Genomic DNA, 57671 nt, shown 5'->3' on the forward strand with positions numbered 1-57671 from the left:
TCCATGCTGATTTAACTGAAAAAGCTGAAAATCATGCAATAGATGTTTTTAGTGAAAACTTAAGAAATCTATTACTGCAACCTCCAATGAAAGGTAAACAAATATTAGGCGTAGATCCTGCATTTAGAACAGGTTGTAAATTAGCAGTCATTAACCCATTTGGTACTTTTATAGCAAAAGGTGTGATTTATCCGCATCCACCAGTTGCTAAAAAAGAAGCAGCAGAGAAGGATTTTGTACAAATGATTAAAGCGTATGATGTGCAATTAATTGCAATTGGCAATGGTACAGCAAGTCGTGAAACAGAACAATTTGTTGCAGATTTAATTAAAAAGCATCAGTTGCCAGTACAATTCATCATTGTCAATGAAGCGGGCGCCTCAGTATACTCAGCATCAGAAATTGCTAGAGATGAATTTCCTGATTTTCAAGTGGAAGAAAGAAGTGCCGTATCAATTGGACGACGCGTTCAAGATCCATTAAGTGAATTAGTTAAAATCGATCCTAAATCTATTGGTGTTGGACAATACCAGCATGATGTTAATCAAAAAGCACTAGAAAATGCATTAACTTTCGTTGTTGAAACAGCAGTTAACCAAGTAGGTGTTGATGTCAATACAGCATCATCATCATTATTACAATATGTGTCTGGTCTAAGTTCGCAAATTGCTAAAAATATAATTGCATATAGAGAAGAAAATGGCGCAATAAAGCATAATAAAGAGTTAAGCAAGATTAAGCGTTTGGGTGCTAAAACTTTTGAGCAGAGTATAGGATTTTTAAGAATAGTAGACGGGTCAGAGCCATTGGATAATACATCGATTCATCCCGAAAGCTATAAAGTAACGTATCAGTTATTAGATAAACTCGGATTTGGTGGTAATGATTTAGGTAGTGATGCATTAAAAGCTAAATTAAATTCATTGGATATGGATGAACTGGCGATTGAATTACAAGTCGGTGTACCTACATTAGAGGATATTATTAAATCCTTGAAAGCACCTAATCGAGATCCAAGGGACGAGTTTGAAACACCAATCCTTAAATCCGATGTGCTATCAATTGAAGATTTAAAAGAAGGAATGAAATTGAGTGGCACAGTTAGAAATGTAGTAGATTTTGGAGCATTTGTAGATATAGGTGTTAAACAAGATGGACTTGTCCATGTTTCGAAACTTTCTAAGAAATTTGTTAAAAACCCAATGGATATTGTCAGTGTTGGTGATATCGTAGACGTTTGGATTCATAGTATTGATAAAAATAAAGACAAAGTATCATTAACAATGATTGATCCACATGAATAACGAAATACTTCAGCGAATGGTCGAGAACCTTTCGGAAGAAAAATTTGGACGTACCTTTCAACATCGTGCATATTTTAATAAAAGGTTACGTACAACAGGCGGACGTTATCTTTTAAAGTCTCATGATATTGAAATTAATCCAAAACAATATGAGCATTATGGAGAAGATGCTGTTGTAAAAATTATACTGCATGAACTGTGTCATTATCACTTGCATATTGCTGGTAAAGGTTATCAACATAAAGATCAAGATTTTAAACGATTGAGCCAACAGGTTGGAGCGCCTAGATTTTGTAACAGCATTGAAAGCTATCAACAACGGGCAAATTATGAATATTATTGCACTAAATGTCATGCAAAATATATACGTATCCGTAAAGTTGATACGAATCGTATGCGTTGCGGACATTGCAATGGAAAATTAAGAATGAAAAGACAATTGAAATAAGTACAATACAAATAGAGCTAATTCATGTATATGTAAGATTATTTATGAGTTGTATGGAATTTATATAGAATTTATCAGTGAGTTATTTTGATTGGTAAACATAGTAATTGAATAAGAAGAAATTGTGTTTATAAAATGTTTAAAGCCGAGATTGTCGTAATTTAATACTTCGCAATCGCGGCTTTTCTACTTTTAATATAGGTAATGGCATAAATTGTGACTTGATAGGATGAAATTAAATAGATTAGATTAAAAATCTTGGCGTATTTTAGTAATGAATTATATATAAACTTTACCCAATTAAAGCTTTAAAGTGGCACAAAAGATAATTATACATTTTTAATGACATTTTGATTGAATTTATCTATTGACTGTACAGCTTATAGTTAGTATGATTAAACACGTTCCTTAAAAAAGAACAAATTAAATAAACTTTGATTTGAAAGACAGTCAATTCTAAATTTAATTTATAAAATATGTTGACAATAAGTTCTTAATGTTTTATTATGAATAACGTTGTGTTAACAACTGATAACACAAATTAATTTAATGTAAAAAAACGATTAAAAGTTATTGACAAATATTTTTAATCATAATATAATAAATAACGTTCTGAAAAACGAAGATGTTTTAAATGCCTATATCCGCGGTCGTGGCGGAATGGCAGACGCGCTAGGTTGAGGGCCTAGTGGGAGAAATCCCGTGGAGGTTCAAGTCCTCTCGGCCGCATCAAAATTCTTAATTAAATAAGCGGGTGTAGTTTAATGGCAAAACCTCAGCCTTCCAAGCTGATGTTGTGGGTTCGATTCCCATCACCCGCTCCATAAATAATTTTAATGAACATTGAAAACTGAATGACAATATGTCAACGTTAATTCCAAAAAACGTAACTATAAGTTACAACATTATTTAGTATTTATGAGCTAATCAAACATCATAATTTTTATGGAGAGTTTGATCCTGGCTCAGGATGAACGCTGGCGGCGTGCCTAATACATGCAAGTCGAGCGAACGGACGAGAAGCTTGCTTCTCTGATGTTAGCGGCGGACGGGTGAGTAACACGTGGATAACCTACCTATAAGACTGGGATAACTTCGGGAAACCGGAGCTAATACCGGATAATATTTTGAACCGCATGGTTCAAAAGTGAAAGACGGTCTTGCTGTCACTTATAGATGGATCCGCGCTGCATTAGCTAGTTGGTAAGGTAACGGCTTACCAAGGCAACGATGCATAGCCGACCTGAGAGGGTGATCGGCCACACTGGAACTGAGACACGGTCCAGACTCCTACGGGAGGCAGCAGTAGGGAATCTTCCGCAATGGGCGAAAGCCTGACGGAGCAACGCCGCGTGAGTGATGAAGGTCTTCGGATCGTAAAACTCTGTTATTAGGGAAGAACATATGTGTAAGTAACTGTGCACATCTTGACGGTACCTAATCAGAAAGCCACGGCTAACTACGTGCCAGCAGCCGCGGTAATACGTAGGTGGCAAGCGTTATCCGGAATTATTGGGCGTAAAGCGCGCGTAGGCGGTTTTTTAAGTCTGATGTGAAAGCCCACGGCTCAACCGTGGAGGGTCATTGGAAACTGGAAAACTTGAGTGCAGAAGAGGAAAGTGGAATTCCATGTGTAGCGGTGAAATGCGCAGAGATATGGAGGAACACCAGTGGCGAAGGCGACTTTCTGGTCTGTAACTGACGCTGATGTGCGAAAGCGTGGGGATCAAACAGGATTAGATACCCTGGTAGTCCACGCCGTAAACGATGAGTGCTAAGTGTTAGGGGGTTTCCGCCCCTTAGTGCTGCAGCTAACGCATTAAGCACTCCGCCTGGGGAGTACGACCGCAAGGTTGAAACTCAAAGGAATTGACGGGGACCCGCACAAGCGGTGGAGCATGTGGTTTAATTCGAAGCAACGCGAAGAACCTTACCAAATCTTGACATCCTTTGACAACTCTAGAGATAGAGCCTTCCCCTTCGGGGGACAAAGTGACAGGTGGTGCATGGTTGTCGTCAGCTCGTGTCGTGAGATGTTGGGTTAAGTCCCGCAACGAGCGCAACCCTTAAGCTTAGTTGCCATCATTAAGTTGGGCACTCTAAGTTGACTGCCGGTGACAAACCGGAGGAAGGTGGGGATGACGTCAAATCATCATGCCCCTTATGATTTGGGCTACACACGTGCTACAATGGACAATACAAAGGGCAGCGAAACCGCGAGGTCAAGCAAATCCCATAAAGTTGTTCTCAGTTCGGATTGTAGTCTGCAACTCGACTACATGAAGCTGGAATCGCTAGTAATCGTAGATCAGCATGCTACGGTGAATACGTTCCCGGGTCTTGTACACACCGCCCGTCACACCACGAGAGTTTGTAACACCCGAAGCCGGTGGAGTAACCTTTTAGGAGCTAGCCGTCGAAGGTGGGACAAATGATTGGGGTGAAGTCGTAACAAGGTAGCCGTATCGGAAGGTGCGGCTGGATCACCTCCTTTCTAAGGATATATTCGGAACATCTTCTTCAGAAGATGCGGAATAACGTGACATATTGTATTCAGTTTTGAATGTTTATTTAACATTCAAATATTTTTTGGTTAAAGCGATATTGCTTGTGATAATAAAGCAGTATGCGAGCGCTTGACTAAAAAGAAATTGTACATTGAAAACTAGATAAGTAAGTAAAATATAGATTTTACCAAGCAAAACCGAGTGAATAAAGAGTTTTAAACAAGCTTGAATTCATAAGAAATAATCGCTAGTGTTCGAAAGAACACTCACAAGATTAATAACGCGTTTAAATCTTTTTATAAAAGAACGTAACTTCATGTTAACGTTTGACTTATAAAAATGGTGGAAACATAGATTAAGTTATTAAGGGCGCACGGTGGATGCCTTGGCACTAGAAGCCGATGAAGGACGTTACTAACGACGATATGCTTTGGGGAGCTGTAAGTAAGCTTTGATCCAGAGATTTCCGAATGGGGAAACCCAGCATGAGTTATGTCATGTTATCGATATGTGAATACATAGCATATCAGAAGGCACACCCGGAGAACTGAAACATCTTAGTACCCGGAGGAAGAGAAAGAAAATTCGATTCCCTTAGTAGCGGCGAGCGAAACGGGAAGAGCCCAAACCAACAAGCTTGCTTGTTGGGGTTGTAGGACACTCTATACGGAGTTACAAAGGACGACATTAGACGAATCATCTGGAAAGATGAATCAAAGAAGGTAATAATCCTGTAGTCGAAAATGTTGTCTCTCTTGAGTGGATCCTGAGTACGACGGAGCACGTGAAATTCCGTCGGAATCTGGGAGGACCATCTCCTAAGGCTAAATACTCTCTAGTGACCGATAGTGAACCAGTACCGTGAGGGAAAGGTGAAAAGCACCCCGGAAGGGGAGTGAAATAGAACCTGAAACCGTGTGCTTACAAGTAGTCAGAGCCCGTTAATGGGTGATGGCGTGCCTTTTGTAGAATGAACCGGCGAGTTACGATTTGATGCAAGGTTAAGCAGTAAATGTGGAGCCGTAGCGAAAGCGAGTCTGAATAGGGCGTTTAGTATTTGGTCGTAGACCCGAAACCAGGTGATCTACCCTTGGTCAGGTTGAAGTTCAGGTAACACTGAATGGAGGACCGAACCGACTTACGTTGAAAAGTGAGCGGATGAACTGAGGGTAGCGGAGAAATTCCAATCGAACCTGGAGATAGCTGGTTCTCTCCGAAATAGCTTTAGGGCTAGCCTCAAGTGATGATTATTGGAGGTAGAGCACTGTTTGGACGAGGGGCCCCTCTCGGGTTACCGAATTCAGACAAACTCCGAATGCCAATTAATTTAACTTGGGAGTCAGAACATGGGTGATAAGGTCCGTGTTCGAAAGGGAAACAGCCCAGACCACCAGCTAAGGTCCCAAAATATATGTTAAGTGGAAAAGGATGTGGCGTTGCCCAGACAACTAGGATGTTGGCTTAGAAGCAGCCATCATTTAAAGAGTGCGTAATAGCTCACTAGTCGAGTGACACTGCGCCGAAAATGTACCGGGGCTAAACATATTACCGAAGCTGTGGATTGTCCTTTGGACAATGGTAGGAGAGCGTTCTAAGGGCGTTGAAGCATGATCGTAAGGACATGTGGAGCGCTTAGAAGTGAGAATGCCGGTGTGAGTAGCGAAAGACGGGTGAGAATCCCGTCCACCGATTGACTAAGGTTTCCAGAGGAAGGCTCGTCCGCTCTGGGTTAGTCGGGTCCTAAGCTGAGGCCGACAGGCGTAGGCGATGGATAACAGGTTGATATTCCTGTACCACCTATAATCGTTTTAATCGATGGGGGGACGCAGTAGGATAGGCGAAGCGTGCGATTGGATTGCACGTCTAAGCAGTAAGGCTGAGTATTAGGCAAATCCGGTACTCATTAAGGCTGAGCTGTGATGGGGAGAAGACATTGTGTCTTCGAGTCGTTGATTTCACACTGCCGAGAAAAGCCTCTAGATAGAAAATAGGTGCCCGTACCGCAAACCGACACAGGTAGTCAAGATGAGAATTCTAAGGTGAGCGAGCGAACTCTCGTTAAGGAACTCGGCAAAATGACCCCGTAACTTCGGGAGAAGGGGTGCTCTTTAGGGTTAACGCCCAGAAGAGCCGCAGTGAATAGGCCCAAGCGACTGTTTATCAAAAACACAGGTCTCTGCTAAACCGTAAGGTGATGTATAGGGGCTGACGCCTGCCCGGTGCTGGAAGGTTAAGAGGAGTGGTTAGCTTCTGCGAAGCTACGAATCGAAGCCCCAGTAAACGGCGGCCGTAACTATAACGGTCCTAAGGTAGCGAAATTCCTTGTCGGGTAAGTTCCGACCCGCACGAAAGGCGTAACGATTTGGGCACTGTCTCAACGAGAGACTCGGTGAAATCATAGTACCTGTGAAGATGCAGGTTACCCGCGACAGGACGGAAAGACCCCGTGGAGCTTTACTGTAGCCTGATATTGAAATTCGGCACAGCTTGTACAGGATAGGTAGGAGCCTTTGAAACGTGAGCGCTAGCTTACGTGGAGGCGCTGGTGGGATACTACCCTAGCTGTGTTGGCTTTCTAACCCGCACCACTTATCGTGGTGGGAGACAGTGTCAGGCGGGCAGTTTGACTGGGGCGGTCGCCTCCTAAAAGGTAACGGAGGCGCTCAAAGGTTCCCTCAGAATGGTTGGAAATCATTCATAGAGTGTAAAGGCATAAGGGAGCTTGACTGCGAGACCTACAAGTCGAGCAGGGTCGAAAGACGGACTTAGTGATCCGGTGGTTCCGCATGGAAGGGCCATCGCTCAACGGATAAAAGCTACCCCGGGGATAACAGGCTTATCTCCCCCAAGAGTTCACATCGACGGGGAGGTTTGGCACCTCGATGTCGGCTCATCGCATCCTGGGGCTGTAGTCGGTCCCAAGGGTTGGGCTGTTCGCCCATTAAAGCGGTACGCGAGCTGGGTTCAGAACGTCGTGAGACAGTTCGGTCCCTATCCGTCGTGGGCGTAGGAAATTTGAGAGGAGCTGTCCTTAGTACGAGAGGACCGGGATGGACATACCTCTGGTGTACCAGTTGTCGTGCCAACGGCATAGCTGGGTAGCTATGTGTGGACGGGATAAGTGCTGAAAGCATCTAAGCATGAAGCCCCCCTCAAGATGAGATTTCCCAACTTCGGTTATAAGATCCCTCAAAGATGATGAGGTTAATAGGTTCGAGGTGGAAGCATGGTGACATGTGGAGCTGACGAATACTAATCGATCGAAGACTTAATCAAAATAAATGTTTTGCGAAGCAAAATCACTTTTACTTACTATCTAGTTTTGAATGTATAATCTACATTCATATGTCTGGTGACTATAGCAAGGAGGTCACACCTGTTCCCATGCCGAACACAGAAGTTAAGCTCCTTAGCGTCGATGGTAGTCGAACTTACGTTCCGCTAGAGTAGAACGTTGCCAGGCAAGTTGAGACCGCAAGGTCTCTTTTTTTATGTCTAAAACGTCAAAATAAAAGTTAACACAAAGAAAAATGGCTTGGCGAAGTGAAAACGTTTGAATCTGACGAAACGAGAAAAGAGCGCAACGAGTTTAGTAGAGCTAAATGAGTAAGCGAGAGCCGAAGGAGAGGAAAGAAGCAAGCGATTGTCACAAGTCAAGAAAGGTTTTTAGCGACGATGGTAGCCAACTTACGTTCCGCTAGAGTAGAACGTTGCCAGGCAAGTTGAGACTATAAGGATTTTTTAATACTAAATATACATGTAAGAATGAATGGTTGAAAGGAGAACGGATTTGAAAATATTTATTGGTACGATGTTAACTTTTTTATTTGTATGCTCATTGATTGTGTGTGGATTTTTTGCTTATAAAATATATTTTCCTACAGATGCTGAAAATAAGTCAGAAATCCCGAATCATATGCAAGAAAACAAACATGAAAAAGAAAACACGCATAATATTAATAATAATGGTAGTGAAGCTAATGAGAATTTTAATAATAATAAGAATCGTATAGAAAATATTGAAGATAAACAAAAAGCATATGCTTTGATGAGTATACCACGACATAATTTACCAGAAAGTGAGAAGGCTATTTATGACAAAGTAATTTCAACTGCCATTCAAAATATAAATAATGGGGTGGGGAATGAAGAAGACTTTAGGCTCAAAGAAATATACGATGGTATACAAAGCGTGCAACCTCAATAATGTAAAGCATAATAAAAAGCAGTCATAAGATGATTTCAATTAGAAATCAATTTATGACTGCTTTTCTTAATATGTGTTAAATTAACAATGAATATAACATCTTATTTTCATTAATATAAATATTGGAAGGATCGAAATGATTTACACGTTGTTTGAGTTGTATTAAATCATCATGATCTTTAAGTTGAATACCAATAATGACAGTACCTGTATTTTGAGAAGATTTTTTTAAGTATTCAAATTTAGTAATATCGTCTTGAGGTCCTAATACGTCATTTACAAATTCTCTCAATGCACCTGGACGTTGAGGGAAATTTAAGATAAAGTAATGCTTCATTTCTTCATATAGTAATGAACGTTCTTCAATTTCTTTCATTCGATTAATATCATTATTACCACCACTAATGACACAAACCACTGTTTTACCTTTAATATGATCTTTATAGTTTTCAAGCGCACTTACACTTAAAGCGCCAGCGGGTTCTGCTACTATTGCTTGTTTTGAATACATATCCAAAATTGTTGAACATACAGCACCTTCATCTACTTGTACGTAGTTATCTACATTTTTTTTGGCAATTTCAAAAGTAATATCGCCAACTCTGGCTACAGAAGCTCCATCGACAAATTTATCGATATTAGGTAATGTGATAACTTGATTATTTACGACAACAGATTCGTACATACTACTAGCACCTGAAGGTTCAACTCCGATAATTTTTGTGTTGGGAGAATAGGATTTAAAATAGGTACTAATACCTGAAATTAAACCACCACCACCAATTGCGGCAAATAGATAATCAAAGTTAACATTGTCAGACTTTGCTTGTTCTAGCATTTCTTTAGCAAGCGTACCTTGTCCAGAAATTGTATGAACATTATTGAATGGATCTATAAAGTTCATTTGATGTTCACTTGTATAAGTTAAAGCTTCAGCTAAACAGTGATCAAATGTATCACCAGTTAGTACAACTTCAACGTTACTATTTCCAAAGAATTTTACTTGATTTACCTTTTGTAAAGGTGTAGTGACTGGCATAAAGATAACAGCGTTTAAATTAAGTTTTTTAGCTGTATAGGCAACACCTTGAGCATGATTACCTGCACTCGCACATGTAATACCTTTACTTTTAGCTTCATCTGATAAAACAGAAATAGCATTGTAAGCACCTCTTAATTTAAAAGAACGTACCCATTGTAAATCTTCTCGTTTTAAATAAACTTTACAATCATACTTTTGAGATAAGTAATGGTCTAATTGTAAAGGTGTTTCTTTGACAATATCTTTAAGTCTTAAAAATGCTTCATCGATATCTTTCGTAGAAACTGTTGTTTTGACTGTCATAATATTCAACTCCCTTAAAGTGATTTTTCATATTTTTCTATTAATGATTCATATTGTAGGGTGATTGCAATGTCATCTAAGCCATTTACAAGTTTATTCTTCCAAGTTTCATCAATTTCAAAATGGAAACTCTTGTCTGGTGATGACACAGTTTGATTTGGTAAATCGACCTCAATTTCAACATATTTAGCAAGATGTTCACGTGCATTTTTTTCTAAAACAATTGGTAACATTGCATTTTTTGTACAATTCATATAAAAAATGTCACTGAAACTTCCTGCAATTATAATATGAAAGCCATAGTCCTTAAGTGCCCAAGCTGCATGTTCACGACTTGAACCACATCCAAAATTATCTCCAGTAATTAATATGGATGCACCTTTATATTGAGGCTTATTTGGATTGAAATCAGGATTATCTGAACCATCAGGTAAGTACCGCCATTCATCAAAAGCAAATGGACCAAAGCCACTTTTTGAAATACGCTTTAAGTGTACTTTAGGAATGATTTGGTCTGTATCGATATTGTCGTTGAAAAGAGGGACTATTTTACCTTTATATGTTGTAATAGGTTTGATTGCTGCCATTTAAACAACCACCTTTCTTACGTCCACAAATTTACCATGAATAGCTGCTGCTGCTGCCATAGCAGGGGATACTAAATGTGTTCTTGCACCTTTGCCTTGTCGTCCTTCAAAGTTTCGATTACTTGTAGATGCACAATGTACGCCCTCAGGTACTTGGTCAGGATTCATGCCTAAACACATTGAACATCCTGGCTCACGCCATTCAAATCCTGCATTTTTAAAGATAGTATCTAGACCTAATTTTTCAGCTTCTTTTTTTACTGTACGAGAACCTGGTACGACGATAGCTGTAATATTTGGGTGAACTTTATTTCCTTTAACAATATGACTAGCTTCAATCAAATCTGATAGTCTAGCATTTGTACATGAACCGAGGAAAACATACCCTAAGTCGATATCTTCAGCTTTTTGTCCTGGCTCTAACCCCATATAATCATACGCACGTTGATCGTTGATATCATTGATTTCAGGGAATGGTTCACTGAAATTAACACCCATTTCAGGATTAGTTCCCCATGTCACTTGTGGTTCTAATGTTGAAACATCAAGTTCAATTACACGATCAAATATCGCGTCGTCATTAGAATATAGCTCACGCCACTTATCAACTGATTTAGCGAAGTTATCGGCAAATGGTCGACCTTTAACATATTCAAATGTTATATCATCAGGTTGGATTATGCCGTATTTGGCACCACCTTCGATAGCCATGTTACAAATAGTCATTCGACCGTCCATTGAAAGGTTTTTAATTGTTTCACCAGTAAATTCCAAAGCATAGCCTGTACCAAAATCAACACCATACGTTTTAATTAAATGCAGAATAATGTCCTTAGCATAGACGCCTGTTGGTAAGGTGCCATTAATATCGATTTTTAAGTTTTTGGGTTTTGTTTGCCATAGCGTTTGAGTTGCGAAAACATGTTCAACTTCACTTGTTCCAATTCCAAATGCAATAGCACCAAATGCTCCATGTGTTGCTGTGTGAGAGTCACCACAAACGATTGTTTTGCCAGGCTGTGTAAGTCCTGTCTCAGGTCCCACCATGTGAACAATACCTTGTTCATCAGAACCCATATCAAAAATATGCACCCCAAAATCTATGGCGTTTTTTTGTAATGTTGTGATTTGTTTGTTTGCAATTTCATCTTTAATATTGAAAATATCAATAGTAGGAACATTGTGATCGAGTGTTGCAAATGTTAAATCTGGGCGTCTTAATTTTCTGTTTTGAAGCCTAAGTCCTTCAAATGCTTGAGGAGAAGTAACTTCATGTATAAGGTGTAAATCAATGTATAATAGTTGCGGTTCGCCTAATTTTCCGTATAACACATGTCTGTTCCACACCTTGTCAAATAATGTTTGACCCATTTACATCTCCCCCTTAGTGATTCAATTTTTGAGATAGAATTTCGAAAATATCAGTAGTATTCAGTTTGCCGCCTAAATCTGCTGTCGTTTGCCCATGTTCTATCATGTTATAAATATGTTGTTCTAATTCATCTGCAGCATCTGGTTGATTTAAGCTTTCACGTAAACACATCGCTAAAGATAGAATCATTCCAAATGGATTGGCAACGTTTTTACCTGCAATATCTGGTGCTGATCCATGAATAGGCTCATACAATCTTGGACCATCGTTACTAAAACTAGCAGAAGGTGATAAACCAAGTGAACCAGGAATCACTGAAGCTTCATCACTTAAAATATCGCCAAATAAGTTTTCGCAAACGATGACGTCAAATTGTTTTGGATTTGTGATTAAATGCATACTACAAGCATCAACAAGTAAGTGATTCACTGTTACTTCTGGATATAATTGACTCACTTCATTTACGACTTTGCGCCACAATTTACTAGAAGCTAATACATTTTCTTTATCAACTGATGTTAGTTTTCCTCGTCTTGAAGCGGCCAATTTAAATGCTACGTGAACAATGCGTTCTATTTCTTCTCTTGTATAAGTAAGAGAATCTAAGGCCTCGTGATTATTAAAATATCTAGGTTCTCCAAAATAAATACCACTTGTCAATTCACGGACTATAACTAAATCTGTGCCTTCAACGCGTTCTGCCTTTAAAGGTGATAAAGAACTAGCGCCTTTGACAACGGTAGTGGGACGTATATTTGCAAATAAATTTAATGATTTACGTAATTTTAATAATCCTTGTTCTGGTCGATTGTTAGGATCTGTCCATTTAGGTCCACCGATTGCACCCAGTAAAATAGCATCTGCTCTTTTACACGCATTTAAGGTTTTCTCAGTTAAAGGCTCGCCGAATGTATCAAATAGAGCACCACCAAATTCGTGGTGCTCTATTTGATAATTAAAATTATATTTATTACTTATAATTTCAAGCAATGATAGAGATCCGTTCAAAATTTCTGGACCGATTCCATCACCAGGTAGGGCAACAATGTTATAAGTCATAATTAATTACCTACCTTTTCAACATTTTCAGCTGCAAATTTAGCATGTGCTTCTACGTATGCCTTACATGAGGCTTGTAAAATATCATGATCAATACCAAAGCCATTGACAGTCTTACCTTCAATCAATAAATTTACATGTACTTCTGCTTGGGCATCAGTACCTTCAGTGACAGAATTAATACGATAATCAATTAATTCTGTTTCTTTTTGGAAAATACGATCAACTGCATTGTAAATTGCTACGATTGAACCAGTACCAATACTTGAATCCTGGTAAATATGACCCTCTTTATCTTTAATAACAACAACAGCACTTTGAAGGCCGCTAGAGACATATTGTAGTTGCAGTGTTTCCAATTTATAAAGTGCTTGATGCTCATGCTCAGAACCTTGAATAATCGCATGAATATCTCTATCTGAAACAGATTTCTTTTTGTCCGCAATGGCCTTGAATTGTTTAAATAAATCTATTTGCGCTTCTTTATCAATGTCATAACCTAATGCTTTTAACTTCTCTGAGAAGGCGTGTTTACCAGATAATTTTCCTAATGGAAGTTCAGTCGTGCTTACACCAACAAGTTGAGGTGTCATAATTTCATATGTTTCACGATGTTTTAATACGCCATCTTGGTGAATACCTGATTCATGACTAAATGCATTTTGGCCAACAATTGCTTTATTTCTAGGCACTCGAATACCTGCATATCTTGAAATTAAATCCGATGTTTTTTTAGTTTCTTCGAGATTAAGGGCAGTTTGAGCACCATAATGATCATTTCGAACGTATAGTGCAAGCGCGACTTCTTCAAGTGCTGCATTACCTGCTCGTTCACCAATACCATTTACAGTGCCTTCAATTCGTCTCGCACCGCCTTCAATCGCAGCTAAACTATTTGAAACAGCCATTCCTAAATCGTCATGGCAATGAGCACTATAAATAATTTCATTTGAAGATGTTACAGATTCTGTTAAGGTTTTGAAAATATGTGCATATTCATCATGGTAACTGTAGCCGACTGTATCAGGAATATTAATAACTGTAGCTCCAGCGTCAACTGCAGTTTGTACACATTTCACTAAGAATGGTAATTCAGTACGCGTTGCATCTTCAGGTGAAAATTGAACAACATCAAATAATTGTTTCGCGTATGTGACATGTTCTTTAATAGATGCTAAAACGTCTTCTTGAGACATTTTAAGTTTATGTTCAAGATGAATAGGTGATGTTGCTATAAAAACATGCACGACCGGCTTCGCTGCATCTTTTGTTGCTTCATATACAGCATCGATGTCAGATTTTTTACATCTAGCTAAACCACATACAGCCGTTGTTGTTAATGTTTGTGCAATTGCTTGAACAGATTTAAAGCTACCTGTACTTGAAGCAGGAAATCCAGCTTCAATAACATCTACACCCCATTTTTCTAATTGCAATGCAATACGCAAGCGTTCATCAAAAGTAAAATTCACTCCTGGTGTTTGTTCACCGTCTCTTAGTGTCGTATCAAAAATTTGAATATGACTACTCATATTTAACAACTCCTCATTGTAGGTCTATCTTATTTTTCAATGCTTTTAGATTTTATAAAAGGCATCATTTCGCGTAATTCACGACCAACTTTTTCAATTTGATGACCATGTTGTTCTTCGCGTAATTTATAAAATTCTTTGAATCCATTTTTATTGTCTTCGATAAAGCGATTACTGAAGTTACCATTTTGGATATCAGTTAATACAGCTTTCATATTTTCTTTAACATCTGGTGTGATAACACGTGGTCCTGAAACATAGTCACCAAATTCAGCAGTATTTGAAATTGAGTAACGTACATTTTCCATACCGCCTTCATACATCAAATCAACGATTAATTTCATTTCATGTAATACTTCAAAATAAGCTAATTCTGGTTGATAACCTGCTTCTACTAATGTTTCAAAGCCACTTTGAATTAATTTCGATACACCACCGCAAAGTACTGCTTGTTCACCAAATAAATCTGTCTCAGTTTCTTCTTTAAATGTTGTTTCAATAACACCTGCACGAGTTGCACCAATACCTTTTGCGTAACTTAAAGCAATATTACGTGCTTGACCTGAAGCGTCTTGTTGAATACCAAATAGTGATGGTACAGCAGAACCTTCAACAAATGTACGTCTAACTAAATGACCCGGTCCTTTAGGAGCTACTAAAAATACATCAACATCAGCTGGTGGTTGAATAACACCAAAATGAATGTTAAAGCCATGAGCAAATGCAAGCGCATTATGTTTTTCTAAATTTGGTTCAATTTCGTTTTTGTATACATCACCTTGAATTTCATCAGGTAATAGCACCATAATTACATCAGCTTGCTTAACTGCTTCTGCAACAGGGAACACATCAAATCCATCTTCTTTAGCTTTGTCAAAAGAGCGACCTGGGCGAATACCGATGACTACATCATATCCATTGTCTTTTAAGTTTTGTGCATGCGCGTGGCCTTGTGATCCATAACCTACTACTGCAATTTTTTTGCCTTGTAAAGCGTCCGTTTTTACATCTTGATCATAATAAACTGTTGTCATAATAAATTCCTCCAAATAATTAAATGTTTTGTTTTTCGAAAATTCTGAAATATAGCTTTGTAATAGTGGCAGATGTTAACTAGCAGCCTATGATATATCTATAACTAATTAGCGCATCATTGCCTTTGTCTTAAAATTAAGCTTCGTTATCAACAAGGTCGTAGCATTCAACCGTTAAAACATTAATTTGTTGTTTTAATTTTTTAATTAAAATATGAAGTGATGTATCATCTTGAATATCGACTTGAATTTCCATGTTAGAAATCCCAGGTTGTTCAGAGTGTGTAACATGTAATGTATCGATATTATATTGTAGGCGAACAAAAGCACTTGTAATTCGATTTAGCGTGCTGACTTGATCCGCAACTTGTAATTTAAGAATTCTTGTCATTATAAGCCCTCCATTTCATGATTTGATTTGCCACTTGGAACCATTGGGTTTACAGCTTCAGTAGGGGAAATACGAACCTCAATTAAAGCTGGCCCTTGATAAGCAAACGCTGTATCTAATTGTTCTTCCAGTTGTTCTGGCTTATCGATTAAGAAACCTTTGACGCCATATGCTTCTGCCATTTTCATAAAATCAGGTTGACCATTAAATACTGAGTGTGAGAAGCGTTGATTAAAGAACTTATCTTGCCATTGTTTAACCATACCTAATGTTCCATTATTGATTAGTACGATTTTGACATCTAAACCATATTCGGGTAATAGTGCCATTTCTTGGTTTGTCATTTGGAAACCACCGTCACCGACGAAGCATACGACTGTTTTATCAGGATTAGCTAATTTGGCACCAATTGACGAAGGAATACCGAATCCCATTGTTCCTAAACCACCGCTTGTAACCCATTGTCCGTGATTTTTAAATGGATAAAATTGAGCTGCCCACATTTGATGTTGTCCCACGTCTGTAGTAACAATTGCTTCACCATTTGTAATTTTGCCGATATATTCGATTGTTTGTTGTGGCTTACAAAATACTTGATCTTCTTCACCAAGTTTAAATGGATGTTTCTGCTTATTATTTTGACAATGTTTAACCCAGTCACTGTGTTCTATAGTCTTAACATTTTTATCATTTAAACATTCTAAAAATCTTTTACAGTCTGCAATAATACCTAAATCTACATGAATAACTTTATTGATTTCTGAAGGATCAATATCTACATGTACAATTTTGGCGTTAGGTGCAAAGGCATCAGGTTTGCTTGCTAATCTATCATCGAAGCGGCTACCTAAATTAATGAGTAAATCACACTCAGTTAATGCCATGTTACTAGCATAAGAACCATGCATACCTCCCATACCTAAAAATAGTGTATCCTCATAAGGTACAGCACCTAGACCTAGTAAAGTAGTAACTGTTGGGATTTGATGTTTATTAACAAACTGTGTTAATAATTGATTTGATTTTGATTGATTAATACCTGCGCCGGCTAATACGACAGGCTTTTTCGCTTCTTTTAAAAGTGAGATGAAAGTGTCAATGTCTTTATTTTCTGGTTCTGTAACAACTTCATAACCTGGAATATTGATTTCGTCGCATAAATCCACATTTGTAGCTAAAACACCCATATCTTTTGGAAAATCAATCACTACAGGACCTTTGCGTCCAGAATTAGCTACATGGAAAGCTTCGTGTACGATTTTAGGGATATCTTCAACACGTTTCACTTGATAATTTTGTTTTGTAATTGGTGAAGTCATAGATAGAATATCCGCTTCTTGGAATGCATCTTTACCAATGCCTGGTGTAGCAACTTGTCCAGTGAATACAACTAGTGGTAAAGAGTCGCAATGTGCATCCGTAATACCTGTCATTACATTAGTTGCACCTGGACCGCTTGTAACTACAACGACGCCTGTTTTACCAGATACACGTGCATAACCTTCTGCAGCATGAACAGCACCTTGTTCGTGTCTTGCTAAAATATGTTTGATTTTACCATCATAAAATGTGTCGTATAAAGGTAGTACGGCACCACCAGGATAACCGAATAAATAATCCACATTTTCTTTAAGTAGAGCTTCTACTAGCACTTCTGATCCTGAACGCATGTCATTTAAAGTTTTTTCATTTAGTTGTTCAGGTTCAAGTGATTCAGCCATTTTTAAAGGGTCAATATTTTGGTTTACTTCATGTTGAGTTTTAGACATTTTAACCATCTCCAATATAAAAATAAATTAAATTAAATTCTCAGGGACTTGCATGACGCCACCTGTATTTGCGCTAGTTACTAGGGCAGTATAACGAGCTAGATAACCTGTTTTTACTTTCGCTTTAAATGGTGTTAAAGATTCTCGGCGACGCGCCAGAACATCTTCAGGCTGGTTTACCTTTAATGTACGATTTGTTAAATCAATAGTAATCTCATCTCCATCTTCAATTAAGGCAATTGGTCCACCAGATGCAGCTTCAGGGGAAATATGACCAACTGCAATACCTCTTGTGGCACCGGAAAAACGACCATCAGTAATTAATGCAACATCTTTACCTAAGCCACGACCAACAATAGAGGAAGTAGGTGCTAACATTTCAGGCATACCTGGTCCACCTTTAGGTCCTTCATATCTAATGACAACGACGTGGCCTGCACGAACGGTACGATTGTCTATTGCTTCAACAGCTTCATCATGCGAATTGAAACAAATTGCTTTCCCAGTAAATGTTTTGATAGATGGATCAACGCCGCCAACTTTAATAACTGCGCCTTTAGGGGCGATATTACCAAATAAGATAGATAAACCGCCTTGTGCATCATATGGTGCATCAAGAGAGTGAATGACATCAAAGTTCTTAATTTCTTTGCCTTCGTTATTTTCACGTAACGTTTTGCCAGTAACTGTGATTCTATCTGGGTGTAACGTGCCATCTTTCTTCATCAATTCATTAATAATTGCTGGGACGCCACCAGCTTCATGCACATCATGCATTGAATACGATGAACTAGGTGCTATTTTTGATAAATATGGCGTGCGTTTGGCAATAGCATTAATGCGCTCTAAGTCATAATCAATACCAGCTTCATTGGCAATGGCTAACGTATGCAGTACCGTGTTTGTTGAACCACCCATAGCCATATCAAGTGCAAATGCATCATCAATTGCTTCGCGAGTAACGATATCACGTGGTTTTAAATCATTTTTAATATTTTCAACTAATTTAAAAGCTGCTTGGCGAATCATTTCGCGTCGCTGATCACTGACTGCAAGTGCAGTACCGTTGTATGGTAATGCTAGACCTAAAACTTCCATCAAACAGTTCATTGAATTTGCAGTAAACATCCCAGCACATGAACCACAAGTAGGGCAGGCATTTTGTTCCATATCTAAAAATTCTTCTTTAGAAATCGATCCTTCTTTAAAAGCGCCGACTGCTTCAAACATTGATGAAAGTGTTAATGCTTTACCATGTGCAGATAAGCCAGCTTTCATTGGTCCACCAGAGCAAAAGATAGCTGGTACGTTTGTCCTCATGGCTGCTAAAATCATACCGGGTGTAATCTTGTCACAATTAGGAATGTAAAATACGCCGTCAAACCAATGAGCGTTAATTACAGTTTCAGCTGCATCTGCAATAATTTCACGTGATGGTAGAGAATATCGCATTCCGATATGTCCCATAGCTATTCCATCATCAACACCAATTGTATTGAATTCAAATGGAATGGCACCGGCTTCTCTAATTGCTTCTTTAGCTATATCTGCAAGCTCTCTTAAATGAACATGTCCTGGAACGATATCAATATAAGAGTTACAAATAGCTACAAATGGTTTGTTCATATCAGTTGGACTTTTAAGCGCGCCCGTGGCATGTAAAAGACTTCTTGCTGGTGCTTGGTGATCTCCTTTTTTGATCATGTCGCTTCGCATAGTAAATTCCCCCGTAAATTTTAATGATTAATCATGTTTTATAGTAATAAAAATAAGTAATTGAAAGATAAAACATAAAAAAACGTCCCAATATTATTGGGACGTTTACAAGTCCCATTCAAACAGAAATAGGACTTAAAGCGTTTAGTAAATATTTACTAACGTTCGAGTCCTAAAGAGTATAATAAAATAATAATATTTGAAGTTGTCGGTTGATGTTCAGTATATTGATTAAGCATTTTATTATACTCCTTCCGTGAATGGTATATACCACTTTAATAGTTAGAATTGTCTAAAAATTTGATAAATTTAATTTACTATATCTGCTTTAGTATGTCAACAAATATTTTAAATTTTCTTACAATTAACTTTGAAGAGATAATCTGTTTCAAAGATAAGAAATTTAAGTTGAAATTTGTTACAATATAAAGGTTGAATATAAAGTTAGATACGATTGAACAATGGATAATCATTTTTATGAATGAAAAGCATAATATAGGAGAATCAACATTGATAAAGATAAATAATTTAGATGAAATGAATCAATTTGCTATGTTTTTAGTTGAGCAATTGAAAAGTGGTGATTTGATTTTACTTAACGGAGATTTAGGAGCAGGTAAAACAACGTTAACACAATTTATAGGAAAAGCTCTTGGTGTAAGACGTACGATTAATTCCCCGACATTTAACATCATCAAATCATATAGGGGAAAAAATTTAAAATTGCATCATATGGATTGTTATCGCTTAGAAGATTCTGATGAAGATTTAGGGTTTGATGAATTTTTCGAAGATCAGGCAATTACTGTTATTGAATGGAGTCAATTTATAAAAGATTTACTCCCAGCGACGCATTTATCTATTAACATTTCAACAATATCTGAAAATTCAAGACAAATTGAGTTGTTCGCGCAAGGAGAACATTATGAACAAATTAAGGAGGCAATTATCCATGAATTCGCTGCTCATTGATACATCGAATCAACCATTATCAGTAGCATTGATGCAAAACGATGAAGTTTTAGCTGAAATAACTACGGATTCTAAACAAAATCATTCAGTGCAATTAATGCCTGCGATTAGTCAGCTATTTGAGCAGAGCAAAATAGCTAAACAGCAATTAGATGCGATTATTGTTGCTGAAGGTCCTGGTTCATATACTGGCTTACGTATCGGTGTTACTGTTGCTAAAACATTAGCGTATGCGTTAGATGTTAAATTATATGGTGTTTCATCATTAAAGGCATTGGCAGCAACAATCGATCATACTGATAAATTATTGGTTCCTGTGTTTGATGCAAGACGACAAGCAGTTTATACAGGCATATTCCAATGGCAAAATGGTCAATTAGTGACTATTTTAGAAGATCAATATATGTCGATAGATGCATTGCGAGCTTTTTTAGAAGATTTAAACCAACCATTTATTTATATTGGGAAAGATACAGTAAAATTACAAGATGATTTACAAGGTGATGTGATTGCGCAGCTACCAAATGCATCAGTCATGTATCAATTGATAGATAAACCTTCAGACGTACATACATTTACTCCTAAATACCATAAATTAGCTGAGGCGGAACGAAATTGGATCAACAGTCAAAAGAACAATTAAACATTAGAGAGATGACCAAAGAAGATGTGCCACAAGTCTTTGATATTGAGCGTCGGAGTTTCAATGATAGTTCTTGGACAATTGACGCATTTTATCATGAAATAGAGCAAAATAACTTTGCGAAATATTTTGTCTTAGAATTTGAACAACAAATTATTGGTTATTTAGGTTTATGGATTGTTATCGATCAAGCTCAAATTACGACAGTTGCAATCGATGATAATTATAGAGGATATGGTTTAGGTCAAATGCTTTTAAAATACGGAATAAACTATGCAAGTCACACTTGTGATGTGATGAGTTTAGAAGTAAGAGTTAATAATAAAGTGGCACAACATGTATATGAAAATTTAGGATTTCAATATGGTGGTAAACGTAAAAATTATTATGGTGAAGGTGAGGACGCAATGGTTATGTGGGTGAATTTAAATGACTAAAGATATATTAATACTAGCTGTTGAAACAAGTTGTGATGAAACAAGCGTTAGTGTTATAAAAAATGGCAGAGATATTTTATCAAATACAGTTTTAAGTCAGATTGAAAGTCATAAACGATTTGGCGGTGTCGTTCCCGAAGTGGCAAGTAGACATCACGTTGAAGGTATAACAACAACAATAAACGAGGCTCTAGTGGATGCCGACGTATCAATGGAAGATATTGATGCCATAGCGGTTACAGAAGGCCCTGGACTAATTGGTGCGTTACTAATAGGTGTTAATGCAGCCAAAGCATTGGCATTTGCTTACGATAAGCCGCTTATTCCTGTTCATCATATTGCAGGACATATATATGCTAATCACATAGAAGAGCCATTAACATTCCCGCTAATTGCACTTATTGTTTCAGGTGGACATACTGAATTAGTTTATATGAAAGATCATTTAACATTTGAAGTCATTGGTGAAACACGAGATGACGCAGTAGGTGAGGCTTATGATAAAGTGGCACGAACAATTGGTTTAAATTATCCAGGTGGTCCACAAGTTGACCGGTTGGCTGCTGAAGGTGAAGATACTTATTCATTCCCTCGTGTTTGGTTGGATAAAGATAGTTATGATTTTAGTTTTAGTGGGTTGAAAAGTGCCGTAATCAATCAACTTCACAATCAACGACAAAAAAATATTCCAATCATTGAAGCTAACGTAGCAACGAGCTTTCAAAACAGTGTTGTAGAGGTTCTCACGTTTAAAGCTATTCAAGCTTGTAAAGAATATGGTGTTCAGCGATTAATTGTTGCTGGTGGCGTGGCGAGTAATAAAGGATTACGTCAATCTTTAGCGGATCAATGCAAAGTCAATGACATTCAATTAACTATCCCAAGTCCTAAATTATGCACAGATAATGCTGCAATGATAGGCGTTGCCGGCCACTATTTGTATCAGCAAGGTCGATTTGCTGATTTAGCATTAAATGGGCACAGCAATATAGATTTAGAAGAGTATTCTGCAGAATAAAATAAACGTCAGTTATTAACATGATTACGATGAATATTATTGAAACTGTTCATTGTCTTCTGTCATGTGATAGCTGACGTTTTTATATTGCAATTAGGGGAGTGAGACAGAAAAGATAAAGAACCACTAATGATTTATTATGTTGGGGCCCCGCCAACTTGTACACGATTGAAAGCTGACTTTCCGCCAGCTTCTGTGTTGGGGCCGCGGACTAGTATTGAAAAAACTTGTTACAAGCGCATTTTCATTTGGTCAAAGACTGCCAATATAACAATGTTGCGACTTGAACATTGATTGATGTTCAAGATTCATGCTAACCATTGGAAACATTATCTTTTGCTCGTTCATATATTTTTGCTGGAAATGAAGTGATTTTTAATAATTCGATGGCATTACGTGTATTTGCTTTGCCAGGCTTAATTTTGTAATCAAAATGTATGTTATTATTTTCTATTACCTCATTGAAATGATAATTTTCATAACGTTGTTTTAAGAGTTCAGCTAACTCAATATCATGTGTTGCTGCAATAACTCTAAAGTTAGATTTTTCATGTAAAAATGATAGTACTGATTCTGAAGCGGCAATTCGTTCAGTTGTGTTGGTACCTTTAAAAATTTCATCGATAAAGCAGTATATTTTTTGATTATCAGGAATTTCAACAATACGCTTAATAGATTTTAATTCAGCCATAAAATAACTATCGCCTGATAACACATCATCGGCATTTGCCATTGACGTGAACACAATTCCAGGTTGATATACAAATTTGCTTGCGGTAACTGTTTGTATAGCCGATGCAAGAATGATGTTTATTGCTATGGATTTCATAAATGTTGATTTACCCGAAGCATTAGATCCAGTTAACAGTATATTTTGTGATAGTGAGAAATCATTGGCTACTGCATCTGCTATGAGTGGATGTGTTAACTCGGAGAATACTATGCCATCATTTGAATCATCAATTTGTGGTTCGGTATAGCATTCTAGCGTTCTACGATACATTGCTAATGCATAATGATTATCTAATTCAGCTATGTAATCGAAACAATTTTTTAGCTCATTTATATGTGTTGTATAGCTTTTTTGAATTGAATGGAATAAAACATAATCAAGCATGAAAATAAGTTTAACTAGTTTAATTACCATAGCTCCGATATCTTCATCATTAACTTCAGCTAAAACACTCGTTAAATGACGTGCTGTTCTAAATTGCTTAAAATTGACTTCGGGTTGTGGAGCATGTTTAATTTTTGAGATAGTATAGCCTTGTTTTAAAACATTGGATGCATAAAATATAGACTTTAAGTCATCCTCATATGTACGCTTTAAAGTTGCAGATAAAATGATATTAAATAGGCAACTCATAAGAAATAATAAAATACCAACTTGTGAATTAATAAATATAACTGCAAATGAGATAACTGGTAAAAACGGGCATAGAAACAATATATTATGACGTTTTACCGGTGTAATTTGGTCTGGAAATGTTGGATAAACAGTTTTACCAATCAAAGCTAAATGATATGTTACGTTTTTTCTAAATTCAGCATTATCATTAAATAAACTAAGTAATGATTTGTTCGTAATTGAAAGCATTCCACGTAAACAGGCATATAGTTTCATTTCGCCAATAGCTGTTAAATTATAATTCATCTTATGAAAGATTGCATTCATATTTAAATCGGACCAAGTTTTATCATCAACTAAAGAATGTGATTCAAATTTATCCTTGTAGAGCTTATACTCATAGTCGAAATGTGAGTTCGGTCTGATAAAAGACTCTAATGGAGAAATCGTTTGCCATAATGTTTCCATAGATTTTAATAGACGTTGACGACTCATGTATCGTCCAACAATTCCTATTACCGATGTAAGTATAATAATTGCTATAACAAATATTAAAAATGTTTGATTTGTGCTCATAACTATCTCCTTATTTATTTTTAATAATAATAAAAATATTCTTCAATAATATTATTATTATTATTTCATAAAGAAAATGTCTTAACAATGGATTTTGATAAAAACAATGTCAATAGAGAACATGCGTACTTATCAACAAAGAGTGTATAACTTGTGGATAAAAGGTGTTGATAACGTCATTTATTGTGGATATCAGGTGGGAAAACAGAAAATAAATGATTGATTAGTGTTAATTTACTTGTGGATAACTAGGATAACTCTGTGGATAGCTATAATATCAGCGTTTTTATTGTGAATAAAAAAATTTAAAATTTGTAAAAAAATAACTCTAACTATAGCGATTTTACAGTTAGAGTTATGTATATTTTTATAGTTTTTGTTGTAATTCTTCCCATTTAGACATAGCGTGTTCTAATTTTTGTTCGCTATCTTGTTTTTGGATAGCTAATTCGTTTGCTTTTTGTGGATTGTTATAAACTTCTGGTTGGGTTAATTGCTCGTCTATTTGTAAGATAGTAGTCTCTAAAGTTTCTATTTCATTTTCACACTCGGATATTTGTCGTTCAAGTTTGCGTTGTTCACGTCTTTGTTCTTTTTGGTTATGATACGACGATTGTTCCATGGACTTTTCATGTGCTTGTACGTTAACTGACTGTTCTTCTTGGTGCGCTTTCAACGCTTCCGCTTCCTCAACTTTTTCAATGTAATATTGATAATCTCCTAAATACATCTTTCCGCCATCAATTGTTAAATCAAATACCTTGTTTGCTAATTGGTTAATAAAGTAACGATCATGGGAAACAAATAGTATTGTTCCTTCAAAATGTTGGAGTGCATGCTCTAACATTTCTTTTGAATCTATATCAAGGTGGTTGGTAGGTTCATCTAAAATAAGTACATTGTCACGTTGCAACATAAGTAGTGCTAGTTGTAAACGTGCTTTTTCACCACCAGATAAATCATTAATTATCTTTTTAACATCGTCTTGTACAAATAAGAAACGTCCAAGAACTGCACGAATATCTTTTTCATTCATTAACGGATATTGATCCCACACATAATCTAAAATTGTTTTACTAGATTTAAATTCTGCTTGCTTTTGATCATAATAACCAATTTGTAAATTTGCGCCAAAAGTAATATCGCCATTAAGCGCTTTTTGTTGATTTGCAATAGTTTTAATTAAGGTCGATTTTCCAATACCATTTGGCCCAATGATTGCTATATGATCGCCTTTAGAGACCTCTATACTGATAGGTTTGGTAATTGCAGTTTGATAACCGATTTCTAAATTTTTTACATGCATGACGTCATTACCTGTATTCCGGTCAAAGCCAAATTGAATATTTGCACTTTTGGCATCTAACATTGGTTTATCAATGCGTTCCATTTTTTCTAAAATCTTACGTCTACTTTTTGCCATTCCGCTTGTTGAAGCACGGGTAATATTTTTCTCAACAAAAGTTTCTAATCGTTTTATTTCTGCTTGTTGACTTTCATATTCTTGCATTCGTTTTTGATAATATAAATCCCGTTGCTGTATAAATTCCTCGTAATTACCAACATAGCGTTTGACATCACCTAAAGCCACATCATAAATTTGAGTAACTATTTTATCTAAAAAGTAACGATCATGGCTGATGATGACTATTGCACCTTTAAAATAACGTAGATAATCTTCAAGCCACTTTGTCGTTTCTAAATCTAAGTGGTTAGTAGGTTCATCTAAAAGTAATAAATCAGGTTCATTTAATAGCATTTGAGCTAAAGATAAACGTGTTTTTTGGCCACCGCTAAAATCATTGATAGGTTTATTGAAATCTTCTTCACTAAAATTCAACCCGTGAAGTACTGTTTTAATTTTACTTTCATATTGATATCCTTCTAATTGTTCAAATTGATTCGATAAAGATTCATAACGGGACATATGTGTTTTATATGTATCACTATCGTAATCATTTGCATGTTTTGATAACCAATCTGTTTCTTCTTTGATTAAGCTTTCCATTCGTTTAATATGTTCAAATGGTTTTGACATTTCTTCGAAAACTGTTGCATTAGAATTTAAAGTCATTTGTTGAGTTAAATAACCTAGTTTTAAGTTTTTAATTTTTGACAAATTTCCAGAATCATAGTTTTCTACGCCAGCTATAATTTTCATCAATGTTGATTTACCGGCGCCATTTCTTCCTACGATACCAATTCGTTCACCAGTTTTTACTTCAAAATCAACATCATTAAATATATCTTCACCATCGAACGATTTTGATATATGATTGAGTTGTAAAAGTATCATTCGATCTTCACCTTTCGTCTTTCGCAAATTTTATTAACTTATGATAAAAGTCGTAATTATTACATTAATAACCATTTTACAGTATAAAACGCCGTCTTGAAACTAAGATATTTATTTTTAAAATTCAATAATGTATAATATTTAGGTATTCATTGTAATCAATTATTTGTTTTTTAATAATCTAACAATTACGCTCTAACTCGTTTGAATACATAGATATAATTCATTCAAACACGAAGGAGGAAATAGCGAATGAGTGACCAAGTTAAAATTCCTCGAGCAACTTTAAAACGTTTGCCGTTATATTATAGATTTGTCAGTTCATTAAAATCTAAAGGTATAGATCGTGTAAATTCAAAAGCGATTAGCGATGCGTTACAAATTGACTCGGCAACAATTCGTCGTGACTTTTCATATTTTGGCGAATTAGGTAAAAAAGGGTACGGATATAATATAGATAGTTTATTGGATTTCTTTAAATCTGAACTAAGCGAGAGTGACATGATCAAAATCGCAATTGTCGGAGTTGGGAACCTAGGGAAAGCTTTGCTCACATATAACTTTTCAATACATGACGATATGACGATTACAGAAGCGTTTGACGTAAAAGAAGATGTTATTGGCCAGAAAATAGGGAACGTTATTGTAAAAGATAACGATGAATTAATAACAACATTGAAGAAGGAAGAAATAGATGTTGTGATTCTAACTACACCAGAAAGAGTTGCACAGAAAGTTGCAGATGAACTCGTCCAAGCTGGTGTGAAAGGTATTTTAAACTTCACTCCTGGTAGAATAAATACGCCTTCAGATGTGCAAGTACATCAAATTGACTTAGGTATAGAATTACAGTCATTATTATTCTTTATGAAAAATTACAGTGAATAAATGTGATGTTAGCTTTGAATGATTAACCTTGTTATATCTTTAATTAATTATAGAACAGTCTGGGACTAAGTATGTCTCAGGCTTTTTCTGTTATGTTTGAAAATGAAAGGGAAAACTGTTGTGTTGATAAATATAATATAGGTTAATAAATTAACACGTAGAGATATAATGATGAATCGTAATTAATCGCATTTCTTATATGAACATAATATAAATATCAAAAATATTGTGTATAAGGTTGAAAACAAGAAAATCATCGCCTATAATACATACTAAACTTATCGGAAATTAGGGGGGTTAGGATTATGTGGATGATTTTTAGTGGCTTAATTGTCGGGGGACTCTTAGGTTTTGTGATGCAAAGAACAAGATTTTGTTTAACAGGTGGCTTTCGAGATATGTATGTGCAAAAGAATAATAAGATGTTCTATGCATTATTAATCGCTATTACTGTTCAAAGTATAGGATTATTGATTTTGACGACAACAGGTATTTTACAAATTCCTGCACATAGTTTTCCAATATTGGGAACAGTTATAGGTTCTTTTATTTTTGGAATTGGAATAGTATTGGCTGGAGGATGTGCAACAGGTACTTGGTATCGCGCTGGTGAAGGGCTAATTGGTAGTTGGATTGCATTAGTATTATATGCTGTTACTGCAGCAATCACTAAAACAGGGATTTTAAAGCCAGTAATGGATAAAATTAATCAACCAACGAATGTAAATAGTGATATGTCTCAAACAACGGGCATTCCGTTTTGGGGATTAGTCGTTATATTAACTATAATCACCATTTTTCTCGTTGTAAGAACGCTCAATAATAAGAAAGTTCGAGTTGCTGTTCCAAAACTAAAGCAACGTTATACAGGTATTAGATATTACCTTTTCGAAAAACGATACCATCCATTTATTGCAGCAATTGCAATTGGACTTATCGCACTCTTAGCTTGGCCAATGAGTGCATCAACTGGAAGAAATGACGGTTTAGGTATAACAACGCCATCAGCAAATTTAGTACACTTTTTGATTACAGGTGAAACTAAATTTATTGATTGGGGTGTCTTTTTAGTTCTAGGAATTTTCATTGGTTCATATATTGCAGCTAGAGGAGCAAGAGAATTTAAATGGCGATTGCCAGACAAGATTACAATACGAAACAGTGCTATTGGTGGTATATGTATGGGATTTGGTGCGTCAGTTGCTGGTGGTTGTTCTATCGGTAACGGTTTGGTTGAAACGGCAACGATGACTTGGCAAGGATGGATTGCGCTAGCATCGATGATAGTTGGGGTATGGACAATGAGTCATTTTATCTTTGTTCGTCCAATGAAAAAAGTACAACAACAATCTGCAAAGGTCCAACAGCAAACGCAAATAGTATAGAAGGTTATTATGCCAATGATGTTGATCAAATAAAAGTGATTGGAAAAGGAGAAATAGCTATGATACACGAATTAGGTACAGTAGGAATGGTATGTCCATTTCCGTTAATTGAAGCGCAAAAGAAAATGGCAACATTGCAATCTGGAGATGAATTAAAAATTGATTTTGATTGCACACAAGCGACGGAAGCTATTCCAAATTGGGCTGCAGAAAATGGATATCCTGTAACAAACTATGAACAAATTGATAATGCTTCATGGACAATTACAGTTCAAAAAGTTTAACGTTATCATTTTAATAATAAAATTGATATTAGATTCTATGGCTACTTCCGCTACTTTAAAAGCGAGTAAGTAGTCTTTTTTGTTTTAGTTCATGAAATCATTTTTTATATAGCGTGGCACATTTTGTTCCAAAAGATGTAATAAAACTTTACGCATTTTTGCTTTTTATAAATTATCAGATTATTATGAAAACAAGGGAGTGGTAAGTATGAATCTTAACGATACGATATTTATGTTTTTGTGTACATTATTAGTTTGGCTAATGACACCAGGATTAAGTTTATTTTATGGTGGGTTAGTTCAATCTAAAAATGCGCTAAATACTGTCATGCAAAGTATGGCAGCAATTGTGCTTGTTACATTTGTATGGATAACAGTAGGTTTTACAATTAGTTTTGGGGAAGGGAATTTATGGTTTGGTAACTGGGAATATACATTTCTTAATCATGTAGGTTTCGCGACACAAGAAGATATTAGTCCGCATATTCCATTGGCATTATTTATGTTATTCCAAATGATGTTTTGTACGATTGCAATCTCAATATTATCAGGTTCAATCGCTGAGAAAATGAAGTTTATTCCTTATTTATTATTTGTAGTAATATGGACTGCTCTTGTATACAGTCCAGTAGCACATTGGGTTTGGGGCGGCGGTTGGATTAACAAACTCGGTGTATTAGATTTCGCTGGAGGTACAGTCGTTCATATTACATCAGGTGTTTCTGGTTTAGTATTAGCTATAATGATTGGAAAAGGAAACAAACATTCTGAATCAACACCACATAATCTTATCATTACATTGATTGGCGGTATATTCGTGTGGATTGGTTGGTATGGATTTAATGTAGGCAGTGCTTTTACATTTGATCAAATTGCAATGCTTGCATTTACGAATACAGTTATTTCTGCCAGTGCCGGGGCTATTGGTTGGTTAATTTTAGAATATATTTTTAAAAAGACGACAAGTTTACTTGGACTTTTACTCGGTGCATTAGCAGGATTAGTTGTTATTACACCTGCAGCTGGATATGTAACATATCTTAGTGCAACAATCATGGCTTTAATAGGGGGTATCTGTTGTTATATTGTCATCAATTACATAAAGGTAAAATTAAAGTATCATGATGCATTAGATGCATTTGGTATCCACGGTGTTGGCGGTATTATTGGTGCAGTATTAACAGCCTTTTTCCAAAGTAAAAAAGCAAATCCAGATATTGAGAATGGTTTTATTTACACTGGTGACGTGCATATTATACTTGTGCAAATATTATGTGTAACAGCAGTTGTAATTTTTAGCATCGTCATGACGTTTATTATTGCGAAAGTAATTAAATTAATTACACCATTATCTGTTACAGAACAAGAAACGAATATAGGGTTAGACAAGATTGTTCATGGTGAACATGCTTACTTTGAAGGTGAGTTAAATAGATTCAATAAACATATTCGATATTAGATTTATATATACATAGAATATTCATTGTCCTGACATTTAACTAAAGGTTGATGTTGGGACATTTTGTTATACAGAAATTTTATTTTGAAATCTTTTTATGAAAGAAGCAGAAATATTATTTAAAGCGGTTACACATATGCTAAAATAAGGCTAAGTGTCACAAATAATGATAGGTGAATAAGTATGAAAAATATATCTGATATTGCCAAATTGGCAGGCGTTTCAAAAAGTACAGTATCTAGATTTTTAAATAATGGATCTGTCAGTAAAAAAACAAGTGAAAAATTAACAAAAATTATAGCAGAACATGACTATCAACCGAATCAATTTGCTCAAAGCTTAAGAGCGAGACAAACACACCTTATTGGTGCCATTATACCTAGAATGAATTCATATGCAGTAGATGAAACAATCAAAGGATTGGCAAAACAATGCCAAAAATATGAATCACAATTAATTTTAAATTATACAGGTTTAAATATCGAAGCAGAAATACAAGCGCTTGAAACATTAGCACGCAGTAAAGTAGATGGTATTGTTTTAATGGCTACAGACATAACAGAGAGACATATTGAAGTCATTAATAAAATGAATGTACCAATCGTTATTGTTGGTCAACAACATGAACAACTGCATAGTATTGTGCATGATGATTATAAAGCAGGTCAAATTATAGGTGAATGGATTGGTCAACAGGGATATCAACAAGTTGAAGTGTTTAGTGTGAGTGAAAAAGATATTGCAGTTGGTATACATAGAAAACGTGGTTTACTTGACCAGTTAGCCAAATATCAAATTAAACCTAATATACATGAAACAAATTTTACTTATGTGGAAGCACAAAAAGATGTTGCAAATGTTTTGGAAAATGTAGAGCAAGTAGATGCGGTTGTTGGAGCAACTGATACGATTGCATTAGCTGCCTATAAATATTATTCTGATAAAAAAGATGTTATGAAACCACATCAAATATATGGTTTTGGTGGTGATCCAATGACACAATTAGTGTCTCCATCGATAAAAACAATTCATTATAATTATTTTGAAGCTGGTCAATGCGCGATGGAAGAGATACAACAGATGCTTAAAAAGCAAGATATGCCATATAGCGTCACAGTAGATGTTAATATTTAGACGCTGTATTTTTTAAAATAAATGTGGAACCGATACCATAAAAGTATAAATGGATAGGTTAAAAGTTAAAGAACGTAGGTAAAATTTGCTATAATAGAATATAAATTGTTAACAGCATAAATTATAAAAGGAGGACTGGGTGAATATTATGACCGAATGGACTAGAGAAGAACGTTATCAACGAATCGAGGACGTTGATACTGATTATTTTAAAACATTAAAACAACAAGTTGATCAATCAAAATTTCGTCAACAATTTCATATACAACCAGAAACGGGCTTATTAAACGATCCCAACGGACTTATTTTTTATAAAGGAAAGTATTATGTTTCACATCAATGGTTCCCATTAGGCGCAGTACATGGCTTAAAGTATTGGTATAACTACACGAGTGATGACTTAATAAACTTTAAAGCTGAAGGGCCAATTTTAAACCCAGATACCAAATATGACAGCCATGGTGTATATAGCGGTAGCGCTTTTGAATATAACGGGCATTTATATTATATGTACACAGGAAATCATCGAGATAATCATTGGCAACGCCATGCGAGTCAGATGATCGCACGATTGAAAGAAGACGGTTCAGTTGAAAAGTTTCCAAAGCCAGTAATTAGCCAGCAACCAGAAGGATATACGAGTCATTTTAGAGATCCTAAAGTTTTTAAATATGGTGAGAAATATTATGCGATCATTGGCGCACAAAATAATGATCAGCAAGGTCGATTATTACTTTATAATACTGAAGATATAATTAATTGGCATTATTTAGGTGAAATAAATACAGAGTTAGATGATTTTGGATATATGTGGGAATGCCCTGATTACTTTAATGTAGATAATCAAGATGTCATACTTATTTGTCCACAAGGTATTGAACCAAAATGCGATCAGTTCAACAATATTTATCAAAGTGGTTATATACTTGGAAAGTTTGATATTGAAAAGTTAACATATGAACATGAAAATTTTGTCGAGCTTGATAATGGTTTTGATTTCTATGCACCTCAAACATTTTTAGATGAAAAAGGCCGACGAGTACTAATTGGATGGATGGGGTTACCGGAAATCGAATATCCTACAGATAATGAAGGATGGGCCCATTGCTTAACAATTCCTCGTGTATTAAATGTAGAAAATGGTCAACTTAAGCAACGTCCATATCCAGCGTTGGAAAAATTACGTCACAATAAAGAGACAGCATTAGGCTACGCAAATAAATTTACTCGAAAATTACATCCGTATGAAGGTAAACAGTATGAATTAATCATAGATATTTTGGATAATGATGCTACCGAAGTATACTTTGAATTACGTACGTCTAAGACTTCTTCAACATTAATCGCTTATAACAAGCGTGAAAATAAAATAACATTAGATCGCAGCGACAGTGGTTTATTGCCTACAAATGTTGAAGGTACGACGCGTAGTACGATATTAGAAACGCCATTAAAGCAATTACAAATTTTTGTTGATACATCTAGTATAGAAATTTTCTGTAATGATGGGGAACGTGTTTTGACATCTCGAATTTTCCCGACAGAAGACGCACTAGGTATTAAAACATCAACAGAATCAGGGCAAGTATATTTACAATTTACTAAATATGATTTAAAGGATGAACATAAATGAGACGTTTATTTTCAATAGGAGAAGCGTTAATTGATTTTATTCCAAATATTACAAATGCGAATTTAAAAGATGTTCAAACATTTACGAAGCAAATTGGTGGCGCGCCATGCAATGTAGCTTGTACAGTTCAAAAGTTAGGACAACAAGCGCATATGATTACACAATTAGGTAATGATGCATTTGGAGATAGCATTATTGAAACGATATCAAGTATTGGTGTAGATGTATCAAAAGTGTATCGCACGAATGAAGCAAACACTGCGTTAGCTTTTGTGAGTTTGACTGAAGCGGGAGAGCGAGATTTTTCTTTTTATCGTAAGCCCTCTGCTGATATGTTATTTGAACCAAGTTTTGTGAATGATATTGATGTGAATGAAAACGATGTAGTACATTTTTGTTCTGTTGATTTGGTCGATAGTCCAATGAGAGATGCGCATTATCAATTGATTACCAAAACATTAAATGCAAATGGTACTGTCGTATTTGATCCTAATGTAAGATTGCCATTATGGGATAACGCAGAAGATTTAAGACAAACTATTCATACCTTTTTGCCATTGGCGCATATTGTAAAAGTTTCAGATGAAGAATTAGAATTTATTACAGGTATTCATGATGAAAATGAAGCCATTCAATCATTATTTACAGGTAATGTCACTGTAGTCATTTATACGAAAGGAGCAGATGGTGCTGCCGTATATTTGAAAAATGGTATTAATCATTATCATAGTGGCTATAAGGTAAAATCTGTTGATACAACTGGGGCAGGGGATGCCTTTATTGGTGCAGTTATTAGCAGGATTTTAGCAACCGATGTGTTAAATTTAACTCAGTTATTTGAAAATGAAGGTGAGGAAATTTTAGCGTTTAGCAATCGCGTTGCTGCAATAGTGACAACGAAGTATGGTGCTATTAATAGTTTGCCAACATTACAAGAGGTTGAACAAGCATTTTAAATAATTCATTTATAAAACAGTGTAGGAAACAAGTTGAATCTTGTGCTACACTGTTTTTTTGCGAGCAAAATAAGATTTATTGGGTAGGATATTGTAGCATTTTATTTATGGAAACTGTCGATTTCAAATTTAGTATATTTTGTTAAAAATTGCGCTATAGGATTGTAGAGTGAAATAGAAATTGATAAATTATGTAGTAATAGGAATAGGTATACAATGAAACGTTGTATCGTTTTATTTAAATTTACGCTTTAAATTAAATTTTTGCTATTAAAAAATAAAAAGCCAGCTATACAGTGCATTTGCTAGTTATCTTGTTAAAATCCAACAAGATTTACAATTGAATACGCCGTTAACTGACTTTATTATCTTATTATATTTTTTTAACGTTTCTCACCGATGCATAGCAGTGTTCTTTATTTTTAAAATAAACAATACGCTCTTTCGAATCAATAGATTCGATATTATGACGATTGACGACAAAGCTATTATGACATCTGAAGAAACGATCATCTAATTGACTCAGTTCTTTTAAATTACCATAAAATTCAATTTGACGGTTATCTAAATGGGCAATGAGTCTGTGAGATTTTGTTGATGATTCAAAAAACATAATATCATCATATTGAACATACACTGAATTACTGCCACGTTTTAACTCAATCGTTTCAACGCTATTATCTTTTGATAATAATTATAAGCGTGTATGTGCAGTTTCTAAACAATCTATAATTCGAGTTCTTAATTCTGCTGGATCATCTTTAAAAATAAAATCCATCGCTGCAACTTTGTAGACAAATGTTAAATACGTAAGTTCACTGTGACTCGTAACGAAAATAATGTTACCAACTGGGTCATGCTTACGAATTTCACTGCCTAATTTGATACCATTAATATCAGTTGAAAGTTGAATATCTAAAAAGTAACAGCCTATGTCATTCATATTTTTAGCTTGCTCAAGCACCTCATAAGGATTATCAGTTGCGAGGGCAATTTCCATAGGCTTTTCTTCTATCATTATATAATTTTTGATAATGGTAACCATGTTTTCTCTTTGTTTTGGATCGTCTTCGCAAATGAAAATTTTCATACATTCACATCCTTATGGCTAGTTGTTAATAATTTCAACTTTTTGAATGAAGAAACCATTTTCGATAATTGTATCTAACAAGACATTGTCTGCATTATCAGCAATTTCTTTTAAAGTTGATAGACCTAAACCACGACCTTCACCTTTAGTAGAAAAACTTTCTTGGAACAATTCATGAATACGTGGTATATCATCTGCACATTTATTCATAACAATAAACGTTACTGAATTTTCGCTTTCAATAAATGCAACTCGAATGATAGGATCATCAATTTCACTTGATGCCTCTATTGCGTTATCAAGAATAATACCAATACTGCGACTTAAATCGATCATATTCAAATTAATGCGAGTTACTTCATCTGGTATTTCGATACTAATCGGTATATTCATTTCTTGTGCACGTAAAATTTTAGCTGTTAGAAGACCTTTAATCTCACGTACTTTAAGATTCTCAATACCATTTAACTTAAGAGCATTCATTTGTAAATTATCTTTCATAGGTACAATATTTTTATTGAAATAGTCTCGAAGACCGGTCATGTCATCTTCACGAATGTATTCTGAAAGAGTCGTTAAGATATTGACATAATCATGACGGAACTTGCGCATTTCATTATTAATTGCTTCAATCTTTAATGTGTATTCATAATAGGTTTCAATTTCTTCTTGATTACGTTTATATTTCATTTCTTTAAGAGTAAATTGAGAATAAATAAAAATTAAGATACTCAGTAATATAATAATTCCCAAGAATAAAAGCGAATACTGTTTGATTGTTGATGCATCACTCGCATCAATTTGCGAATATGCAAATAACAAAGAGAATGTTATTACTATAACAATAGTTATAACAGTAAGGAATTTTTTATTAAGAGAAAGGTATGTACCATTTATCCTTTTTAATATTCTATTTAAAATGTAGGCAAGTGCATAAGAAATTGATACATACACTACCAAAAAGATTGGTAGAACTATAAACACGCTGTGTGAAATTGTTATAATGTATGAAAAAATAATGATATAAACGAAATTTGCACAATATAAAATGATTTGAGTAACCATTACTAAAAATACAGAATATAGTCTAATTTTAAAATAGAGAAAAATTATTATAAAAATCGTTATAACAACTAGTGAAATACTTCTGATTTTGTCAAAGAAATATACTGAAGATAACACTATTCCAATAATGTATATATAATCTGATTTTTTGTATCGTATTCCACTAATAAATGCAGATATAAAGAACATTAATGAAACTTGAACAATTACAAATAAAACGTAATTATAATCATTTAATGCTTCCACTTACTATCACACTTTCTCTTATAGTTATTCGTGTAATTGAGTTAATTCTTTTGGTACTTCAGCTTCATCCAATAAAAAATCACAATTTATATAGGCGGCTCTGTAACCGATGCTGTTGAAAAAGTCAACTAAAAGCTCAATAACTTTGTTGAGTAATTTTTTCATAATTTAGTCCTCCTTTGAATAGTATATTGGTAGTAATGTAATAGCTTGTATAATAATACCCAGTTGAATAAATTGGGTATATGGTTCCTTTACAAAAAGTGTGATAATGAAAAGAATTGTACTAATTATAATTGAAAAATATCTTTTTTGCTTTACAAGCCTTGCCGGGATAGGCTTCTTCTTAGTAGCTGCAGGTGCATATTTAATCACTACGCCAACACTTAATAATGCTAAAAACATCATTAGTGTTTCATTAATATGAAAATGTAGTACTAATAGAGGTAGAACAATAAAAAGTGTAATGCTTTCTATATAACACCAAAAAGATGAAGGTGCATGTGCACCATGTGCATACCTTCTAATTAGATAAAACGATATATTAGTAATTAAAGTGAAGATAAAAATGTTTAAAATATAGGCAAGAGTATACATAACAATCAGTTTTCCTATATTTTTAGCTAAGACCTGCATCCCTAATCGTACTTGCAAAAATTGAATATGATCTAAGTTATTTCTCTTTTGAAGATACGTGGCAAACTGGTCAATTTTGTTATCAAAATAATTCAATTTTACACCACTCTCCTCACTGTTATTATACGATTTAGTACAATCTTTTATCATTATATTGCCTAACTGTAGGAAATAAATACTTAACTGTTAAATGTAATTTGTATTTAATATTTTAACATAAAAAAATTTACAGTTAAGAATAAAAAACGACTAGTTAAGAAAAAATGGAAAATAAATGCTTATAGCATGTTTTAATATAACTAGATCACAGAGATGTGATGGAAAATAGTTGATGAGTTGTTTAATTTTAAGAATTTTTATCTTAATTAAGGAAGGAGTGATTTCAATGGCACAAGATATCATTTCAACAATCGGTGACTTAGTAAAATGGATTATCGACACAGTGAACAAATTCACTAAAAAATAAGATGAATAATTAATTACTTTCATTGTAAATTTGTTATCTTCGTATAGTACTAAAAGTATGAGTTATTAAGCCATCCCAACTTAATAACCATGTAAAATTAGCAAGTGAGTAACATTTGCTAGTAGAGTTAGTTTCCTTGGACTCAGTGCTATGTATTTTTCTTAATTATCATTACAGATAATTATTTCTAGCATGTAAGCTATCGTAAACAACATCGATTTATCATTATTTGATAAATAAAATTTTTTTCATAATTAATAACATCCCCAAAAATAGATTGAAAAAATAACTGTAAAACATTCCCTTAATAATAAGTATGGTCGTGAGCCCCTCCCAAGCTCGCGGCCTTTTTTTATTGTAATAAAGTAGGGAAGAGTTAATCCTCATTATGAGATCCACCGTTAAAATATATGAATAAGTCTAATGTTGGAAAAGGTCAAAAAAATAATCAATTTAATTAAGAAAATCATTCATTTGCTAAGGGCGAAACTGGTTCTTACTGAGTTATCTATTATAAAAAAATAAACATAGGCTTATGAAAAATCGTCTCATAAATCTATGTTTAGTCATGACATGTGTTAAATATTATTTCGTGTGCTTTTTATTTATACAAATCTAATTTAATACTTTTAAATACAGGTATATTTTCGCGTTGCTGTTCTACTTCATTTAAGTTTAAATCTACAGTCAAAATATCTGCGGATTCATTTAATTCTCCAACTAAATCTCCGTTTGGATTTATAACTATCGAATGACCAGCATATTCTGTGTTACCATCGAATCCAGTGCTATTAGTTCCAATGACAAACATATTATTTTCAATTGCACGTGCCTTTAGTAAAGAATGCCAATGTTGAAGACGTGACATAGGCCATTGTGCCACATAAAATGCAATTTTAGCACCACTACGAGCAGGATATCTTAATAATTCTGGAAAACGTAAATCATAACAGATAAGTTGGGTCACATAAGTACCGTCAGACAATTGAAAGGGTTCAGCTACGTTTTCGCCAGCGGTTAAAAATTCATGCTCTCTTAACATAGGAACTAAATGAACTTTGTCGTATTCATTAATCAGTTTGCCACTTTTATTCACACTAAAAGCTGTATTAAATATTTGATTGTTTCTAATGTTAGAAACTGACCCAGCTACGATATCGACTTTATATTTTTCAGCTAAATGTTTAATAAATGAAAAACTTTGTCCTAGATTATTATCTGCTTTTTCATTTAAATGCTCTAAATCATAGCCATTATTCCACATTTCAGGTAAAACGACTACATCTACTTCAGCATTCATATTTTTTTCGAACCATTGCGTTATTTGAGTTTCATTTTTAGAACTATCTCCAAAAATAATCGGTAATTGATAAATTTGGACTTTCATAACATCACATCCTTGATAGATCTTATATATAACATACTAAAAGTTATGTTGAAACGCAAAAAACAAGCCCAGGACATAAAATCAAAGTCCTAGGCTCTACAATGTTATATTGACAGTAGTTGATGGGGCCCCAACATAGAGAAATTGGAACACCAATTTCTACAGACAATGCAAGTTGGGGTGGGCTCTAACGTAAAGAAATACTTTTTCTTTAGAAATTAGTATTTCTTATACATGAGTTTTACTCATGTATTCCTATTCTTAAGTACACATTAGCAGCGGCTAATGTGTAAGAACTACTACATAATGAATAACTAATGATTCTATATCATTTCTGTCCCATTCCCAACAATATATTGATTATTTTTTTATTACGAAACGATCTTCCACTGGATTAAATGTTTTTTCGCCAGCAGCTTCACGAATATCACCAAATGGCATTTGAGCAATAAGTTTCCAACTTTTAGGAATATTAAATTCATTTGAAGTCATCTCATCAACAAGTGGATTATAGTGTTGTAATGAAGCACCTATGCCTTTAGTAGCTAATGCAGTCCAAATTGCAAATTGATGCATGGCATTTGTTTGAGTTGACCATATTGCAAAATTATCATAGTAGTTTGGCATTTGTTCTTGTAAACCACTTACAACATCTTGATTTTCATAAAACAAAATTGTACCGTATGAATGTTTGAAGTTATCAATTTTTTGTTCAGTTGGCTCGAAATCACGATTCTCTCCCATGACTTCTTTTAAAATTGCTTTTGTGTTATCCCAAAATTTATTATTGTTGTCATTTAATAAGAGAACAATTCTAGTTGATTGAGAATTAAATGATGAAGGAACATGTTTAACTGCATGTGCAATCATTGATTCTAATTCGTCATCGCTAATTGATATTGAATCTTTCAAATTATATATTGAACGTCTTTCTTCCATTGCGTTGTCAAAAGTCATTGCTTTTTTATCTTTTTTAAATAAACCCATAATCATTACTCCTTCTTTAGTAAAGAATACTTAATAGACTTAGTATAAAATTTATACTCGAACTTGTAAAGTAATATTTACGAAAATTTCAAGAATATTAATATTCATTTTCAAATTCCAAATATAAATGCATTTTCAACGCATATTTATTATACTTAGATTAATACTTATATGAAAAAGGGAGGTGTCTCGTGAAATGTCATATCATTGGTTTAAGAAAATGTTACTTTCAACAAGTATGTTAATTTTAAGTAGTAGTAGTTTAGGGCTTGCAACGCACACAGTTGAAGCAAAGGATAACTTAAATGGAGAAAAGCCAACGACTAATTTGAATCATAATGTAACTTCACCATCAGTAAATAGTGAAATGAATAATAATGAGACTGGGACACCTCACGAATCAAATCAAGCTGGTAATGAAGGAACTGGTTCGAATAGTCGTGATGCTAATCCTGATTCGAATAATGTGAAGCCAGACTCAAACAACCAAAACCCAAGTCCAGATTCAAAACCTGACCCAAATAACCCAAACCCAGGTCCGAATCCGAAGCCAGACCCAGATAAGCCGAAACCAAATCCGGAACCAAAGCCAGACCCAAAGCCAGACCCAGATAAACCAAAGCCAAATCCGGATCCAAAGCCAGACCCAGATAAGCCGAAACCAAATCCGGATCCAAAACCAGATCCAAATCCGAATCCGAATCCAAAACCAGACCCTAATAAGCCAAATCCAAATCCGTCTCCAAATCCCAATCAACCTGGGGATTCCAATCAATCTGGTGGCTCGAAAAATGGGGGGACATGGAACCCAAATGCTTCAGATGGATCTAATCAAGGTCAATGGCAACCAAATGGAAATCAAGGAAACTCACAAAATCCTACTGGTAATGATTTTGTATCCCAACGATTTTTAGCCTTGGCGAATGGGGCTTACAAGTATAATCCGTATATTTTAAATCAAATTAATCAATTGGGGAAAGAATATGGTGAGGTAACTGATGAAGATATCTACAATATCATCCGTAAACAAAACTTCAGCGGAAATGCATATTTAAATGGATTACAACAGCAATCGAATTACTTTAGATTCCAATATTTCAATCCATTGAAATCAGAAAGGTACTATCGTAATTTAGATGAACAAGTACTCGCATTAATTACTGGCGAAATTGGATCAATGCCAGATTTGAAAAAGCCCGAAGATAAGCCGGATTCAAAACAACGTTCATTTGAGCCTCATGAAAAAGATGATTTTACAGTTGTAAAAAAACAAGAAGATAATAAGAAAAGTGCGTCAACTGCATATAGTAAAAGTTGGCTAGCAATTGTATGTTCTATGATGGTGGTATTTTCAATCATGCTATTCTTATTTGTAAAGCGAAATAAAAAGAAAAATAAAAACGAATCACAGCGACGATAATCCGTGTGTGATTCGTTTTTTATATTATGGAATAAAAATGTGATATATAAAATTCGCTTGTTCCGTGGCTTTTTTCAAAGCTTCAGGATTAAGTAATTGGAATATAACGACAAATCCATTTTGTAACATATGAATAATAATTGGAACAGCAAGTCGTTTCGTCCATACATATGCTAATGAAAAAATGACGCCCATACCAAAGTATATAGGAATAAATTTATAGTCATTATGCGCTAATGCAAAGATTAATGAGCTTACAGTCGTTGCAATAGCAAATGCGACGATACGATTACCTTTAATTGCATTAAATAATTCGCCAAAGATTACTTTTCTAAATACATATTCTTCTAATAGAGGACCAACGATTGATACGAAAAAGATAAACAATGGAATCTTACGTGCAATAACGATTAAACGCTCAGTATTTGGACTTGTTTGTTGTGTGCCAAAAATTTGAGTATATACAATACTAACTACCATTTGATAAATCATTACCAGTGCAAATCCAAGCAATGCCCATGGAATGATATATTTTTTAGGTTCTTTAACTTCTAATTCTAATTTTGTTGGATTTTTAATTTTTAAATTAATTAAAATAATCGTCGTGGCGGCGATTAAAAATAGAACAAGTTGTATGTAAATGACTGCTTTAGTCAGTTCTATGCCACTATATTGTACAAATGGTAATTTTTTTACAATGAGAAGCGGTAAAAATTGAGACAATATATAAATAATAACAGTTAGCAATGATGCCCATAGTCTTGTCATAATTTTCCTCCAAATATTTGTTTATAATTTATTTTATCGTAAATAACTTGAAGTTACAAAACTTAATTGAAAGGTTATGACTTGAAGTTTTGACCAAATTTGATTATTATAAATGTATGTTAGCACTCTATAAAGTTAAGTGCTAAACTTTAGGTTTTTTAAGGAGGAACAATCATGCTAAAACCAATTGGAAATCGTGTGATTATTGAGAAAAAAGAACAAGAACAAACAACTAAAAGTGGTATTGTTTTAACTGATAGTGCTAAAGAAAAATCAAACGAAGGCGTTATCGTTGCAGTAGGAACAGGACGCCTATTAAATGATGGTACAAGAGTGACTCCTGAAGTGAAAGAAGGGGACCGTGTCGTGTTCCAACAATATGCAGGTACAGAAGTTAAACGAGATAATGAGACTTATTTAGTTTTAAATGAAGAAGATATTTTAGCGGTAATTGAATAATATAGAATATAATTCATAGATAGATTGTAAAGAACGAAAATGAAATATGACTAAACAAATGGAGGTTTATCACTTATGGTTAAACAATTGAAATTCTCTGAAGATGCACGTCAAGCAATGTTACGTGGTGTTGACCAATTAGCAAATGCAGTTAAAGTAACGATTGGTCCTAAAGGACGTAATGTTGTATTAGATAAAGAGTTTACAGCACCTTTAATTACGAACGATGGTGTAACGATTGCTAAAGAAATCGAATTAGAAGATCCATATGAAAATATGGGGGCTAAACTAGTTCAAGAAGTCGCAAATAAGACAAATGAAATTGCTGGTGACGGTACGACAACTGCAACAGTATTAGCTCAAGCAATGATTCAAGAAGGCTTGAAAAATGTTACAAGTGGTGCAAACCCAGTTGGTTTACGACAAGGTATCGACAAAGCAGTTAAAGTTGCTGTTGAAGCGTTACATGAAAATTCTCAAAAAGTTGAAAATAAAAATGAAATTGCGCAAGTAGGTGCGATTTCAGCAGCAGATGAAGAAATTGGACGCTATATTTCAGAAGCTATGGAAAAAGTAGGTAACGATGGTGTCATTACAATTGAAGAATCAAATGGCTTGAACACTGAACTTGAAGTGGTTGAAGGTATGCAATTTGATCGTGGTTATCAATCACCGTATATGGTTACTGATTCAGATAAAATGGTTGCTGAATTAGAACGCCCATATATTTTAGTAACAGATAAAAAAATCTCTTCTTTCCAAGATATCTTACCTTTATTAGAACAAGTGGTTCAATCTAATCGTCCAATCTTAATTGTAGCTGATGAAGTTGAAGGCGATGCATTAACAAATATCGTGCTAAACCGTATGCGTGGCACATTTACAGCTGTTGCAGTAAAAGCACCTGGTTTCGGTGATCGTCGTAAAGCAATGTTAGAAGATTTAGCTATTTTAACTGGTGCGCAAGTGATTACAGATGATTTAGGCTTAGACCTTAAAGATGCAACGATTGATATGTTAGGTACTGCAAGTAAAGTAGAAGTTACTAAAGATAATACAACTGTTGTAGATGGTGACGGTGACGAAAACAGCATTGATGCACGTGTAAGCCAATTGAAATCTCAAATTGAAGAAACTGAATCTGACTTTGATCGTGAAAAATTACAAGAACGCTTAGCTAAATTAGCAGGCGGTGTTGCAGTTATCAAGGTAGGTGCAGCAAGTGAAACAGAACTTAAAGAACGTAAATTACGTATCGAAGATGCTTTAAACTCTACACGTGCAGCAGTTGAAGAAGGTATTGTTGCAGGTGGTGGTACTGCACTAGTAAATGTTTACCAAAAAGTAAGTGAAATTGAAGCTGAAGGCGACATTGAAACAGGTGTGAATATTGTACTTAAAGCATTAACTGCACCAGTTCGTCAAATTGCTGAAAATGCAGGATTAGAAGGCTCTGTCATCGTTGAACGCTTGAAAAATGCAGAACCAGGTGTTGGTTTTAATGCTGCTACAAACGAGTGGGTTAATATGTTAGAAGTAGGTATCGTTGATCCAACTAAAGTAACACGCTCAGCATTACAACATGCAGCAAGTGTTGCGGCAATGTTCTTAACAACTGAAGCGGTTGTGGCATCAATTCCAGAAAAAAATAATGACCAACCTAACATGGGTGGCATGCCAGGAATGATGTAAAAAGACTGTTGAACGCTGATTTTATAACGTTTGTAATATTGGGTGGTCATAATTTGGTCATAGAAATTTTAAAATAAATCTTTTGAGACGTTTTCCATGAGTTTACTAAACTTTTGGGAAGCGTCTTTTTTGTAAGAGTTCGTAATCTTAGCGTAGATGTTCATAGTGGTATTTATATCTTTGTGTCGCAAGCGTTCTTGTATTTCCTTAATATGCACACCAGCCTCTATAAGTAATGCACAATGAGTATGACGAAATGAATGAGTGCTTATTTGTTTATTAGTTATGTCAGTCTTTTTAAGTATAACTTTTATCCATAATTGTAGTTTTTTAATTACAAGGGGGTAGCCGTTAACATCAGTAAAAACGAAATTATTATCTACATACAATTCGTTTTTCCATGTGTCCTGAACATCCACTTTATAGTTTTTAAGTAATTTAATCACATGAGGATCAACTGGAATTTTTCCGATTGAGCTTTCAGTTTTTGGCGTAAGTATTTGATATTGCTTTTTATTGTTATTTGGATTGTAATAAGTCTTTGTAATATTGATTGTGTTATTCTCAAAGTCTATATCAGACCACTTCAATGCCAATAATTCACCTGCACGCATGCCTGTATATGCTAATGTACAAAATACTTCGAAGCTATTTTGTGGTGAATGGTGATTTTTGGCAATTTCCAGGAATTGAAATAATTCATCTTTTTCAAGAAACTTTTTATGTATCTCAGTATCTTCTAATTCTTCCACACTAACTTTCTTTTTAGGTCGTTTAATACCCTCACTAGGCATTATTCTTATTAATTTCATATCATACGCGTACTTAAATATCATATTTGTAGAGGTTACAATGCTATCAACATAATTCTTGCTATACTGTATGCTTATATCGTTTACAAAACGCTGATAATCATGTTTTTTGATAGTTTGTATTGGTTTATTGTTAAAGCGTTCTATAGCATGATGTATGGCTTTCTCGCGTGCTCTGACACTGCTCACTTTTACGTCATTTGCATATTGTGATATCCAATCGTCAGCAACCTGTTTAAATGTAGATGTGGACGGTGCGATATACTCGCCATTTCTTAATTGACGCTCAACCATTTCAGCGTGATGTTTAGCGTCTGATTTGCGTTTAAAACCTGAGTTTGAAATATATTTATATTTACCCGTTTCTGCGTCTTTTCCTAGTGATATACGATAACGCCATGTATTCCCGCGTTTTTCATAACTTGCCATTTAATCACCTGCCTTGTAGTTATAAAAAAGCTCTTCACTAATTTCTTCTTCTGTATAAAAGTTAAATAAAAATTTTAATTCATTATCGTTAAACGAAACCAATCGCTTTAAATAATCGAAAGCTGGAATAATATTTGCATTTAGAAATTCTTCTTCATTTGTTTTTTTGAATTCAATAAAAGAATTATTATAAGGGATTAAATTTATCGAAAAAGTTTGCGAGTGGAAATCAAACATTTTTTGGAACTCTTCATTCTCTTTATAAGCTTTTTGTAAGATATAAAGTACAAATTGAAAATCTAAAATTATATATTCTTTACTTTTACCATTAGCTGTTTGTTTGTAATAGAATTTTCCGCTTTTCAAAAATTTAAAAGGGAATATACCAGAAACAGCTGTCTCTACTTGTTTTTCGGTAAATAAAATAGTTAATAATATAGAATTTTCAATACTGCTATCATTTTCTTTGAAAGAACATTCAACGTTGTAAATTCTGTCATCATTTAATTTGTTAAAAATAAATATTCTTTTTTTAGAAACAGAAAATTCTGTAATTATTAGTTTTCTAAAACCACTATCCAAAACTATTAAGTCGTTTATATTACATCTAAGTTCTTTTAACAATTTTTCTAAAGTATCGAATTGTATACCCTTACTTTTTCCAGTAGATAATAAACTTAATGTATTTATAGACAATCCAGTGTTACTGGATAACTCTTTTAAGGTTTTATTCTTTTCTTTCATTACTTTTTTTAAATCAAATTTTATCATTTTAGCACCTCAATTCACTATACACTTCGGAATTTATCATATGTTGGTAAAAAACTCAATGAAAATTGTGAAAAAATAATTGACATTTTTTAAAAAGAAATATAAACTTTAATTATTACCAATATGATGGTAAAAAAATTACTATATACTTTTAAAAAAGGAGGGTGAAAAATGATGGTTTTAATTAACTTAAATTCTTTTAAAAAAGCTATGTTTTTGAAAGGTTATAATTTATCCGATTTATCTATCGAAACAGGTGTTGGAATTTCTTATCTAAGCCAAATTATGAATGGTAGGAAAGCGCCTAGTCCTAAATTGGCAAAAAATATTGCTAATGTCTTAGAAGTTGAAATTAAAGATTTATTTTACTTTGAAGGAAAGGAGACATAACCAATGTTCAATATTAATATTGATGAAAACGAAGCTCGTGAGATACTCGAACAAGCTATAAATGCACGTGTGGAAGAATTAGCGAAAGAGAAATATTTCATGACTTACAAAGAGTTGTCTAACTATCTGAATTTAAGTAAGCCTACTATTGAAGAATTACTTATTAATAATGGCATGAAATATTATATGGTCGGATCTACATACAGATTCAAAAAGTCTGATGTAGATGAATTCATGGAACAGCTTACTGCTCACATGAATATCCAGAATAACGACTTTAAACAAGTCAATATCAAAAAGTTATTGGAGGCAAGGCAATGAAAATGTACTTAACTTATATTTGCTTAGTTTCATTGTTAACAATTTTATTACTAGCAATATCTAACATGTATGTTGCTTTTAGCGTTTATGCATGGCTAATAACTTTAGGATGTAATTTAACAGGAGGATTAGAAAATGAATAATGAACAAAAAGAAGTGATTAAAGATATTTATAGCAGTTTGGAATCAGTAGCTAATAACAAATCAGAGGTATACATCCATGAATTTAAATGTGGTGAGAAAGAATGGACAGAGACAGTAAACCGTGAGCAACACTTACAAGCGATTATCGAGTGGACATTGCAACAAATAGAAAATAATTTTGAATTTGAAGAGGAGAATGAATAAGATGAATAAATTAACTAAACAGGAATACAAAAACATTGAAAATAAATTGAATTACGATCATATGGTAAATGGTAAAACACGCACTAATAAAATAAACAAACTCTTACAAAGAGAACATGATAGAGATGCTTCAATTATTAAAAGTGAATACCCTAGACTAAGTGATAGTGAGATATCAGAAGTTATTGTGGATTATAGAACTTATAAGGAGCTTGTAATAGCAACAGAAACTTTTGTTGATTTCCCTATAAATTATGAGGATTCAAATGTATGTCAGTTCATTACTAAGGAAGATATTGAAGATCTGAAATCAGCAATTGAAGAAATGACAAGTTTCGTTGAAAATTTGGAGGAACTATAAATGAATTGGGAAATTAAAGATTTAATGTGTGACATTGAAGTGATGAAACAAAAAATTAATGATGTAGCTACCAAACATGCTTGGTTTGTTGAAGATAGATTTGTAAAAAATGAATTAGAAACAAAACGGGAACATATTAATTTTTCTGCTAGCTATTTAGAACATCGTATACAAAATGAACATACAGTTGAGTTATTACATGTGTACTTAAAAGAATTCGGTGAACTTATACAAAAATTTCATGAAATAGAAAAAGCATCATCTGAGAACTTTGGCGAGGTATCAGATGACGCAAAGAATGTGAAAAAAGCATAAAATGACTTATTTAATACATTATTATTTTACCATTTAATGCTTTGTTTTAAAAGTAAATTGGAGGTATTCAATGGCGATTAAAGAAAAAGATAAAATATTAGAAGTCAATTCGCTAGAGATACCCGATGAATTAATTGAATTGCCACAATGGGTACTATGGCGAGCTGAATGGAACGAGAAGCAACAGCAATATTCAAAAATACCATATAGCTATGCTGGATATAAAGCAAGCTCCACGAACAGTGATACATGGACAATATTTGATGCGATTAATTCTATATATGAACAAAATGATAGGTATGACGGTATAGGCTTCGTAATAAGCGAACATGATAACTATATTGTGTTAGATATCGATAATGCAATTGATGAAAGTAGCCAAATTACCTCAAATTTAGCTTTAGATATGACTAAGATGACATATTGTGAGAAGTCTCCTAGTGGTACTGGCTTACACTGCTTTTTTAAGGGTGAGTTACCTAAAGAACGTAAGAAAAAGCGTAGTGACCTAGATATCGAATTATATGATAATGCTAGGTTTATGACGATGACAGGTGAGTCAATTGGGCAAAGGGAAATAAGTGATGACCAATCACTGTTAAATAATCTAGTGGAACGTTATTTTAAACAAGAAGAACTACCTGAAACGTTTATCGGAAATAATATCACTAATAAAAGTAATCTAGATGATGAAGATGTAATTAATATTATGTTGAAATCAAAACAAAAAGATAAAATCAGTAACTTATTGCAGGGCAATTATGAGCCTTATTTCGATAGTCCGAGTGAAGCTGTTCAGAGTCTGTTGCACTATTTAGCTTTCTACACTAGTAAAGATAAGGAACAAATGGAACGTATATTTTTGAATTATAACAATTTAACGGACAAATGGGGTTCTAAACGTGGCAATACCACATGGGGGCAATTGGAACTGGATAAGGCCATAAATAATCAAAGTGAAGTATATGTTAAACCTGGTAAAGAAAACCCATCTAAACTTATAAAAAAAGGCTCCTGGTGGTTCTACCCTAATGATGATACTAATAGGAAACCTAAATTCAATCACACTATTATGGCCAAATTTATTTGCCAGGAATATCACATTGTTAGATATCCAGATGCTGATAGCGATATTTATATTTATAATACTCAAACTGGGATTTATGAACTAGATAAAACAGGCCGTAAATTACGAAAAATTATTAGGAGTTTAGATAATTTAAAAGATAATTCTGTTAAAGAGGTTAGAAACTATATTGTTGATATGTGTGATGTTAGAAGTGTAGTTAATAATGAATATGTGGCTGTAAAAAATGGTCTCGTACATTATCACACAAAGATATTTAGGACATTTACACCAGATATTTTTGTCATTGATAAATTGTCGACTGCATATAATCCTAATGCTTATGATGAGTTTGTAGATACCACAATACAAAAAGTGTCGTGCAATCATGAAACAACCATTATGAATATTTATGAGATGTTTGCACAAGTATTATATCCGAAAATTTTGATTGATAAAATTATCTATTTACTAGGAACGGTTGCAGATAATGGAAAATCAACAGTACAACATATGATAAAAGCCACATTTGATAGTGGGGGGCGAATATCATCAGTGAGTCCTCAAAGGCTAGCGAACAATCATTTTGCTGGGTCTAGTATCTATGGAAAAATGGCTAATATGGTTGATGATCTGCCGAATATTGAAATTGAAGATGCTGGAAATATTAAAACGGCTATCACAGGTGGTTATTTAGAGATTGAACAAAAGGGTAAGGCCAGTCAATCAGTACGTATGCAAACGCCATTTATTATTGCTAGTAATCACTATCCTAAATTCAAAGAAAGTGGCGAACAAATTAATAAGCGATTGCATATTATCCCGTTCAACTACAGTTTTAAAGACGATCAAGAACGTTTAAGTGTTACTGAAAGTGCTAACAAGATTTATAACAAAAGCGCCAAAGAGTACGTTTTAAAATTAGCGATTGATACATTGGCTGACATGCTACAACGAGATGGCTCATATATCACACCTAATGAACGATCTGATAAAAGTGCTGAGTTATTCTCAGATAACAATAATTCTTTAAGTGAGTATCTTGAAAATAGAAATATTGATTTCTTCTTGAATAATCCAGGTGCAGAAACATACAAAGATTACAAAGTATGGTGTCACAGTAATTTTATTAGAAAGCCCGTTAATAAAGATGATTTTATCACGCTATTAGAAAATTATTATGATATTGAGTGGAAACGTTCTGTTAAATATACAGAAAATAATGTTAGATGGGGATTTAAAAAACTAAAAAGGTAGCTTTCTGCTACCTTTTACTACCATATTGCTACCCTTATAAACGTTGTCATATCAATAGTTTTGGTTGTTTTGGTAGCAGTAGTATTGTTTTTAAGAGATTGAAAATATTTTAATAATAAACATTATAAAAAATATGTACGTGAGTGTAGAAATTCTTGCTACTACTACTTTTTTTGCTTTAACCATTGGTGTGACTGGGTTTAAGTAGGTAGCGTGTGTGTAGCTTTTGGTAGCATTGAGCTACTTATTACAAGTAAAGGAGAATTTAAAATGATAGATGTAAATCAACCAGAACATTTTGATGAATTAAATGAAGATAAGAAATGTGCATTAATGGAATTTTGTAATTCGCTAGATAAAATAAAGTCTTTTAATACAAGGCATTCTTCTTACGGTTTGAAACATGTATTTGAAGCAGAATATCGTGAAGAGTTAGAAAATACATTTGAAGGTAGCTATATAACTAATGGTCAGTTTAAAGGTGCAATGTTAAAAGCTGGTTTTGATGTTAAAAATAAAACTCAATTGAACTGGCATTTTAATTTGAGTGAGCGAAGTATAAAGAATCTAGGGGATAGTAAAATTTATAAAAGTATAAAAGGAGCACGTATTTAATATGAATATAGAAATTATCGCAAACCAATTTGAAACACGAGCAGGCACGTTACTAAGGTACTACACTGGATTATTAGAACATAGTAAAGTACAACCGTATTGCTTTAAGTTATACAATGATCCGTTTGATATGGTTTATGTGATGATGAACGGGAAGTTATTCGGTCATGTATATATTAAAGATTGTAAAGTAAGGCAATCATTTGAATTAGCGTCACCTAAGCACACTGAGGGGCTTATAAGAAGCATAGAGGGGCATTATGTAGGTTATGAATTACATGATGGTAAACAGCTTTCTATTAGTGATGTGATGGCTAGTCAATTGTTTGAAGATGAGTATTTTATGTATGGATTACAAACATATGCAGAATCAAATAATAGTGATGTGTTTGAGTACCTAGAAAATGGATTTGATACAGATACACTTGAGGGCATTCAGTCAAGTAATACTGATGTGATATCGAATATTGAAATGTTGTATCAGATAGCTACGGGAATCAATGAACCAGCACGAGAGTTAGTTGAGGGATTAAAATTAGTAACTGAGTTTGTACAAGATGAGAATGCGACACAAGAGGATTACAAGGCTTTAGAACGTAAGTTAACTGAGTTGAAGTCATCTTATTACAGTTTGAATAAGTAATTAAATATGGAGTCACACGTGGTGTGTGGCTCCTAATGTAAAAGTATAAGGTATAGAAGTTTTAAAATGTAAAGGTTGCAACAATAGTGAGTTAATAGATAGGTGTGCGAAATTAAAAAAAGTGTGAAATGTTGATATTGAGCTGTTTTATGGCTTTGAAAATAATAAGGTTATATAAAGGTGTTAGCTTTTAAAATCGGAAGGTATACAGTCTTTGAGAATTGAAAAAATGGCAAGATTTGTGCAAGGTGTGCGAACTTTGTTAACGCTAATACAAGCTAAAGTTTGTGTTTTTGGTATAGGCCTAAAAGTTAAGTTTGTTCGCTTTTTGTTCGTGTTATTTTACCGAACTTAAGTTCTGTATTAGGTTAATGTGAAAAGCCTAACGTTAAGTTTATAACATGATTTTATAAGTGTTATATATGATAAGCTAAACAATTGATGAAACGCGCTATAAAGCGAACGTAAGTTTGTTTCAGGCCTGTAAAAATGGTATAATTTAGGTATGAAATAATTAAAAGAAAGAGGTGTAGAAATGCAAAGTATCGCAGAAAAAGAGACGTATCATTTACCCACCGAACACCTGCAAGTTTTCAATGTGATAAAAAATACGTCCAATAAGTATATTACTAAAACTAAAATCTTAAATCAATTGGGATATGAATATAATTCAAGCAATGAACGATGGTTACGAAGAGTAATCAATTCATTAGTATATGATTATAGCTATCCTATCGGATGTAGTTATAAGCCTAATGAACGTGGTTATTACATCATTACGACAGAACAAGAGAAGCAACAAGCAATGATGAGTATTAAGAAATTAGCTGATGGCAGTATGAAACGCTATGAAGCTTTGAAACGAATTGAAGTGTAAAGGGGATAAAAATGAAAACTGAATCGTACTTTAAAGAATACAACCAATTTGTAATAGATCAACACAAGGCTATACAAGAATTGGAACAAGAGCGTAATGCATTGGAGAGTAAAATAAAGTTAGATAAGTCCACATACAAACAGTTAATCATGGATGGACAAGATGATAAAGCAGATAACCTATATCAAGCAACAGATGCTGATGAAAAGAAACTAAAAGCACTTAATAAACGCTTAGAGACAAAGAAAAGTGTATCGAAAGAAGTTAAATATCAAAAGACAATTGAATTATTAAAACATCAAAGCGAGTTGTCATCATTATATGAATCAGAAAAGCAATCAGCTTTAGGAAAATTAAAAAAGGTAGTCGATGCATATAATGAGATCATTGATGAAATAGAAGATATTAATGATAGATATGAAGATGAGCATCAGCAATATGCGAGTATTTATAGTCAAGAACAATTATATGATGATAAAGAGGCTAGGGAAGCATTGAATGGCTACTTTAGAGAAAATATATTTACATCATATATTAATGGTAATGATTTGCCATACGAACACAATAACAAGTTGTTTTTAAAACGTTAAAAAGAAAGGGTAATTAAATGGAAACAAAATACGAGTTAAATAATACTAAAAAGGTCGCAAATGCATTTGGTTTAAATGAAGAAGATACAAATCTATTAATAAATGCAGTTGATTTGGATATTAAAAACAATATGCAGGAGATTTCAAGTGAGTTACAACAATCAGAACAGTCTAAGCAAAAGCAATATGGTACAACGCTACAAAATTTAGCTAAGCAAAACAGGATTATTAAATAGCAATGATTGCCTATCCAATTCGGGTAGGCTCTGTTTATAGGGGTGAATAAATGAAACTGCTTAAAACGAAGAATTGTTTATATTATCGTAATGGTGACAATAAATTATCTGATTATCAACTATTAACGCAATTTAACCCAGCATTTATTAATAAGAAAATTAAGATGTGTGAATTCCAAATTGAAAGTATGTACCATATGAGTGCATCGACAACAACATGTGATGAAATAATGGGGGTCGTGTCTGTCTCATATCCAATTGAAAAACTAGTTATCAAAATTATTGAAACAAAGGCAAGATTACAAAACTATAAAAATCGATCTATAAGTAATATGGTGTTGTTGAAAACGGTACTAAATCATTATACAGAAAAAGAGCAGAAGCAAGTTGTAAAATATATGCGTTCAAATGGACGATATAAGCCATACAGCGTCATTGAACGCTTACAGGTTGATTTGTATCAAGCAAGTATTAAACAACGTTCAGAACGTCAAAAACAAAGAAATACAGCAATTGAAAATAGCAAGATTGCACGAGTAAATGCTTATCATCAATCTTCACATGTAAAAGTGGTGTAACAATGGATAAACAGCAAATAAAAGACTTCGTTTGTGATTATCATGAGCGAACTAGAAGTGATGTATTAATAGATGATGATATAAATACTGATGAATTCTTTTCAATAGGTGATGAAAATTCTAATGAATGGATGACAGACGATAACATTGATGATCATATTGTAAAGAATCACTTAGAAATGATTGTTGACCGAGTAGCTAATGATAAAGAGTTTTATATTTTCGATTCTTTGATACAAGGACGTAGTTTTAAAGATATTAGCAATGTCTTAGAGTGTTCAGAACAATCTGTAAGATTATGGTATGAAACTTTATTAGATAAAATTGTGGAGGTGATAGAATGAGTGATTTAACAGCAAAACAAGCGCGTTTTGTGAATGAGTATATAAGAACACTTAATGTAACACAAAGTGCCATAAAAGCAGGCTATAGCGCAAATAGCGCACATGTGACAGGGTGTAGGTTATTGAAGAAGCCACACATCAAGCAATATATACAAGAACAAAAAGATAAGATTATAGATGAGAATGTATTAACCGCAAAAGAGTTACTACATGTGCTTACGAATGCGGCAGTCGGTGATGAAACAGAAACGAAAGAAGTTGTAGTCAAGCGTGGAGAATATAAAGAGAATCCACAAAGTGGCAAAGTACAGCTAGTCTATAACGAACATGTTGAACTGATAGAGGTACCAATTAAGCCTAGTGATCGTTTAAAAGCTCGTGATATGTTGGGGAAATACTATAAGTTATTTACAGATAAGCATGATATTAACGGCAATGTGCCTATATTCATTAACATTGGTGAATGGGACGGAGACGATGAGGAATTAGATAAGGCAGTGAAAGATGTATCTAACACTAATCCTGATCATACTGTGATTGTGGATGATATACCGTTAGAGGATTAATGAGGAATATTTACAGATAAATAAGATGTGAATCTTGTGGCACCAGAATTTGTTGATGATATAAAGAGATTTTAGAAATAAAGAAAACAGCAAGTTTACTTGTCGAAATGTGATGCTTGAAGAATGATTACTTACTAATTTAGGTACATATTATAAATCGGATTATCGATTCAATAAGGTTGTATTTAATAAATATTATATGTCAACATTTTTAAATTAACTTGACAAATTTAAGTGAATGTATGGTAAAAAATGTTGAAATGTACTATATTATAAATAAGGGTTGCATATAAGCAACACATCTTGGCGAATACACATAAAGATATTTATTGTTTTTGTGTACGAATTATAGAAAGCATATACACGGTGACAGCGTAGGGACGCTGTCATTTTTGTTTACAGAAAATGAATTAAGGAGGAAATATACTTTGATTTCTAATATTTCAATTTTTGCAAAAGACGATAAAATGCAAGTTAGTGATAAGTTTAATCAAATAGTCGCTAAAATGGATTATTTAAAAAACAAAAGGAATCATTTAGTTCATAGTTCCAAAATAGCAGAAGATGAAAAAAAGTTTTTAGAAACCTATATTAAAATAGAAAAATATAATGAAAGTAATATCTATTTAAAAGATGATAAAGTTAATATAAAGAGAAAGTTGAATCAAAATAATTTTGATTTTGAAATGGTTAAAGACATTTTTGAAATCAGAGAAGAATTAGTTGATTTAGAGATAGAAGACTTAAGTATTAATAATATAGAAAGCTCATATATTTTTGAAAGCACTTTTTTTGCTGATGTATTAGATGATGTGAATTTTGCAAAAAAACAAAATTTACAAAAAAAACGTAATTCGAAATCACTTGAAAGTGAAAATGTTTACAAAGATAAAAAGAAATTGTTGAATACAGACATAAAAACAAAATTTGATATGGTGACGTTATGATAAAAAAAATAAAAGATATAATAAAATTGGAAGTTAATTATTTAAATAGGATTGATAAAGATAATACTGACAATGATGGGATAATATTAAAAGCAAATAACAATGTAAATTTACCAAATGAAGATAATGAAGCTTATGTAGAAATTATTTTTACTATGAGAAGTGTAGAATCTAATTCATGGGAAAATGAGAAAAATAAAAAGAGAATTTTAGATGATGAAAATGATCAAAATATAATTGGCAAATTAAGAGTTAATTATAAAATAATATGTGATTTCAGTACAGAGAGGGAAGAAAAAATGAGAGATGCACTTTTAGAAATTATAGAACCTTATTTCAGAAAAGAAGTTGAAACTTTATTGTCAAATATGAAATTACCAAATTTTATTCTTCCTTACAGGTTTTGGGAAAATGAAGATAACTAATATAAGATTAAAAAGTGCAAATAAAAAAAGTGTTAAAAAACTTTACTTTCTTGAAGGTATAGATGCTATAGAAAAAATAGAGAATAATTACGAAAAAAAAGTTTTTTTAGTCTCTATACTTGAGGGGATCAGACAATACTCAACACAAAATTATAAAATAGAATGTGATTTTAAAAAATTTCATTATAGAATATTTCAGTATTATAGGATAATTAAGAGAAAATTAAAAGAGACAGTAAAAAATTTTGATGAAAAACAAGTACAGACGTTATCAAAAATTTATAATAAATTATGCAATGTTAGTGATAAAAATAATTATATTGGACAAATTTTGGAGTATACTTATATAAAATATATCAGAACTGAGGATTCTGTGTATAAAATTGGTCATGAACCAATAGTATATCATAAACGTAAATCACTGCATGGAAAAGAATCTTATAGCAATAGATTATTAGATTTTGTGACTATAGAGAATAGAAAGACGATAATTTTATGCGAATGCAAAGCGAACTTGCAAAGAGAGTTTCAAGGTTTAATCAAGCATTTTAATAAACCATTTAGACAGAAGTTACAGTTGATGAATCATTTAGAAGATAAGTTAAAGCAATGCCATTCTGGAAATGAAAAACCTAATAACTTTGTAGAAATCAAAAAAGTATTAGTAACTGCATTTGCGCCGACTAATCAACAAAACTTACCTAGAAGATATCAACGAGAAATACCCATACTTACAATTAGCGATATGAAAAATATGGTGTTATAAATTTATTTGAAGAACAACTTTTAAGGGCATAAAAAAGGCATAATGTTGGTGATAAGGGCAAAGTGTATGAAAATATTAATAAATTAGGTAATATAAGATGTTGAGAAACGCCCTGTGCTGCAGTGGGGAATGAGTGTGTATAACTAGATATGTTTATCGTAAATGTGGCGCCTTGAAATATGGCTTTAAACATCGCTGGTCAATCGATATTCGAGATTGGTCGAAGATTAAAACATGTGGAAGAAAATGACCTAGCACATGGAGAATTTGGTAATTGGTTGAAAAATATCAACTTAGATAGAACACAAGCTCATCGTTTCATTAAAGTTTCTGAAGAAATTAAAGATGTTGGTACATACCAACATTTAGGTCTGAGAGCTTTATCGGAAATAGCTAGCTTACCTGTACCAGTACGCATCAAAGTACACATAACATCAAACGGCAAAACTAAAATTCCATACTAAATGTTTATGAATTTAACTGCAGAACTCAATTTTG

At 33.8% G+C, this 57671-nt stretch carries 58 protein-coding genes, 2 tRNA genes, 3 rRNA genes and 1 pseudogene (1 of these 64 cut by a window edge); 43 read left to right on the plus strand and 21 right to left on the minus strand.

The window, feature by feature from the left end; all coding sequences use genetic code 11:
- From NST10_RS13235 to NST10_RS13270, 8 genes are all read left to right on the plus strand, one after another.
- Positions 1-1304, plus strand: partial view of a Tex family protein gene (locus NST10_RS13235; protein ID WP_339210344.1) — the 3' portion only. The gene continues 847 nt to the left of window position 1, outside the view; the window shows 1304 of its 2151 coding nt (coding positions 848-2151); the start codon falls outside the window, past its left edge; the stop codon is at positions 1302-1304.
- Positions 1297-1752, plus strand: a complete 456-nt coding sequence (locus NST10_RS13240) for a SprT family protein (protein WP_001058376.1) — start codon at positions 1297-1299, stop codon at positions 1750-1752. Before NST10_RS13235 ends, NST10_RS13240 begins: the two co-directional genes overlap by 8 nt.
- Before the next feature lie 646 nt (positions 1753-2398).
- A tRNA-Leu gene (locus NST10_RS13245) sits at positions 2399-2481 on the plus strand.
- A 21-nt stretch (positions 2482-2502) separates the two neighbouring features.
- A tRNA-Gly gene (locus NST10_RS13250) sits at positions 2503-2576 on the plus strand.
- Positions 2577-2694: 118 nt separating this feature from the next.
- A 16S ribosomal RNA gene (locus NST10_RS13255) occupies positions 2695-4246 on the plus strand.
- A gap of 366 nt (positions 4247-4612) precedes the next feature.
- A 23S ribosomal RNA gene (locus NST10_RS13260) occupies positions 4613-7535 on the plus strand.
- Positions 7536-7607: 72 nt separating this feature from the next.
- Positions 7608-7722: ribosomal RNA gene (gene rrf / locus NST10_RS13265) — 5S ribosomal RNA — on the plus strand.
- The 16S, 23S and 5S rRNA genes sit together here with 2 tRNA genes alongside, the layout of an rRNA operon.
- A gap of 327 nt (positions 7723-8049) precedes the next feature.
- Positions 8050-8466 (plus strand): hypothetical protein, encoded by a 417-nt coding sequence (locus NST10_RS13270; protein WP_000688536.1) that lies wholly within the window; start codon positions 8050-8052, stop codon positions 8464-8466.
- Positions 8467-8542: 76 nt separating this feature from the next.
- On the opposite strand, the gene ilvA is transcribed toward NST10_RS13270, so the two are convergent.
- From ilvA to NST10_RS13320, 10 genes are all read right to left on the minus strand, one after another.
- On the minus strand, positions 8543-9811 hold the full coding sequence (gene ilvA, locus NST10_RS13275) for a threonine ammonia-lyase IlvA (RefSeq protein ID WP_000216850.1): 1269 nt from the start codon (positions 9809-9811) through the stop codon (positions 8543-8545).
- 14 nt (positions 9812-9825) lie between these two features.
- Positions 9826-10398 (minus strand): 3-isopropylmalate dehydratase small subunit, encoded by a 573-nt coding sequence (leuD, locus tag NST10_RS13280; protein ID WP_000718949.1) that lies wholly within the window; start codon positions 10396-10398, stop codon positions 9826-9828.
- Entirely contained in the window at positions 10399-11769 is a 1371-nt protein-coding gene (gene leuC, locus NST10_RS13285) for a 3-isopropylmalate dehydratase large subunit (protein WP_000531832.1), read from the minus strand.
- 13 nt (positions 11770-11782) lie between these two features.
- Positions 11783-12829: a 3-isopropylmalate dehydrogenase gene (gene leuB / locus NST10_RS13290; RefSeq protein WP_339210349.1), complete on the minus strand. Its 1047-nt coding sequence runs from the start codon at positions 12827-12829 to the stop codon at positions 11783-11785.
- 2 nt (positions 12830-12831) lie between these two features.
- Positions 12832-14361 carry a 2-isopropylmalate synthase gene (locus tag NST10_RS13295; protein ID WP_000094575.1) on the minus strand — a complete coding sequence of 510 codons (1530 nt, stop codon included), beginning with the start codon at positions 14359-14361 and terminating at the stop codon, positions 12832-12834.
- A 29-nt stretch (positions 14362-14390) separates the two neighbouring features.
- Positions 14391-15395: a ketol-acid reductoisomerase gene (gene ilvC / locus NST10_RS13300; RefSeq protein ID WP_000214552.1), complete on the minus strand. Its 1005-nt coding sequence runs from the start codon at positions 15393-15395 to the stop codon at positions 14391-14393.
- Positions 15396-15531: 136 nt separating this feature from the next.
- Entirely contained in the window at positions 15532-15786 is a 255-nt protein-coding gene (locus NST10_RS13305) for an ACT domain-containing protein (protein WP_000196911.1), read from the minus strand.
- Positions 15786-17555 carry a biosynthetic-type acetolactate synthase large subunit gene (ilvB, locus tag NST10_RS13310; RefSeq protein ID WP_000047828.1) on the minus strand — a complete coding sequence of 590 codons (1770 nt, stop codon included), beginning with the start codon at positions 17553-17555 and terminating at the stop codon, positions 15786-15788. Before ilvB ends, NST10_RS13305 begins: the two co-directional genes overlap by 1 nt.
- Before the next feature lie 27 nt (positions 17556-17582).
- Positions 17583-19271 (minus strand): dihydroxy-acid dehydratase, encoded by a 1689-nt coding sequence (gene ilvD / locus NST10_RS13315; protein WP_001255785.1) that lies wholly within the window; start codon positions 19269-19271, stop codon positions 17583-17585.
- A gap of 317 nt (positions 19272-19588) precedes the next feature.
- Positions 19589-19744 carry a hypothetical protein gene (locus tag NST10_RS13320; protein WP_001791591.1) on the minus strand — a complete coding sequence of 52 codons (156 nt, stop codon included), beginning with the start codon at positions 19742-19744 and terminating at the stop codon, positions 19589-19591.
- Between the two features lie 37 nt (positions 19745-19781).
- Between NST10_RS13320 and tsaE the strand changes: the two genes are divergently transcribed.
- Genes tsaE through tsaD form a run of 4 tightly spaced genes read left to right on the plus strand, consistent with a single transcriptional unit; the run spans position 19782 to position 22341 of the window.
- Entirely contained in the window at positions 19782-20243 is a 462-nt protein-coding gene (tsaE, locus tag NST10_RS13325) for a tRNA (adenosine(37)-N6)-threonylcarbamoyltransferase complex ATPase subunit type 1 TsaE (RefSeq protein WP_000590802.1), read from the plus strand.
- Entirely contained in the window at positions 20224-20886 is a 663-nt protein-coding gene (gene tsaB / locus NST10_RS13330) for a tRNA (adenosine(37)-N6)-threonylcarbamoyltransferase complex dimerization subunit type 1 TsaB (RefSeq protein WP_001086735.1), read from the plus strand. Before tsaE ends, tsaB begins: the two co-directional genes overlap by 20 nt.
- Positions 20859-21323 carry a ribosomal protein S18-alanine N-acetyltransferase gene (gene rimI / locus NST10_RS13335; RefSeq protein ID WP_000372755.1) on the plus strand — a complete coding sequence of 155 codons (465 nt, stop codon included), beginning with the start codon at positions 20859-20861 and terminating at the stop codon, positions 21321-21323. The genes tsaB and rimI overlap by 28 nt, the downstream gene beginning before the upstream one ends.
- Positions 21316-22341, plus strand: a complete 1026-nt coding sequence (tsaD, locus tag NST10_RS13340) for a tRNA (adenosine(37)-N6)-threonylcarbamoyltransferase complex transferase subunit TsaD (protein ID WP_000159047.1) — start codon at positions 21316-21318, stop codon at positions 22339-22341. Before rimI ends, tsaD begins: the two co-directional genes overlap by 8 nt.
- Before the next feature lie 313 nt (positions 22342-22654).
- Here the strand turns inward: tsaD and NST10_RS13345 are convergent, their stop codons facing one another.
- Positions 22655-24265: a MutS family DNA mismatch repair protein gene (locus tag NST10_RS13345; RefSeq protein WP_000106312.1), complete on the minus strand. Its 1611-nt coding sequence runs from the start codon at positions 24263-24265 to the stop codon at positions 22655-22657.
- 94 nt (positions 24266-24359) lie between these two features.
- Between NST10_RS13345 and NST10_RS13350 the strand changes: the two genes are divergently transcribed.
- Positions 24360-24488 (plus strand): hypothetical protein, encoded by a 129-nt coding sequence (locus tag NST10_RS13350; RefSeq protein ID WP_001791590.1) that lies wholly within the window; start codon positions 24360-24362, stop codon positions 24486-24488.
- Between the two features lie 144 nt (positions 24489-24632).
- On the opposite strand, the gene NST10_RS13355 is transcribed toward NST10_RS13350, so the two are convergent.
- The gene (locus NST10_RS13355) at positions 24633-26561 is read right to left on the minus strand and encodes an ABC-F family ATP-binding cassette domain-containing protein (RefSeq protein WP_000602046.1); all 1929 of its coding nucleotides are present in this window, start codon (positions 26559-26561) and stop codon (positions 24633-24635) included.
- A gap of 252 nt (positions 26562-26813) precedes the next feature.
- Between NST10_RS13355 and NST10_RS13360 the strand changes: the two genes are divergently transcribed.
- The 7 genes from NST10_RS13360 to NST10_RS13390 all read left to right on the plus strand — a co-directional run bounded on the left by NST10_RS13360 (position 26814) and on the right by NST10_RS13390 (position 34300).
- Entirely contained in the window at positions 26814-27449 is a 636-nt protein-coding gene (locus tag NST10_RS13360) for a redox-sensing transcriptional repressor Rex (RefSeq protein ID WP_001283612.1), read from the plus strand.
- A gap of 305 nt (positions 27450-27754) precedes the next feature.
- Positions 27755-28834, plus strand: a complete 1080-nt coding sequence (locus NST10_RS13365; RefSeq protein WP_000266901.1) for a YeeE/YedE family protein — start codon at positions 27755-27757, stop codon at positions 28832-28834.
- 59 nt (positions 28835-28893) lie between these two features.
- Entirely contained in the window at positions 28894-29118 is a 225-nt protein-coding gene (locus tag NST10_RS13370; protein ID WP_000581078.1) for a sulfurtransferase TusA family protein, read from the plus strand.
- Positions 29119-29326: 208 nt separating this feature from the next.
- Positions 29327-30577 (plus strand): ammonium transporter, encoded by a 1251-nt coding sequence (locus NST10_RS13375; protein WP_001052261.1) that lies wholly within the window; start codon positions 29327-29329, stop codon positions 30575-30577.
- Between the two features lie 183 nt (positions 30578-30760).
- The gene (locus tag NST10_RS13380) at positions 30761-31711 is read left to right on the plus strand and encodes a LacI family DNA-binding transcriptional regulator (RefSeq protein ID WP_000790325.1); all 951 of its coding nucleotides are present in this window, start codon (positions 30761-30763) and stop codon (positions 31709-31711) included.
- Positions 31712-31859: 148 nt separating this feature from the next.
- Positions 31860-33344: a sucrose-6-phosphate hydrolase gene (locus NST10_RS13385; RefSeq protein WP_001791588.1), complete on the plus strand. Its 1485-nt coding sequence runs from the start codon at positions 31860-31862 to the stop codon at positions 33342-33344.
- The gene (locus tag NST10_RS13390) at positions 33341-34300 is read left to right on the plus strand and encodes a carbohydrate kinase (protein ID WP_001253292.1); all 960 of its coding nucleotides are present in this window, start codon (positions 33341-33343) and stop codon (positions 34298-34300) included. The genes NST10_RS13385 and NST10_RS13390 overlap by 4 nt, the downstream gene beginning before the upstream one ends.
- A gap of 373 nt (positions 34301-34673) precedes the next feature.
- Here the strand turns inward: NST10_RS13390 and NST10_RS13395 are convergent.
- The 4 genes and pseudogenes from NST10_RS13395 to NST10_RS13410 all read right to left on the minus strand — a co-directional run bounded on the left by NST10_RS13395 (position 34674) and on the right by NST10_RS13410 (position 37433).
- Positions 34674-35390, minus strand: a pseudogene (locus tag NST10_RS13395) (LytTR family DNA-binding domain-containing protein).
- An 18-nt stretch (positions 35391-35408) separates the two neighbouring features.
- Positions 35409-36701 (minus strand): GHKL domain-containing protein, encoded by a 1293-nt coding sequence (locus NST10_RS13400; protein ID WP_000387814.1) that lies wholly within the window; start codon positions 36699-36701, stop codon positions 35409-35411.
- Between the two features lie 24 nt (positions 36702-36725).
- The gene (locus tag NST10_RS13405; RefSeq protein ID WP_000735197.1) at positions 36726-36866 is read right to left on the minus strand and encodes a cyclic lactone autoinducer peptide; all 141 of its coding nucleotides are present in this window, start codon (positions 36864-36866) and stop codon (positions 36726-36728) included.
- 3 nt (positions 36867-36869) lie between these two features.
- Positions 36870-37433 carry an accessory gene regulator AgrB gene (locus NST10_RS13410; RefSeq protein WP_001105709.1) on the minus strand — a complete coding sequence of 188 codons (564 nt, stop codon included), beginning with the start codon at positions 37431-37433 and terminating at the stop codon, positions 36870-36872.
- 289 nt (positions 37434-37722) lie between these two features.
- On the opposite strand from NST10_RS13410, the gene hld reads away from it, so the two are divergent.
- Positions 37723-37803 carry a delta-hemolysin gene (hld, locus tag NST10_RS13415; RefSeq protein WP_000046022.1) on the plus strand — a complete coding sequence of 27 codons (81 nt, stop codon included), beginning with the start codon at positions 37723-37725 and terminating at the stop codon, positions 37801-37803.
- 601 nt (positions 37804-38404) lie between these two features.
- Here hld and NST10_RS13420 read toward each other — a convergent pair.
- Positions 38405-39190: a carbon-nitrogen family hydrolase gene (locus NST10_RS13420; RefSeq protein WP_000867948.1), complete on the minus strand. Its 786-nt coding sequence runs from the start codon at positions 39188-39190 to the stop codon at positions 38405-38407.
- Between the two features lie 360 nt (positions 39191-39550).
- Positions 39551-40177 carry a nitroreductase family protein gene (locus NST10_RS13425; RefSeq protein WP_000522388.1) on the minus strand — a complete coding sequence of 209 codons (627 nt, stop codon included), beginning with the start codon at positions 40175-40177 and terminating at the stop codon, positions 39551-39553.
- 196 nt (positions 40178-40373) lie between these two features.
- Here NST10_RS13425 and NST10_RS13430 point away from each other — a divergent pair, with 196 nt between their 5' ends.
- On the plus strand, positions 40374-41597 hold the full coding sequence (locus tag NST10_RS13430) for an SdrH family protein (protein ID WP_123073101.1): 1224 nt from the start codon (positions 40374-40376) through the stop codon (positions 41595-41597).
- Positions 41598-41621: 24 nt separating this feature from the next.
- On the opposite strand, the gene mroQ is transcribed toward NST10_RS13430, so the two are convergent.
- A complete protein-coding gene (gene mroQ / locus NST10_RS13435) occupies positions 41622-42365 on the minus strand; it encodes a CPBP family intramembrane glutamic endopeptidase MroQ (RefSeq protein ID WP_000197638.1) in 744 nt (247 codons plus the stop codon).
- Between the two features lie 174 nt (positions 42366-42539).
- Here mroQ and groES point away from each other — a divergent pair, with 174 nt between their 5' ends.
- A complete protein-coding gene (gene groES, locus NST10_RS13440) occupies positions 42540-42824 on the plus strand; it encodes a co-chaperone GroES (protein WP_000917289.1) in 285 nt (94 codons plus the stop codon).
- Positions 42825-42899: 75 nt separating this feature from the next.
- Entirely contained in the window at positions 42900-44516 is a 1617-nt protein-coding gene (groL, locus tag NST10_RS13445; RefSeq protein WP_000240651.1) for a chaperonin GroEL, read from the plus strand.
- Between the two features lie 68 nt (positions 44517-44584).
- On the opposite strand, the gene NST10_RS13450 is transcribed toward groL, so the two are convergent.
- Together NST10_RS13450 and NST10_RS13455 are read right to left on the minus strand one after the other, a co-directional pair.
- The gene (locus tag NST10_RS13450) at positions 44585-45757 is read right to left on the minus strand and encodes a tyrosine-type recombinase/integrase (protein ID WP_000179348.1); all 1173 of its coding nucleotides are present in this window, start codon (positions 45755-45757) and stop codon (positions 44585-44587) included.
- Positions 45758-46528: a helix-turn-helix domain-containing protein gene (locus tag NST10_RS13455; protein ID WP_000589126.1), complete on the minus strand. Its 771-nt coding sequence runs from the start codon at positions 46526-46528 to the stop codon at positions 45758-45760.
- 171 nt (positions 46529-46699) lie between these two features.
- Here NST10_RS13455 and NST10_RS13460 point away from each other — a divergent pair, with 171 nt between their 5' ends.
- The 19 genes from NST10_RS13460 to NST10_RS13550 all read left to right on the plus strand — a co-directional run bounded on the left by NST10_RS13460 (position 46700) and on the right by NST10_RS13550 (position 57637).
- Positions 46700-46918 (plus strand): helix-turn-helix transcriptional regulator, encoded by a 219-nt coding sequence (locus NST10_RS13460; protein ID WP_000989513.1) that lies wholly within the window; start codon positions 46700-46702, stop codon positions 46916-46918.
- A gap of 3 nt (positions 46919-46921) precedes the next feature.
- Positions 46922-47239, plus strand: a complete 318-nt coding sequence (locus NST10_RS13465) for a helix-turn-helix domain-containing protein (protein WP_000481969.1) — start codon at positions 46922-46924, stop codon at positions 47237-47239.
- Positions 47236-47382, plus strand: a complete 147-nt coding sequence (locus NST10_RS13470; RefSeq protein WP_000784885.1) for a hypothetical protein — start codon at positions 47236-47238, stop codon at positions 47380-47382. The genes NST10_RS13465 and NST10_RS13470 overlap by 4 nt, the downstream gene beginning before the upstream one ends.
- Positions 47375-47587, plus strand: coding sequence for a hypothetical protein (locus NST10_RS13475; protein ID WP_001058497.1), 213 nt, complete (start codon positions 47375-47377; stop codon positions 47585-47587). The genes NST10_RS13470 and NST10_RS13475 overlap by 8 nt, the downstream gene beginning before the upstream one ends.
- Before the next feature lies 1 nt (position 47588).
- Complete coding sequence (locus NST10_RS13480; RefSeq protein WP_136624639.1) at positions 47589-47948, plus strand: pathogenicity island protein; 360 nt, start codon at positions 47589-47591, stop codon at positions 47946-47948.
- Positions 47949-48263 (plus strand): DUF1474 family protein, encoded by a 315-nt coding sequence (locus tag NST10_RS13485; RefSeq protein ID WP_063650259.1) that lies wholly within the window; start codon positions 47949-47951, stop codon positions 48261-48263. It begins immediately after the preceding gene.
- 70 nt (positions 48264-48333) lie between these two features.
- Positions 48334-50586 carry a phage/plasmid primase, P4 family gene (locus tag NST10_RS13490; protein WP_339210384.1) on the plus strand — a complete coding sequence of 751 codons (2253 nt, stop codon included), beginning with the start codon at positions 48334-48336 and terminating at the stop codon, positions 50584-50586.
- A gap of 270 nt (positions 50587-50856) precedes the next feature.
- Positions 50857-51201, plus strand: coding sequence for a hypothetical protein (locus NST10_RS13495; RefSeq protein WP_000567972.1), 345 nt, complete (start codon positions 50857-50859; stop codon positions 51199-51201).
- 1 nt (position 51202) lies between these two features.
- The gene (locus tag NST10_RS13500; RefSeq protein ID WP_136624638.1) at positions 51203-51844 is read left to right on the plus strand and encodes a pathogenicity island protein; all 642 of its coding nucleotides are present in this window, start codon (positions 51203-51205) and stop codon (positions 51842-51844) included.
- A 535-nt stretch (positions 51845-52379) separates the two neighbouring features.
- A complete protein-coding gene (locus NST10_RS13505; RefSeq protein WP_023604825.1) occupies positions 52380-52721 on the plus strand; it encodes a hypothetical protein in 342 nt (113 codons plus the stop codon).
- A gap of 11 nt (positions 52722-52732) precedes the next feature.
- Positions 52733-53311: a hypothetical protein gene (locus NST10_RS13510; RefSeq protein ID WP_000846277.1), complete on the plus strand. Its 579-nt coding sequence runs from the start codon at positions 52733-52735 to the stop codon at positions 53309-53311.
- A gap of 17 nt (positions 53312-53328) precedes the next feature.
- The gene (locus NST10_RS13515) at positions 53329-53547 is read left to right on the plus strand and encodes a capsid morphogenesis B protein (RefSeq protein ID WP_000448775.1); all 219 of its coding nucleotides are present in this window, start codon (positions 53329-53331) and stop codon (positions 53545-53547) included.
- Between the two features lie 50 nt (positions 53548-53597).
- Complete coding sequence (locus NST10_RS13520; RefSeq protein ID WP_023604826.1) at positions 53598-54125, plus strand: spore coat protein; 528 nt, start codon at positions 53598-53600, stop codon at positions 54123-54125.
- Between the two features lie 131 nt (positions 54126-54256).
- Complete coding sequence (locus tag NST10_RS13525) at positions 54257-54469, plus strand: hypothetical protein (protein WP_025174984.1); 213 nt, start codon at positions 54257-54259, stop codon at positions 54467-54469.
- Positions 54466-55035: a terminase small subunit gene (locus tag NST10_RS13530; RefSeq protein ID WP_339210388.1), complete on the plus strand. Its 570-nt coding sequence runs from the start codon at positions 54466-54468 to the stop codon at positions 55033-55035. The genes NST10_RS13525 and NST10_RS13530 overlap by 4 nt, the downstream gene beginning before the upstream one ends.
- 428 nt (positions 55036-55463) lie before the next feature.
- Complete coding sequence (locus NST10_RS13535) at positions 55464-55982, plus strand: hypothetical protein (RefSeq protein WP_000624990.1); 519 nt, start codon at positions 55464-55466, stop codon at positions 55980-55982.
- The gene (locus NST10_RS13540; RefSeq protein ID WP_000591858.1) at positions 55979-56407 is read left to right on the plus strand and encodes a hypothetical protein; all 429 of its coding nucleotides are present in this window, start codon (positions 55979-55981) and stop codon (positions 56405-56407) included. Before NST10_RS13535 ends, NST10_RS13540 begins: the two co-directional genes overlap by 4 nt.
- A complete protein-coding gene (locus NST10_RS13545) occupies positions 56394-57173 on the plus strand; it encodes a hypothetical protein (RefSeq protein WP_000705255.1) in 780 nt (259 codons plus the stop codon). The genes NST10_RS13540 and NST10_RS13545 overlap by 14 nt, the downstream gene beginning before the upstream one ends.
- Before the next feature lie 236 nt (positions 57174-57409).
- Complete coding sequence (locus NST10_RS13550) at positions 57410-57637, plus strand: hypothetical protein (protein ID WP_061642086.1); 228 nt, start codon at positions 57410-57412, stop codon at positions 57635-57637.
- The last annotated feature ends 34 nt before the right edge of the window (positions 57638-57671 follow it).

The organism is Staphylococcus sp. FSL W8-0305 (assembly GCF_037966415.1).
In the GTDB taxonomy this organism is placed as follows: Bacteria; Bacillota; Bacilli; order Staphylococcales; family Staphylococcaceae; genus Staphylococcus; species Staphylococcus aureus.

Excerpts from the sequence above, each read along its gene's own strand:
- NST10_RS13240 (WP_001058376.1), top strand. The coding sequence starts at position 1,297 with ATGAATAACGAAATACTTCAGCGAATGGTCGAGAACCTTTCGGAAGAA.
- ilvA (WP_000216850.1), bottom strand. The coding sequence starts at position 9,811 with ATGACAGTCAAAACAACAGTTTCTACGAAAGATATCGATGAAGCATTT.
- leuD (WP_000718949.1), bottom strand. The coding sequence starts at position 10,398 with ATGGCAGCAATCAAACCTATTACAACATATAAAGGTAAAATAGTCCCT.
- leuC (WP_000531832.1), bottom strand. The coding sequence starts at position 11,769 with ATGGGTCAAACATTATTTGACAAGGTGTGGAACAGACATGTGTTATAC.
- leuB (WP_339210349.1), bottom strand. The coding sequence starts at position 12,829 with ATGACTTATAACATTGTTGCCCTACCTGGTGATGGAATCGGTCCAGAA.
- NST10_RS13295 (WP_000094575.1), bottom strand. The coding sequence starts at position 14,361 with ATGAGTAGTCATATTCAAATTTTTGATACGACACTAAGAGACGGTGAA.
- ilvC (WP_000214552.1), bottom strand. The coding sequence starts at position 15,395 with ATGACAACAGTTTATTATGATCAAGATGTAAAAACGGACGCTTTACAA.
- NST10_RS13305 (WP_000196911.1), bottom strand. The coding sequence starts at position 15,786 with ATGACAAGAATTCTTAAATTACAAGTTGCGGATCAAGTCAGCACGCTA.
- ilvB (WP_000047828.1), bottom strand. The coding sequence starts at position 17,555 with ATGTCTAAAACTCAACATGAAGTAAACCAAAATATTGACCCTTTAAAA.
- ilvD (WP_001255785.1), bottom strand. The coding sequence starts at position 19,271 with ATGCGAAGCGACATGATCAAAAAAGGAGATCACCAAGCACCAGCAAGA.
- NST10_RS13320 (WP_001791591.1), bottom strand. The coding sequence starts at position 19,744 with ATGATTATCCATTGTTCAATCGTATCTAACTTTATATTCAACCTTTAT.
- tsaB (WP_001086735.1), top strand. The coding sequence starts at position 20,224 with ATGAATTCGCTGCTCATTGATACATCGAATCAACCATTATCAGTAGCA.
- tsaD (WP_000159047.1), top strand. The coding sequence starts at position 21,316 with ATGACTAAAGATATATTAATACTAGCTGTTGAAACAAGTTGTGATGAA.
- NST10_RS13345 (WP_000106312.1), bottom strand. The coding sequence starts at position 24,265 with ATGAGCACAAATCAAACATTTTTAATATTTGTTATAGCAATTATTATA.
- NST10_RS13355 (WP_000602046.1), bottom strand. The coding sequence starts at position 26,561 with ATGATACTTTTACAACTCAATCATATATCAAAATCGTTCGATGGTGAA.
- NST10_RS13360 (WP_001283612.1), top strand. The coding sequence starts at position 26,814 with ATGAGTGACCAAGTTAAAATTCCTCGAGCAACTTTAAAACGTTTGCCG.
- NST10_RS13365 (WP_000266901.1), top strand. The coding sequence starts at position 27,755 with ATGTGGATGATTTTTAGTGGCTTAATTGTCGGGGGACTCTTAGGTTTT.
- NST10_RS13370 (WP_000581078.1), top strand. The coding sequence starts at position 28,894 with ATGATACACGAATTAGGTACAGTAGGAATGGTATGTCCATTTCCGTTA.
- NST10_RS13375 (WP_001052261.1), top strand. The coding sequence starts at position 29,327 with ATGAATCTTAACGATACGATATTTATGTTTTTGTGTACATTATTAGTT.
- NST10_RS13380 (WP_000790325.1), top strand. The coding sequence starts at position 30,761 with ATGAAAAATATATCTGATATTGCCAAATTGGCAGGCGTTTCAAAAAGT.
- NST10_RS13385 (WP_001791588.1), top strand. The coding sequence starts at position 31,860 with ATGACCGAATGGACTAGAGAAGAACGTTATCAACGAATCGAGGACGTT.
- NST10_RS13390 (WP_001253292.1), top strand. The coding sequence starts at position 33,341 with ATGAGACGTTTATTTTCAATAGGAGAAGCGTTAATTGATTTTATTCCA.
- NST10_RS13405 (WP_000735197.1), bottom strand. The coding sequence starts at position 36,866 with ATGAAAAAATTACTCAACAAAGTTATTGAGCTTTTAGTTGACTTTTTC.
- hld (WP_000046022.1), top strand. The coding sequence starts at position 37,723 with ATGGCACAAGATATCATTTCAACAATCGGTGACTTAGTAAAATGGATT.
- NST10_RS13420 (WP_000867948.1), bottom strand. The coding sequence starts at position 39,190 with ATGAAAGTCCAAATTTATCAATTACCGATTATTTTTGGAGATAGTTCT.
- NST10_RS13425 (WP_000522388.1), bottom strand. The coding sequence starts at position 40,177 with ATGGGTTTATTTAAAAAAGATAAAAAAGCAATGACTTTTGACAACGCA.
- NST10_RS13430 (WP_123073101.1), top strand. The coding sequence starts at position 40,374 with ATGTCATATCATTGGTTTAAGAAAATGTTACTTTCAACAAGTATGTTA.
- mroQ (WP_000197638.1), bottom strand. The coding sequence starts at position 42,365 with ATGACAAGACTATGGGCATCATTGCTAACTGTTATTATTTATATATTG.
- groES (WP_000917289.1), top strand. The coding sequence starts at position 42,540 with ATGCTAAAACCAATTGGAAATCGTGTGATTATTGAGAAAAAAGAACAA.
- groL (WP_000240651.1), top strand. The coding sequence starts at position 42,900 with ATGGTTAAACAATTGAAATTCTCTGAAGATGCACGTCAAGCAATGTTA.
- NST10_RS13450 (WP_000179348.1), bottom strand. The coding sequence starts at position 45,757 with ATGGCAAGTTATGAAAAACGCGGGAATACATGGCGTTATCGTATATCA.
- NST10_RS13455 (WP_000589126.1), bottom strand. The coding sequence starts at position 46,528 with ATGATAAAATTTGATTTAAAAAAAGTAATGAAAGAAAAGAATAAAACC.
- NST10_RS13460 (WP_000989513.1), top strand. The coding sequence starts at position 46,700 with ATGATGGTTTTAATTAACTTAAATTCTTTTAAAAAAGCTATGTTTTTG.
- NST10_RS13465 (WP_000481969.1), top strand. The coding sequence starts at position 46,922 with ATGTTCAATATTAATATTGATGAAAACGAAGCTCGTGAGATACTCGAA.
- NST10_RS13470 (WP_000784885.1), top strand. The coding sequence starts at position 47,236 with ATGAAAATGTACTTAACTTATATTTGCTTAGTTTCATTGTTAACAATT.
- NST10_RS13475 (WP_001058497.1), top strand. The coding sequence starts at position 47,375 with ATGAATAATGAACAAAAAGAAGTGATTAAAGATATTTATAGCAGTTTG.
- NST10_RS13480 (WP_136624639.1), top strand. The coding sequence starts at position 47,589 with ATGAATAAATTAACTAAACAGGAATACAAAAACATTGAAAATAAATTG.
- NST10_RS13485 (WP_063650259.1), top strand. The coding sequence starts at position 47,949 with ATGAATTGGGAAATTAAAGATTTAATGTGTGACATTGAAGTGATGAAA.
- NST10_RS13490 (WP_339210384.1), top strand. The coding sequence starts at position 48,334 with ATGGCGATTAAAGAAAAAGATAAAATATTAGAAGTCAATTCGCTAGAG.
- NST10_RS13495 (WP_000567972.1), top strand. The coding sequence starts at position 50,857 with ATGATAGATGTAAATCAACCAGAACATTTTGATGAATTAAATGAAGAT.
- NST10_RS13500 (WP_136624638.1), top strand. The coding sequence starts at position 51,203 with ATGAATATAGAAATTATCGCAAACCAATTTGAAACACGAGCAGGCACG.
- NST10_RS13505 (WP_023604825.1), top strand. The coding sequence starts at position 52,380 with ATGCAAAGTATCGCAGAAAAAGAGACGTATCATTTACCCACCGAACAC.
- NST10_RS13510 (WP_000846277.1), top strand. The coding sequence starts at position 52,733 with ATGAAAACTGAATCGTACTTTAAAGAATACAACCAATTTGTAATAGAT.
- NST10_RS13515 (WP_000448775.1), top strand. The coding sequence starts at position 53,329 with ATGGAAACAAAATACGAGTTAAATAATACTAAAAAGGTCGCAAATGCA.
- NST10_RS13520 (WP_023604826.1), top strand. The coding sequence starts at position 53,598 with ATGAAACTGCTTAAAACGAAGAATTGTTTATATTATCGTAATGGTGAC.
- NST10_RS13525 (WP_025174984.1), top strand. The coding sequence starts at position 54,257 with ATGACAGACGATAACATTGATGATCATATTGTAAAGAATCACTTAGAA.
- NST10_RS13530 (WP_339210388.1), top strand. The coding sequence starts at position 54,466 with ATGAGTGATTTAACAGCAAAACAAGCGCGTTTTGTGAATGAGTATATA.
- NST10_RS13540 (WP_000591858.1), top strand. The coding sequence starts at position 55,979 with ATGATAAAAAAAATAAAAGATATAATAAAATTGGAAGTTAATTATTTA.
- NST10_RS13545 (WP_000705255.1), top strand. The coding sequence starts at position 56,394 with ATGAAGATAACTAATATAAGATTAAAAAGTGCAAATAAAAAAAGTGTT.